Raw genomic sequence first — 57671 nt, 5'->3', positions numbered from 1 at the left:
TGCCTCCTCACCGGCCTGGAACGGTGAGGACATGGGTTACGCTTCCAACCGAAGCCTGCTCTACCAGCAGCTTCCCACCGCTGGTCAGCCGCCGGCGATTTACACGTGGCCCGAGTGGGAGTCCTACATGCACGACCAGTCCCGCTCCGGCGTCATCAATCACACCGGCTCGATGCACTTGGACATTCGCCCGGCATCAAAGTACGGCACCATTGAGATTCGTGTCGCTGACGCTACCTCTAACCTGCAGGAACTCGCCGCTATCGTGGCATTGACGCACTGTCTGACGGTTTACTACGACCGCATGTGGGAGGCTGGCGAGGAGCTACCGTCGCTGCAGTCCTGGCACATCGCCGAAAACAAGTGGCGCGCCGCCCGCTACGGCATGGACGCGCTGGTCATCGTCAATCGCGATACCGACGAGCGGTGGGTTCGCGACGAACTCCGTGAACTTGTGGTTCAACTCGCCCCGCTTGCCGACGAACTGGGTTGCCGAGCCGAACTGGAATTCGTCAACAACATCGTGGAAATGGGCGCGGCATACGAGCGGCAGCGCACTGTGGCGGATGCGGCCGGGGCGCTGCCTTCCATGGCTACCGAGGACGACGTACGGGCGAACGAAGAGCGCATTGGCCACACCCCGTGGCGTGCCGCCGTGGATCTTGCGGTGCAGGAACTGCGCGCCGGGCATCCGATAGCGCCTGCAGATTTCCACGAGCAAGTAGACGACTAGCCGTCGTTAAGCGGTGTGTGCCCAGACAAAAATTAGTGACTAGGCCTATAGCACTTTTGGGGTGCATAAACCTAGCCACTAACTGAAGAAAGGCGCCCCCCCCTGGGCGGCCCCGGTCGAACCCGGTTCCGCTCCAGGTCGGGGTCCAATCTTGACGGGGAGTGTCCTCTCGTTATTCCCGGCTGTCATCGCGGGCGAGGCTGTCCTCGTCGACGAGCCTCTCTTTGAACGCCTCGTGGCCAACGCGGTTACTAACAATTGGCGATGTACCCAGAGCAAACAGGATAATCAGGGTCAACAGAGCCAAGTCACTACTAGTAGTTGTGTGAGCTGACGCGTGCGTGGCGACGTGCAAAAGCGAACCCGACAGCGTCAGAATTAGCCCCAGCGTTTGTGGCTTGGAGGATGCATGCATGCGACTGATGGTGTCGCGGAAGCGTATTAATCCCACGGACGCTGCAACGCACAGTAGCATTCCGGTGATAATGAGTGCGATGGCGATAATGTCTGCCACGAGAATCATTTGGGCTCTCCCTTTATGGTTGTCGGAGCTGCTGTTGGCGTTGCCTTAGGCGCTGCTTTCTGTGCGGTTTTCTTTGTGGCGACCTTGCTTGCAGCTTTCCCCGTGCCCTTCCGAGCGCTCTTCGCGGGTTTCTTTCCTTCGTCTGGGACACGGAACTTGGCGACTGCCAGCGAAGACAGGAAACCGAGCAGCGCAATGATGAGCATTGGGTAGACCACCGAAGTGTCCAAACTCCATGCCATGAACGCAGCGAGCATGCCCTGCAACATTGCAGTCATGGACTCCAGCGCCACCAGGCGGTCCAGCGAGTTTGGTCCTGCGATCATGTGCCCGAGGGTAATCATCACCGCAATGAAATAGCCTGCGGCAGCCACTCCGAGCAGAATGTTAAAAACTTCCGGGTTCATCGGCTACTCCTTTCTCCCCTTTTTCGCTGCTCGTTTCGCCTTGCTCGCCGCTTTTCGCACTGCTCGGCTGCTCTTCGCCAGAGCCTGGCTTAGTCGGTTGCTCATGTACATCGCGGTTCTCAAACGCGCGAATCACCCGTCGCTCGATTCGGGTCAACTGGTTGATTTGTTCAGCTACCTTGCCTGTCGACGAAGCGTCGAGAAGATGCATGGTCAGCGTCTTTTTTCGCTTATCGATGTCCACGATGATGCCGCCCGGCTGCAGATTAATTAGTGCCATTGCAGTCGTGAGCGAAATATCGTCATTGGTCCGCATGGGGACCTTGATAATGGCAGTCGGTGGCGGATCATCTCGTCGGATGGCCAGCCAGGCGACACTGATAGAGGCCTTCACAAAGTCGATTGTCCAAGAACCGAACAGTCGCACCATGCCACCGAAGTTGATATCCAGCGCGCTGTTTGGCGGGATAGGCATGGCGAGGTTCAGCAACGTGGCTACCAGGATTCCCGAGAGCACATTGGCAAATGTCACCTCGCCCCACAGCATGACCCAAATAATCACTGTGAATAAAAAGAGCAGGATTGAAATACGTGGTGGTCGCTTTGCAGCCACCTTGGCGCGCGTTTTACTCATCAGCTTTCACCTGCTCCTTCCAGCGTGCTGGTGGCACGTTCGGTCGCCGAATCCGACTTCCATGGGCTCTTGGTGCGGCCTGGGTTTTCCAGCTGCTCCAGGCCCTTGTCATCGGCCGAGTCGATACCGAGGACCGCTGCGCGGTACTCATCAACATTCGCGACGTTGCTTGCCGCTTCGGTAGCCACATTGGACAGTGGCCCGGCCAGAACGGTAACCCCCACAGAAGCAATCACCAGCAGAGCCGTCGGCATCACCATGCCGAGTGGCATCTTGCCGACGTCGTCACGCTCTGCGATAGCAACCATCTGAGTCCTTTCCCGGAGCGCGGCTGGCTGCGCAAGCACAGTGTCGCCCTCGGGGGCGTCGGAACGGTCGCGCCAGAAGGCCTTCGACCAGACGAGAATCATGGTGTAGAGGGTCAGCAGGCTGGTGATGATAGATCCCGCAACCAGAATCCATGCGGTGGCGGATCCGTTCTGTGCGCCGGCCTCGATGAGCATGACCTTGCCCAGGAAGCCTGAGAACGGTGGGATACCACCGAGGTTGAGCGCGGGCACGAGGTATAGCAACGCCAGCAGCGGCGACGTCTTGGCCAGGCTACCGAGGCTGCGCAGGGAGGACGAGCCCGCCTGGCGCTCGATAAGCCCGACCACCAGGAACAATGCCGTCTGCACCAGAATGTGGTGGACGATGTAGAAAATCGCGCCGCCGAGTCCCAGCGTATTGCCGACGGCAATACCGAAGATCATGTATCCGATGTGGGATACCAGCGTAAAAGACAAGAGACGTTTAATGTCATTTTGGGCCATGGCACCGAGAATGCCCATGAGCATTGTCGCTAGGCCAGCCCACATCAGGACGTCGTCAAGCCTGCCGTCTGGGAAAACGACACTGCGCGTGCGGATGATCGCGTAGACACCCACCTTCGTCAGCAGCCCCGCGAAGACCGCGGTAACCATCGACGGTGCGGTGGGGTAGGAGTCTGGCAACCACGCCGACAGCGGGAACACCGCCGCCTTCACTGCGAAGGCGACGAGCAGCACTGCGAAGATCGCGGTGCGGGTGCCATCGGGGATGTCCTCCATGCGCAGGGAAATGTGTGCGAAGTTCACCGTGCCGACCGCTTGATAAACCAGGCCAATCGCCAGCAGGAACACCATCGAGGACAACATGTTGACCATCACATACGACACGCCTGCGCGAATGCGTGACGACGATGCCCCCAGCGTGAGCAACACGTAGGAGGCTACGAGCAGAACCTCGAAGCCGACGTACATGTTGAACAGATCGCCGGCCAGGAAGGCCATGGAGACGCCCATGTTGAGCAGCATGTACGTCGGAACGAAGACGGAGATCGGCTCATCTTCGTCACCATCGCTAATACCCTGGCCGATGCCGAACCACATCACGGCAAAGAGGACCAGCTGAGAGACGGTGATCATCAACACTGCGAGGTTGTCGGCTACGAGCGTGATGCCGATTGGTGCGTCCCAGCCGCCCACCTGGACCGTGTGGACGCCGTGCGCGTAGATGAGATACACCAAGGCGCTGGCGACTCCCAGCAGGCTGCCGAGCGAGATTAGCGCGATCGCCTGCTGTGCTTTGGGAAAACGTGCCAGCAGCAGAGCAATTGCGGCGGTGGCGGCGGGGACGATGATAGGCAGCGGAATTAGTGCCAGAATTATTTGCTCAGTCGTCATCGTCGTCACCTCCTGGGGAGTTTGATGGCGGGGTCACGGGCTTTTCGAAACTGGCCGGACCGAAGCTATCGCCGGCCTCTGTGGGACGACCGGTGGTGGGATCGTCGGACTTGTCGTGGTCCGGAGCAGCTGATGGGTCGCTGGCCCGACGCATTGCCAGGCTGCGGTCCTCGTGGTCATCTTGCACGTGATCGCCGATGCGGTAGCGGTGCTGGCGATAGAGCAGAGCCAACAGGAATGCGGTCATGCCCATGGAAATAACAATTGCGGTGAGGATAAAGGCCTGGGGCAGTGAGTCTGCCTGAGCATCGCTGACCAGCGATTCCCTATCCCAAATTGGTGGCCGTCCCGGCGAACCAGAGCCAAGCAGGATGAGCAGGTTGATACCGTTGCCCATCAGCAACAGTCCCATGAGCATCCTGGTCAACGAACGATCGAGGAACAGGTACACCCCTGTAGCAATCAGCGTGCCGACAGTTGCTAGCAGAACAAAATTGAGAATCACGGGTGTGTGTCCTTTCCTTCGGTCCTAGCTGGGGCTGTCGGTTCTGAAGCCTCTGAGGTGGCTGTGTTGGCAGAGTCTGCGGGTTTAGTGCCGGCAGGTTTAACGCTTGCGGGATTAGCGCCTGCGGACTTAACACCTGCGGGCTTAGCCGCCGCCAACTTGCTGCGCAGCTGGCGGGACTGGCCGAGTGCGGCTCGATTCACACGACGTGAACGATCACGCTCAGCGCGAAGGTTTATCTGAGCGTCGATGCCACCGCCCAAACTGCGCAGGATGTAGACAATCGTGCTAACCACGATCATGTATACGCCCAGGTCAAAGAGCATCGGGGAGACAACAGTGACATCTCCGAGCAGCGGAATTTCCCGCGAGCCATACGTAGAAGTTAGCGGTGCCCACCCCACAAACAGTGGCCACAACGCGCTGAGTGCCGACACCAGCAAACCGCCGCCGAGAAGCATCTCGTTAGGAATCGGCAGAGTTGCCGCCAACTCACGACGACCACCGATGAGATAACGCATGGTCAGTGCCAGCGCAGCCACGAGACCACCGGCGAAGCCACCGCCGACATCGTTATGGCCGGCAAAAAAGAGATAGAAGGAAACCACCATCATGGCGGGGAAGAGCACGCGCGATGCCACCAGCACCATGATCGGGTAGCGCAACCGCTCGGCTTCACCGGACTCATCGAGAGTGTTCAACCAACGGTTGGTGCGGCGAGCTCGATTCCGCTGCGGCTTAATCTTTGAACGCATATGCATGGTATGCGTGCGGAAGACCAGTGAGGTAATCCCCAGAGCCACCATCACCAGCACGGTGATTTCACCGAAGGTGTCCCAGGCGCGGATGTCGACAAGCAGTACGTTGACTGCATTCTGGCCGTGTCCAATATCGTGCGCCAGCGGCGGAATGTCGCCCGAGATTGGCTCAGTACGACGGGAGCCCATGGCGTAGGCGGCCAACACGGGAACCGTGACACCGACTGCAATGGCCAACCAAGCACGGTGTCGTGTCCACCTCGGGTTCGATGCCGGTGCCCGCGGGGAGAGCGTACGCAACACCAACACGAAAATAATCATTGAGACCGTCTCGACCAGCAGCTGCGTCAGGGCCAAGTCAGGAGCGCCGTACATGGCGAAAATAATGGCCAAGCCGTAGCCTGTCACGCCTACCAGGATGACCCCGGAAAGCCTGTTCTTCTGCCGGGTAGCGGCCAGCGCCGCGATAATCATGATGAGCGCAACTGCACCCTGCGGAGCAGAGTCCCACAGTTCCATTCGCAGCTCATCGCGCTCGCCGAGCAACAACGCACCGATGGACAGCACGATGAGGGTCAGCAAAATGACCGCTTCATTCAACGGGAGGGAACCACGCTGGGTCGCAGCAGTGACACGGAGAGAAAGACGGCGGGCCAAGTCCAGGATTCCGTCGTAAAGCGCATCGGCACTACCGAGAGCCGGCTGATCAAACTGCAGCTGACGCACCAGATTACGCTGCCAATGCATGATGGCACCCACGAGTAGAATTGTGGCCGTCAGTGCCAGCGGAAGGGTGAATCCGTGCCAGAGCGCCAGGTGCGTTTCTGCTTCCGTATTCGGGAATGCGCTGGTGAGGTAGGGCGAGATAATCGAGTCGAGGACGCGGGGAACCAGGCCGAAAACCAAACCTGCCAGCGCCAACAGCCAAGCCGGGCCAATCTGATCCCACGTCGGGGAATCCATCTCTGCCACGGCAGGGGAAGTGCCACCGCCGCTGGCGTGGGTGCTGGACTTGGTCGCAAACGCGGCGCGCAGCAGGTACAGCGAGTACGCTACGGTCAGAATCGAACCCACGACGAGGCCAATGGTGGTAAACACCGACGGCATCCCATGCAGCGGATCAGCATTGAGCGTGGCCTCCAGCGCAGCTTCCTTGGCGACGAAGCCGAAGAACGGCGGCACACCCATCATCGATGCAGCGGCGAGAATCGAAATCACCAGCAACTGCGGCGACTTTCTACCGAGCCCAGAGAGCTCACGGATATCGCGCGTACCAGTCAGCCTGTCAATTGTGCCCGCGACCATAAACAGCGCGGCCTTGAACATGGCATGGCCGAGCGTCAGTGCCAGGGCTGCCAGCATCGTCGCACGCGTGCCTATCGACGCGACTGTGATGATGAATCCCAACTGGCTGACAGTGCCATACGCCATAATCAGCTTGAGATCCTTCTGGCGCAGGGCCATCCAGCCGGCCATGATCATGGTCAAGAGGCCGAGCGGGATGATGATTGGCTGCCACGCGTTGGTGTCATTGAAGGTCGGCGCGAGCCGGGCAACCAGGAACACACCGGCTTTGACCATCGCTGCCGAATGCAGGAAGGAAGAAACCGGGGTAGGGGCGGCCATTGCACCGGGTAGCCAGAAGTGGAAGGGCGCGATAGCGGACTTCGACAGCGCACCAACGACCAGCAGGATTGCGGCCGTGGATACTGCCGTGGAGTCCAGCTGTGCCGCTGTCAGAGCGCCAGGCGCGGTGAGTTCGGAGAAGTTCCAGAAACCGGTGGTCACTCCCATCAGAACGATACCGACCAGCATGATGAGGCCACCCAGCGTCGTGACCAGGAGCGCCTGGCCTGCTGCGCGACGGGAGGAGGCGCGCTCGGCGTAGTAGCCCACCAGGAGGAAGGACAGAACCGAGGTAATTTCCCAGAAGACGAACATCAGCATGATGCTGTCGCTGATGACCAGGCCGTACATCGCCGCAGCGAAGGCGATCATTTGGGCTGCGAAGGAACCTACGCGGCGACGTTTGCCGAGTGGCGGGTTGATGAAGTAACCGGAGCAGTACACCAGTACGAGAAAGCCGATGGTCAAAACCAGCGTGCCGAAGAGCGATTCAATAGGACCTAATCGCAGGTTTACATCCAAGTGGATAATGGGCATCCACGAAAAATGCGTGACGGCGGGTTGCGTGAGTGCGGAAGTTTCCCCGTTGCCATTGTCTAGAGCTAAGCGAACGAGATGGGTGCCGGTGTAGATGGCACCGCCTGCCAGCGGGAGGCTGAGTACGAGGAACCCGCGGGTTCCGAGCCACTTAATCGTCCATGGTGCAAGCGCTGCCGTAACGAACAGGATGCACAGGAGAGAAGTCACTATTCCATAATGATTGGAACACGCCAGTTCATGCAACCCCGTTTTAGGGACTTAAGCATTTGAAGCGGTGTTAACCGAGTGTGTGAAAACGGTCAATTGTTTCTGGGAAAGTGAAAATTTGGGGGTGAGTTGTGGGGGGGGGCGGAAGTTGGGCATTTTTTGGGGCTTGAGCGGCTGACTGCTCAAGCCCCAAATCAGTGCCATTACTGCCCCCCCCAACACCACCCCACCCCAAAGGTCAATACATTGAACTTGGTGATTCATTGAACTGACCACTATTCTTGGCTGCCATGAGTATTAGCGTCCAGAACTTGAGCGTGAGCTACGGCGCGAACACCGCGATTCGGAACATCAGCTTCACCCTCGACTCCCCCGGCATGCACGGCATCATCGGCCCCAACGGCTCAGGCAAATCCACCCTCATGAAGGCGATGCTCCAGATCCTGGACAAACACAACGTCCACGGCACAGGCCCCACCGGCGCCCCTGCCGGCTACCCCGTCACCCTCGACGGCAAGGCCCCCGCCGAGCAGCGCCGCGCAATCGCTTATATCGAGCAGCGCTCTGACCTCGACCGCAACTTCCCCACCAGCGTCTTCGACACCGTCCTGATGGGCACTTACCCGCGCCTGGGTCTTTTCCACCGCCCCGGCAAGGCCGAACGCGAAGCAGCCACCCAGGCTCTCAAGGACGTCGACATGTGGGACTTTCGCCACCGCCACATCAGCGAACTCTCGGGCGGACAGTTCCAGCGCGTCCTCTTTGCCCGCGCCATCGTCCAGGACGCGGAGTACATCTTCCTGGACGAGCCCTTCGTCGGCATCGACGTCCCCAGCGAGAAGACGATCGTGACCCTGCTGCGGCAGATGGCGGACGCGGGCAAGCACGTCGTCGTCGTGCACCACGACATGAACACGGTGCGCGGCTACTACAACGACCTCATCGTCCTCAACGGCGAGCTCGTCGCGGCGGGTCCCACCGAGGAGGTCTTCGTCCCCGACGTGCTGCAGAAGGCCTTCGGCGCGCTCGTCATCCGCGAGCCGTCAGCACCAGCCCACCCCACGCCACGGCAGGCAGCCCTCCAGGAGGAGACAGCATGATCGCGGAGTTCCTCGACTCACTACTCAGCCACGGCTACCTGCAAAAAGCGCTGATCACCTCGGTGATCGTGGGCGTGGCCTGCGGCATCGTCGGCAGCTTCATCGTGCTGCGCGGCATGGCCCTGATCGGCGACGCCATCTCGCACGCCGTACTACCGGGGGTCGCGGCCTCCTACCTGCTCGGCACGAACCTCTTCCTCGGGGCGGTGGTCGCGGGTCTACTCGCCACACTGGCGATCGGGCTGATCAGCGAACGCTCCACTGTGAAGAACGATTCGGCGATCGGCATCGTCTTTTCCACCTTCTTCGCGATCGGCGTGCTGCTCATGGCGAAAGCGCAGACGGCGACGGATCTGACGGAGATCCTCTTCGGCAACGTCCTGACCGTTCAGGACGCCGACCGCAACCTCTCGATCGGTATTGCCGCTGCCGTGCTGATTCTCACGCTGGTCTTTTACAAGGAGCTCAAGCTCAGCACCTTCGACCCCGTCATGGCGCAGTCGGCTGGCGTGCCCGTGCGGGCAATCCACTACGGGCTGATGGTGGTGCTCACGCTGGTGACGGTCATTTCCCTGCAGACGGTGGGCGTGATCCTGGTGGTCTCCCTGCTGATCACTCCGGCGTCGGCGGCGTACCTGCTGACGAACCGGCTGGGAGTGATGATCGGGCTTTCAGTGGCGATCTCGGCGCTCAGCTCCGTAGTGGGGCTGTTCCTGAGCTATAGCTACAACGTGTCCTCCGGCGTGACGATCGTGCTGACCGCCAGCGCGCTGTTCCTGCTGGCTTTCCTCTTCGCGCCAGGCAAGGGACTGATTGCTCGCTCGCTGGGCAATAAGCCACTGGCCGCGCTGTTGGCCCTCCTGGTGGGCGGTGCCCTCGTGTTCGGGGCCGTGACCTTCTCGACGGAGGAGAAGGCAGACGGTGAGCAGCTGAACGTCGTCACCACCTTCACGCTGCTGGCGGACCTGGTGGAGGAGATCGGCGGCGAGGCGGTGGACGTCCATAACCTCGTGCCGACCGGCACGGACCCGCACGACTACGACCCCCTGCCCGCGGACCTGGATGCGACGAGCGACGCCGACCTGCTGTTCTACAACGGGCTGAACCTCGAGGGCGGTGAGCACGGCTGGCTCGCGAAACTGAAAAACACCGCGGGCCTGGACGATTCCCAGATGGTCGAGGCCACCAAGGGCGTGGAACCGAAGTACCTCAAGGACGAAAAGGGCAATCAGGAGATCAACCCGCACGCCTTCCTGGACCCGACCGTCGGCATCGCGATGGCCGAGAACGTGACCGCGGCGCTGGCCGAGGCCCTGCCCGAGCGTGCCGAGCACATCGAGGAGAAGGGGGCGGAGTACAAGGCCATGCTGGAGAGCATCGACGCCGACTACCGCGAGCAGATCGGTGCGCTGCCGAAGGAGGATCGTGTGCTCGTGGCCAGTGAACATGCCTTCCAATACATGGTCGACACCTACGGCATGGAGCAGCTGTATATCTGGCAGATCGACACGGATGAAAACGGCTCCCCCGCGCAGATCGGACACCTCGTGCGCCAGCTGAAGGACAAGCGCCCGAAGCACCTGTTCGTGGAGTCGAACGTGGATACGCGCCCCATGAAGACCGTCTCGAAGGAGGCCGGGATTCCGATCTTCGACGAGCCACTGCACTCCGATGAGCTCGGCAAGCCGGGCACGGTCGCGGGAACCTACGAGGATTTCCTGCGCAGCAACTTGAAGACCATGATCGCGGGGCTGAAGCGCTAAAACGCGAATGCTCGAGGCCCACATGCGTTGGGCTTCCCCGGTCGCATTCCCGTTACCTTGTGAGTGTCCCCGATAATGGGGATAGTCGCTGGTCCCGGTATGGCTTACCTGCCCTGTAGTTTCCATAATCCGGGGGGGTGTTGCCGCCGGGTGCCAGGACTTTCGATGACAGCTGATAGGGACACGGCCAGTTTTAAACTAGGTCTCTTTGTAACGTGGGTGCTTGCAACGAAGGTCATGACACCAGCGACTGGAACAACGCCATACCCATCTCGTTTTCTAGGAGCTCATCATGTCTCCGGAGCATTCCATCGACATATTCCTTGGTCTAGACGTCGGCAAATCTGAACACCACGCCTGCGCCTTAGACCGTGATGGCAACAAGGTCTTCGACAAACCGTTGCCTCAACTCGAATCCGAACTAGCAGGCGTTTTTCACCAGCTTCAGAAGCTTGGCACCGTGCTCGTGATCGTCGACCAACCCAACACCATCGGCGCACTACCGATTGCTGTAGCCCGGGACTGCGGTTGCGAAGTCGGATACCTGCCAGGTCTTGCGATGCGCAAAGCTGCAGATCTCTATCCGGGACGTGCAAAAACAGACAAACGCGACGCATTCATCATCGCCGACACCGCCCGCACAATGCCCCACACGCTACGTGCCGTCGACCGCAATGATGAGGTACTCTCCGCCCTAAAGATGCTGTCCGGCTTCGATGATGACATCGCCCGCGATTGCACTCGCACTGTCAATCGGCTTCGCAGTGTCCTCACCCAGATCTACCCCAGCCTGGAACGAGTTTTTGCTGGTAGCACCCTGACTCGCACGCCGATCCTGGAATTATTGATCCATTACAAGGGACCGCAGGGGCTAAAAAGAGCCGGATACCAACGAGTGTTGAACTGGATGATCAAGCGCACACGTAAAGACCCCACCCCGCTGGTAGACGACATTTTTACAGCGCTGAAAGCTCAAACAGCCACCGTGCCTGGAAGCGATGCCGCCGAGTTAGTAATTCCTCAACTGGCTGCAAACATCCAGGCCCTCAAAGAGCAACGAAACACCATTGCTGAGCAGGTTGAAGAGATGCTCGCTGATTTCCCTCTTTGTGAGGTCTTGATGAGTATGCCCGGAGTCGGCATCAAGACCGCAGCGCAGATCCTTCTTGCGATCGGTGATGGCTCCGACTTCGCTAGTGCTGGCCACTTAGCTGCTTATGCTGGAATAGCACCCGTGACTAGACGATCCGGTTCGTCGATCAGAGGTGAATTCCCGGCACGGTCAGGCAATAAACGACTGAAAAACGCCTTGTTCTACTCCGCATTCGCAGTTATCCGCAGCCACGAACCGTCACGGCGGTATTACGAACGCAAACGCGCTGAAGGAAAACGCCACAACGCAGCAGTCATCTGCCTGGCACGACGCCGATGCAATGTCATCTACGCGATGCTGAAAAACAAGGAGTTCTTCCGCGAAATCCCGCCACGCCCCGTCGCCGCATAAAGCCCCAAAGACGAAGCCGACCAGCACACGCTGGCCGGCTCCTAGGCACGCCTAAGAAACTACTCCCAAGACTGTGCTCGTCAACATCGGTCTGGCACTTGACAAAAACATAGGGACACCCCCCGTTTACTAAACGAGCAGCATCCGCGTCCTACCCATGCAGGCGGTTAGCAGCGCAGACCAAAGCGGAAAGCACGGAAGCCTCCGGAGTCTGGCCGAAGCCCATGGTCCACACATGGTCATTGTTGTGACCTGCATAGACAAAGGTAGCGGTAGCTTCGAAGATTTCGAACTGGTGGAATTCCACGATTTCCACGCGGTAACCTGCATCAGCCAGCAGATTAGTGCAAGCCGACACCGGCCCCATAGCGGTAATCTCCTGGGTGAAGGTGTGGGTGTGGTCGTCCTTGTCGGTCAGTGTTAAGTCAGCGTTGAAATTCCAGCGCCCCAGGGTGCCGCGGGTTGCCTCGAAATTCTTGATCTGAACCGGGCCGCTCGTGGGGGAGTAGGTGTCCTTGAACTTCTGCCAGTTCATGCCACGAGCTTCTTGCCTTAAGCCTCGAGGCAGGCGATGTCCGAATCGAGCCCTAAATGGATCGTCGGAATAAGTTCGCACATTGCCGTCGTCCTGGTGCTCCAACGAAGGGCGCTTGCCCGTGAACGTCGTCGAAGTGGACATGTTCTTCTGGGTGCGAGTGGGAAACATTCTTTTCTGGTCCTTTGCTTAGTTGCTTTTGCTGTGAGTGGCGGACCAACCAAGTGCTTTGAGAAGTTGCGGCCAGAGACCCCGTGTGGAGGGGTCAGTCCTGTCGGCCTCCACCGGGGTTCGTAGCCTTCGCTACTCGAATAAGAATGTTCTGCTGCATGGGTGGAACCTTACTACAGGTAAAAGATGTGACACAAGTCATTCAATCAATATCTTTGGTGGATTCTTTGCTGTCCCCGTTAAATTCCGTTGACAGAGGCCAGGAAAACCGCCTCGCCAATAGCGATGTCGCGAATCTCGTTCGGGTCGACCGATTCATCAGCCGAGTGGATGCGAGCCTGTGGCTCCTCCACGCCGTAAAGCGCGATGTCAGCACCTGGTACGGCGTCCAGCAGGGTGGCGCACAGCGGAATTGAGGCGCCCTCGCCCATGCTTGCGGTCTCCTTGCCATAGGCGGCCGACAGGCTGTCAGCGACCAGTTGCACAACCTTGCCCTCAACGTTGGCCCGGAACGGGTTAGCCAGCTCGTCGCGTTCGACCGTCACCTTCACGCCCCACGGAGCATGTGCGCGCAGGTGATTTTCCAGCGCGTCCTGCGCCTCAGCCGGATCAACGCCGCCTGGGATGCGGAAGTTAATGTGCGCCATGGCGGTCGACGAAATCGCGTTGACAGCATTGGTTGCCGGTGGGCAGTCGATGCCGGTCACAATCACCGACGGGCGCGCCCAGGTCAGATCGGAGACGGAAGTGTCCTCGTTGCTAATCAGGCCCACTCCATTGAGCACGCCGGCGTCAGCGCGGAAAGTCTCTGGCGAGTAGTCCAGGCCCTCCCACCGCTGCGAGCAGTCCAGGCCCTCCCACCGCTGCGAGCAGTCCAGTCCATCAATAGAAGTAAAGCCATTTTCATCGCGCAGGCTGTCGAGCATGCGAATCAGTGCCGCCAGCGCATCCGGGGCTGCGCCGCCGAACATGCCCGAGTGAACCGGCTGCTCCAGCGCATCGACGCGTACTTCCACATCGGCGGTGCCGCGCAGAGTGGTCACGAGCGTCGGCTGGCCAACCTCGGCATTGCCGACATCCGCAATGAGGATGACGTCGGCGTCGAAAAGCTCTGGCTGTGTGGCGATGAGGTTGTTCAGGCCCGCCGACCCGCGCTCCTCGGAGCCCTCCACGATGAGTTTGATGTTTGGCATGTCGACGTGGCCCGCAAGAGCGTCGTCGCGCAGCGCGCGCAGCGCAGCCAGGTGCATGACCACGTTGCCCTTGCAGTCGGCAGTACCGCGTCCGTACCAGCGACCGTCGCGCTCATCGAGCGTCCACGGATCCGCGGTCCAAGCGGATTCGTCGCCCGCCGGCTGGACGTCGTAATGGGAGTAGAGCAGTACGGTCTTCGCGCTTTCCGACGACCCGGGGATGAAACCCGACAGTGCAATCGAACCGTCGATGGTGTGATGCGCCTCTAGCTCGATACCCAGCTCTGCGTACATGTCAGTAACCGCCTGGGCTGCGTCGATGCAGGCCTGCTTGGTTTCTTCGGTGCCGTGTACGGATGGGAAAGCGACCAGCTCGGTCAGCTGAGTGCGGATGGTCTCGCGTTGGCTGGAGATGTGGTCTCGCAGGGCGTCCGTGAGTTCCTTATTAATAATGCTCATGTGCGACAGTGTAGGCGCACAACCATGATGACGTTGGGAGTGACGTCGGGAGTGGTATTGGCGTTGGGAGTTGCGGCGCTTAACCTTGCACTCGATGGGGTTGAGTGCTAAAAAAGTGAATTAGCACTTGCTCTAATTGAGTGCTAATAAAAACAACTTCACACCTTGTGTATGTGTGCGTTGTATGCGAGTTGCAGCAAACTGCAGCACATACTGCAGCGCAGGCTGAAACAAGTGTTGCAAAGTCGTTAAAAAGTACAGTGTTGACTCCGGTGATGGAGAGGGCGGCGCTTCCCTCGAATCACATGCCGTCGCGGGCGCCTGGGTCAACTTCCAATGTAAGTGCCACATAAATAGACGGAGGATTCTTCAAACCTCATGGCTAAGATGATTGCATTTGACGAGGAGGCCCGCCGCGGTCTCGAAACGGGTCTGAACACCCTGGCAGACGCTGTCAAGGTTACGCTGGGCCCGAAGGGTCGCAACGTAGTCCTCGAGCGCAAGTGGGGCGCACCGCTGATCACCAACGACGGTGTCTCCATTGCACGTGAAATCGAACTTGAGGATCCTTACGAGAAGATCGGCGCTGAGCTGGTCAAGGAAGTTGCCAAGAAGACCGACGATGTCGCTGGTGACGGTACTACTACCGCTACCGTTCTGGCTCAGGCTCTGGTTTCCGAGGGTCTGCGCAACGTTGCTGCTGGCTCCAACCCGATGGGCATCAAGCGCGGCATCGAGAAGGCTGTCACGGCTGTTACCGAGAAGCTCCTGGAGTCCGCTAAGGACATTGAGACCAAGGAGCAGATTGCTGCTACCGCTGGTATCTCCGCTGCTGACCCGGCTATCGGTGAGCTGATTGCCACCGCTATGGACAAGGTCGGCAAGGAAGGCGTCATTACCGTGGAAGAGGCCAACACCTTTGGTCTCGACCTGGAGCTGACCGAGGGTATGCGCTTCGACAAGGGCTACATCTCCGGTTACTTCGCCACTGACATGGAGCGCCAGGAGGCCGTTCTGGAGGATCCGTACATCCTCCTGGTTTCCGGCAAGATTTCCAACATCAAGGACCTGCTGCCGCTGCTGGAGAAGGTCATGCAGTCCGGCAAGCCGCTGCTGATCATTGCTGAGGACGTCGAGGGCGAGGCTCTGTCCACCCTGGTCGTCAACAAGATCCGCGGTACCTTCAAGTCTGTCGCTGTCAAGGCTCCGGGCTTCGGCGACCGTCGTAAGGCAATGCTGCAGGACATGGCTATCCTGACCGATGGCCAGGTCATCTCCGAGGAGGTCGGCCTGTCGCTCGAGACCGCTGACCTGCCGCTGCTGGGTCGCGCTCGCAAGGTGGTCGTCACCAAGGACGAGACCACTATCGTCGAGGGCGCTGGCGAGCAGTCCGCTATCGAGGGCCGCGTCAACCAGATCCGCGCTGAGATCGAGAACTCCGACTCCGACTACGACAAGGAGAAGCTGCAGGAGCGCCTGGCTAAGCTCGCCGGCGGTGTTGCAGTTATCAAGGCTGGCGCCGCAACTGAGGTCGAGCTCAAGGAGCGCAAGCACCGCATTGAGGATGCCGTCCGTAACGCAAAGGCTGCTGTGGAAGAGGGCATCGTCGCAGGTGGCGGTTCCGCACTGCTGCAGGTCTCGCACGTGCTTGACGACGAGCTGGGTCTGACCGGCGACGAGGCAACCGGTGTCCGCATCGTGCGTGCGGCTCTCGCAGCTCCGCTGCGCCAGATTGCTCTGAACGCTGGTTTCGAGGCCGGCGTCGTTACCGAGAAGGTTGCTTCCCTGCCGCAGGGTGAAGGCCTGAACGCTGCTACCGGCGAGTACATCGACCTGATGGAAGCTGGCATCAACGATCCGGTGAAGGTTACCCGCTCCGCACTGCAGAATGCCGCTTCCATTGCGGCTCTGTTCCTGACCACCGAGGCTGTTGTCGCTGACAAGCCGGAACCGGCTATGCCGGCAATGCCGGGTGGCGACGAGATGGGCGGCATGGGCTTCTAAAAGAGGTCCCGACTGCTTGAGTTAGCCTAAAAAGCGCCGCTGAGGGAAATCCTCAGCGGCGCTTTTTGCTGTGTAACTTGAGAAAGTTTTAAGTCCCCGAACCCACCCTCGTTGCATCAGACGCCTCAGCGCTTGGTAGTGAAAAATAACCGATGATCTGTACCCATGTACGCAATGACGAGGACTGTCTGTTATTAATCCTGCTGCCTCAGTACAGGTGAGATCTTTAGGTGTCCCTTTAAGGCCAGAGACAGGCCGTCGCGCTCGCCGACAATCTGGATGCAACTACCGACTTATCAAAATGTGAAATTCTTCTGGTTTCGCTACCGAACCCTGCCACTTTGCTATTCGGCCGGCTTATCCGCGGCCTCGATAAGCTCGGTTGACCAGTTCGCCTGCTGAATACGGGTATCCAAGTCCCGGTATTCCTTCGCCGCCTTGTCGGCTTTCTGGCGCAGCGACCGGATATCCACAGTGGCGACATAGCGAATCTCCGAGGCTGAGTATCGATCCCGCCGACCCGAGCCCTGATCGGCTGCGGAGGTGTAGAACCGCCGCCGTGTTAGCAGGTGGTCGCGCTTCGCAAGTGCGTCGCTAAGCGTTCCGTCCTCGAAGGCAGTAGCGGAATTCGTTGCGTTAATCGAGCGCACCAGCCATTCGAAGCGCGCCATCAGACGCTCGGCTTCGGCAATAAGCGCTTGCGGATCTTCATCAGGCGTATCGCCTTCCTGCACCTGCGCTACTAGCGAAAGACGGCGATTAATCTCAGCCAGCCGGTCGGAAACTTCGGATCGTGCGGCAAGAGCTTCGGATAACAACATGGCATTTATTGTACGCGCAGTGCTTATCGACGGTCGCTGCGTGCAGTCCCACCCCTCAATTTCGGTAAACCGGAACGTTAACTGCTGGGAAATTGCAGGTAAGGGCACCCGCATGGGGGACGCGTGGCAGAGAAATTCAGTAGGATAAGGGGTATGGCTGACAAGAATGAAGAGGAATTCCACATCGTCGATTTGGCGAAGACCGAAGGCTACGTCGTCGATGATTCTGATGAGGATGATCCGGTACTGGTCACTCCAGACGGTGAGCGGGTTGATACCTGGCGCGATGGCTACCCGTACGAGGAGCGCATGACGCGCAAGGAATATGAGTCTATTAAGAGGAAGCTGCAGATTGAGCTTCTGAAGTGGCAGAACTGGACCAAGGAAACTGGTCAGAAGCACATCATCCTCTTCGAAGGCCGTGACGCCGCCGGTAAGGGCGGTACTATTAAGCGCTTTAATGAGCACCTGAATCCGCGTGGTGCTCGTACTGTGGCTCTGGAAAAGCCGTCGCCGCGTGAGTCCACCTCGTGGTACTTCCAGCGCTACATTGAGCACTTTCCGTGCGCTGGCGAGATCGTCTTCTTCGACCGTTCTTGGTACAACCGTTCGGGCGTTGAGCGCGTGATGGGTTTCTGTACTGAGTCGCAGCACGCAGAGTTCCTGCGTGAGGTCCCGATGCTGGAGAACATGATTCTGGGCTCCGGTATTTCGCTGACCAAGCTGTGGTTCTCGGTGACTCAGAAGGAGCAGCGCACTCGCTTCGCTATTCGCCAGGTTGACCCGGTGCGTCAGTGGAAGCTCTCTCCGATGGACCTCGCATCGCTGGACCGTTGGGGTGACTATACCCGCGCAAAGGAAGAGCAGTTCCGCTACACGGATACCGATGAGTCCCCGTGGATTACCATTAAGTCCAACGACAAGAAGCGTGCCCGCATCAACGCAATGCGTTATGTGCTTAGCAAGTTCGAGTACACGGAGAAGGACCACGAGCTGGTTGGTACTCCGGACCCGAAGATTGTTAAGCGTGGCCGTGACCAGATTGGTGACTAGTTCGGTGGTCCGTGACTGACAAAGTTCTTGTCTAGAAGAAACGCCCGCAGGAGTGCTCAGGCACTCGGCGGGCGTTTTCTTATGGCTGACGGTGGCGCTGGCAGGCGATGACGTGGTCACGGCTTGCGGCTACGAGCAGGCAGCCGGCGTCGGCGTAGGTGCCGTCGATGAAGATTTGGTCGTAGATTCGGTTGGGGGCTGGGGTACTGGGGACATCGATGAGCCACAACGAGGTGAACCGGCGGTCGAGCGTGCGCCGGGAGACGTGCAAGGTGTCGGCGACCTCGGTTAAAGAAGCAGTGCCGGTGACGTAGGCGTGAAACGCTTTGAAATCCCGGGTCTGGGTCTGATCGAGGCGGCGGTGTGTGGTGGAGGTTCCACAGTCAGGGTTTTACACCGCCACCTGGTTGTCCCTTTGGTTGTGGTGCCGTTTTTCTTCATTTGCCCAGTGCATACGGGGCATCGGGGTCTGTTATGAGTCACCCAGAAAGACAACCAAGACCCTGCTACCACATGTAGGAGCCATTCCGGTGGATTGAACAAGAAACGGGCTTGAATAAGGTCTGGAACCTTATTTAAGCCCGTTTTATGCAGCTTGATCAGCAGATATGCTGAAAATCAGACACACTTTTGGGGATGCGGACGTATTGTCACTTAACCCTGGGTTGGAGTGGGGCTTGGGTTGAAGCAGGGGCAGGTTGTTGGCTTGTCCGGCACTTATGGCCAGTTTTCGGGGACTTATCGATGTATTCCCCTGACTTATCGATGGTTTTTCGGCACTTATGCGCAAGCTGCGGGCCAGGCCCTCTCACTTGTCGATGCGCTATTCACTTGTGGCCACGCTGCAGCGCATCGATAGGTGAATAGCGTGGCCACAAGTCGTCGGATGCGTCGGCCAGCTAGCATTGCAGCCCGTCAGCTTTTTAGTCCGTCAGGCTTTGGCCCGCCAAGTCAGTTTTTCGCCGCCAGCTTGCAGCCTCTACCCCTCAATCAGCTCCTGACCCCAGTAGGAATCCGGGGTAGTGCCAGGGGCGATCCAATACACAGCGGAGCCGATGTGACGGTTCCACTCATTGAGCAAATCGCCGCGATCCAAACGGGCCTGGATTGCACTGAATTGGTTGTCCGGGTTCTTCTGGAATGCAACCCAGACCAGGCCAACGTTCGGTCCTTCGAACGGGAAGGCCGGCTCACCGGGCTGGTCTTCGTAGGCATAGGCGCGGCGACGCAGGGCGTCGTCAGGCTGACCATCCTGCTCACGGGAAAGCGCCAAGTGAGACTGGCGGTGGATGAGGTACTCGCCCTGGTCATCGACGGCGTCCATGTCCTCTTCATCGAACTCGTCATTGCCGCCGGAAAGAGGAGCGCCGGTGTGGAAGTCACGACCGATAACGATGGAACGTTCGTCGGTGCTGAGCTCCTCCCAATTGTTCAAGTCGAGCGCAATACGGCGAACAACCATCACGCAGGAGTTGTTAATCGCCTTGTCCTTGGAGTCAATCCACACCTGTTCGGACCATTCCTCCGGAGTGGACGGGTTGACGGTGCCGTCGAGCTGGCCCAGCGGGTTGCGTGGGGTAGCGCCGTGAGGCTGCGAACCCCAGGCGTAGGAAAAGCCCTTCTGGAACCACTTCACGCGAGCCCACGGAGCCGCCTTCTTTTCCAGTAGACGGGACGCGGCCGAAACGGTGACGAGGTCATCACCACACAACTGCAGAGCGAAGTCAGACTGGCCCCACTCAGGGCGGAGCATGTCATGCTGGAATGACGGGATATCGTGCAGACCAGCCGGCTTGCGCTCTGGCTTGCCGAGCACATCGAAGATGCGCTCACCGAAACCTGCGGTAATGGTCAGGTTTGCAGTGGCTGCAACCATTTCCGGTTCCAGATACCCCTCGATGTCCTGGCCTTGGGTGAGGCGGCGGGCAACGTCGGTAAGCGAGGAGAACAGTGCCTTCAGATCTGCTGCGTCGACGCCGTCCTTCAAATCGAATGCGACGAGGCGGAGATGTGCTTGGCCGGGCTGTTCAACGCCTGACTGGACCGGGCCATCGAACGGAATCTTGGCGCCCCTCAGGGAAGGTCCGGAAGCCTGTGTCACTCGAGGTCACTCCTTGAAAAGAGGTAGAATAAATAGCTTTTATGACTACGAGCTTAATCACTTTGGTCCCAGCAGGAGAGCATCAAAGCAAAGGCTCGGGGAGGGGGCTAAGTGAATGAGATATTTGTATATTGCGATATACTTCACATCCACAGCCGCCTCGAAGGTGTTCATTAAGGAAAGTGCTGCATATCGCACGTTTTCCGCGCAAGGTGTGTTTTGAGCCTAGCGCGCATAAGGCCTTCGAGTTATGCAGGGGAATCCCGGTGCAAGTCCGGAACTGTCCCGCAACGGTAAGCATCACTGCCAGAGCTTTGGTTTATCCGACGCGTTGATAACCAATCTTTTCAGTGATGACAAGTCCGAATGCCTGCCGGTTGTGCAATTTCATACCCGATGCTGATCACGACTGACGAGGAAATCACGAGATCATGGCAATTCACGCAACCCTCGCGGGCATTCCGCGGATAGGGCGTAATCGTGAGCTCAAAAGAGCTCTGGAAAACTACTGGCGCGACCCGGCGACCGGCGGCCTGCTGGCCGCGACGGCGCGCAACACTGTCAATAGCTACATTGGCGCAGCGCTGAAGGCAGGAATCGACTCGGTTCCGACAATTGGGCGCTCGTTCTACGACTCTATGCTGGATACATCGGCGCTGCTCGGAGTGCTTCCAGCCCGCTTCCAGAATGTCCCGAAAACGGACGGTTCCAACCTACCGGAATGGATCAACCACTACTTCGCCGCCGCTCGCGGTACGAAGACGCAACCGGCATCCGCAATGACCAAGTGGTTCGACACCAATTACCACTACATTGTTCCGGAGCTGTCAGCCGATACTGAATTTACCTCTGACCTCACTGACTGGTTGGATGATTCCTGCAGCTTAAACAATGGCGCCACCACCATGCTGCGCCCTCATTTGATTGGTCCTGTGACCTACTTGAGCCTGTCGCGTACCGACGATGATTCGAACCCACTTGGCCTTTTGGAAAAGTTGACCGATGCGTACGCGGAAATCATCGCTCAACTGGGGGATAAGGGCTTTGAGTGGATTCAGCTCGATGAGCCAGTATTGGTCACTGACCTCGATGAAGTGACTCTTGCTAGGACTCGCCAGGCCTACGAGAAGTTGGCCGGCGTGGCGGAGTCTGCGAATACCAAGTTGTGGGTGCAGACCTACTTTGGTGATGGTGATCAGGCGCTGGAAACCCTTTCTGGCACAGGCGTGCAGGCCATTGGTTGCGACCTGGTAGCAGGTAGCTCCGAGCTGCTGCATTGGACCGGCAAGGAACTGCTGGTTGCGGGCATTGTCGATGGTCGTAATGTGTGGCGCACCGATTTGGATGCAGCCCTGGCGACGCTGGAGAAGCTGGCAGCCCGAGGCCCCATCGCGGTGTCGACTAGCTGTTCGCTGCTACATGTCCCGTACTCCCTGGCCTCGGAAAACCCGAGCGAAGAAGATGCCGAGGTGCTGCAGTGGCTGGCCTTCGGCGATGAGAAAATTGCCGAGGTGACCCTTTTGGCGAGGGCGCTTGATGCCAAGTTGAATGACCGCCAACTCGATGCCGCGGATTTAAAGGTGTTGAGGGAGTCCCGGGCAGCACTGGCATCGAGGGCAGAGTCGAAGCGGATTGTTAAGCCTGAAGTTCGTGAAGCTTTGGCGGCAATCGAGGATAGCGACCGTAACCGTTCCCCGTTTGCGGCTCGCCAGGCGGCTCAGGCTGAGACCCTCAATCTGCCTCCGCTGCCGACCACCACAATCGGTTCCTTCCCGCAGACCAATAGCATTCGTCGTGCACGTGCGCAGTTGCGCGCGGGAGAGCTCACCCCAGTCGACTACGAATCAGCAATGCTCGCTGAAATTCGATGCTCCATTGAGCAGCAGGAAGAATTGGGACTCGATGTGCTGGTTCACGGCGAACCTGAGCGCAATGACATGGTGCAGTACTTCTCGGAGCAGCTGGACGGCTACCTCGCGACCGCCAATGGCTGGGTCCAAAGCTATGGTTCCCGCTGCGTGCGGCCGCCGATTCTCTACGGTGATATCACCAGGCCAGAGCCAATGACGGTGCAGTGGTACAAGGCAGCGGCAAACATGACTGACCTTCCCGTCAAGGGAATGCTCACCGGGCCGGTGACCATGTTGGCATGGTCGTTTGTCCGTGATGACCAGCCCATCGGTGACACTGCGGATAACGTTGCGCTGGTTTTGCGCGATGAGATTGCAGATCTCGTGGCCGCTGGAGCGCAAATCGTGCAGGTCGATGAGCCAGCCATTCGCGAGTTGCTGCCCCTGAATGAAGCGGACCAGCCCGCCTACCTGAAGTGGGCCGTAGGTTCCTTCCGTCTGGCTACCTCTGGTGTGGCTGACGACATTCAGATTCACACGCATATGTGCTACTCGGACTTCAATGAGCTTATCGACACCGTCGATGATCTCAACGCCGATGTCACGTCCATCGAAGCAGCTCGCAACGGTATGCAGGTGCTCGCAGCGCTGAAAGATGAGGGATACGTTCGCGGGATTGGTCCAGGTGTCTGGGACATCCACTCGCCTCGCGTGCCGACGGACGGAGAAGTCAACCAGCTCGTGGAAGATGCGCTTGAAAGCGTTGACCCCAACCTGCTGTGGATTAATCCGGACTGTGGTCTAAAGACCCGAGGTTGGGAAGAGGTTACGGCTTCACTGAAAGTATTGGTAGCCGCAGCTCAGCAGGCTCGGTTGCAGCTAGCAGAGTAAGTCGCGAACTGCATAGCCGCAAAATAAATAGTGGGTTAAGTAGCAAAAAGTGTGTCCGCTCGGCGTGTCGCCGGGTGGGCACCTTTTGCTACTTAGCCCTACTTAGCCCCAATGCGAGTTAGTGACCTCGGTTATGGCTGGCAGCGGGCCAATGGAGTTACTGACCGCGTTTATAGCAAAAATTGTCCGAAAAATGGCTTGAAAGTGTCATAAACTCTCACAGTTTCACATTTGCAGCCCGTCGTGCCTACCAGGCTCCTACCTAAGCCCCCCACTCAATCCGGGCTACTTCTTGGCCACCACTGGCTCAATTGGGTTACCTCGCCAGGAGGTGTGCGCAGGAACATGGTCACCGCGCATGACGAGAGAACCGGGTTCGACGCGGCAGCCGTCGTCAAGCACAGATGCCGGCAGTGCGACTGAGTGCGGTCCTAGGACGGAGCCGTGTCCGATGTGGACGGTGTCGAGCGTCATCACGCGGTCGGTGAACAGGTGCGTCTGAACGACACAACCACGGCCGACAGAAGCGCCCCGCTCGATTTTGACAAGGTCGGTCTCGGGCAGCCAGTACGTCTCCAGCCACACCCCGTGGCCAACGTTCGCGCCGAGCAGACGCATCGCGCGTGCGATACCGCCGGTGGCCATCGCCGGGTTCAGGTACCACGGTGCGGCAACCATTTCGACGAATGCATCCTGCAGCTCATTGAGCCAGACGAACTTGCTCCACAGTGGGTGATCACCGGGCTTGTGCTTGCCGACGCACACCCACTTGGCCACGACCGTGATGAGCAGCCCCAGCACACCAACAATCAGTAGCACGGCAGGGGAGAGCAGCCACGCGACCAGCAGGCCGAGCAGGGCAGCGCCAACGCCACCTGCAGTGACCAACTCCGCGGTGAACATGCCAAGGGCCTGCAAGATAAACAGCGTGACCGTAGCCAACATGAGAGAGACCATCGGTGCCAGGACGCGCAGTGTCTCGACGATGCCGCGGGCGACCTTCAATCCCGTAGTCGGACGGTAGGTCTGCGCCGACTCATCGCTGGAGACGGTGCCCACGCGGCGCATGCGCTCTGGCGGCGAACCCCACCAGTTGGAGCCGGACTTGGTCTTCTTCGGGGTAGAGGACAGCACGGCCACCAGCGAGTTCTTCGCCAGCTTGCGTTCTGGAAGCGTGATGCCGGAGTTGCCCAGGAAGGCGCGCTTGCCGATGCGGGAGTCACCCACCAGCAGCCAACCGCCGCCGAGCTCGTAGCTGCCGACCATGGTGTCGTCAGCCAAGAAGGACTCGTCCTTGACGTGCAAGAACTTCGGAATACCGATCGCGGTGGAGACTTCGCTGTCGTGACCAATTTGGGCGCCCAGTGCACGCAGCCACAGCGGCGTCAACATGGAGGCGTAGATGAAAAATAGGTCGTGACGGGCAGCGTCCATCAGGCGAATTGTCGCCCACGACTGCCAACCCACGCGCGAACGCACCGGGAACACTCCCGGCTTCAGGCCGATGCTGAACAGGCGCACGAGAATCAGCGTCAGCAGGGCATACACCGCAACACCGACGAAGGTGGCGGGAATAGCCCACAGCACGGCGCTACCCAGCGTTGGCCAGAGATTCGAGGTGGTTAGCTCGGTGGTGCCGTCGATAAGCCCCGTGCCCCAACCGATGACAGCAGCCATCGCGACCGCAGCGGACAGCGGTACGAGTGTCAGCAAAACAGCGGTGAGACCGTAGATAGCCACCCAGTGGCGGCGAGCCGGCGGAACTTCCTCCGGGAAGCGGTGCTTGGACCGGCCGACCTTGCGAGCCGGGGAACCCGACCAGCGCGCGCCAGCCTTGACCTTCTTCTCACCGGTGACGGTGGAACCCGCCTCGATGTGAGCGTCATTGCCAATACGCGCGCCGGGCAGCAGCGTTGAACGGGCACCGATGCGGGCGTGCTTGCCAATAGTGACCTCGCCGACGTGGACGACATCGCCATCGACCCAGTATCCGGACAGGTCTACCTCCGGCTCGATCGAGCAGTAATCATCCAGTTTGACCAGACCCGTCACCGGCGGCAGCGCGTGCAGATTCACACCCTTACCAATGCGGGCACCCAGCATACGGGCGTACCACAGCACGAACGGAGCACCCGCTACTGAGTGGGCACCGGAGCTCTCTGCCAGACGTTCGGCCGCCCATAGTCGCAGATGTACCGAACCGCCTCGCGGGTAATCACCCGGGGTGATGTTGCGCGTGAGCAGGCGTGTCGTCGCCGCGTTGATGGGCATGACCCCCAGCGGGGTCAGGAACAGCACGGCCAGTACGGCCACCAACCAGCCTGGTAGCGCCAGCGGTCCGTCGATAACCCAGTTGATAATCGCAAGCCACGTTACCCAGCGCATGCCACGTGCCCACTGCAGCGGCACCATGAGGCAGACCTGCGCCCAACGGGTCTTACGGGAGACAGGCGTCGGCTCGGGCACCTTTTCCAGGTGAGCGGTGGGGTCGCTGGTGTCGTCGGCAAGCATGTCGTCGCTGATGAAACCGCGCGCTACCAGCTCTTCAGCGAGATTGCCCAGGCGCGGGTGGTCGTAGAGATCGCGCACGGCGACCTGTGGGGCGCGCTGGCGAATGCGCGCAATGACGCTCGCCGCCGCCAAGGACGTGCCGCCCAGGGCGAAGAAGTCCGAGGCCGCGCCGGGCGCAGGTACGGACAGCACGTCCGCCCAGATATCGGACAGCCACTTCTCTACAGGGCTCAGCTTGTCGACGTCGCCCTTACCCGCACGCGCAGGCAGTGGCCACGGCAACGCCGCCTTGTCGACCTTGCCGGAGGTACGAACCGGCAGCTCATCCATGATGTGCAGGCGTGGCACCATCGCGGCTGGCATGGCATCGCGGAGAGTATCCATGCACTTGTCGTAGTCCATGGCTGCGGCGTCGCCACCGGCGCCGACGTAGCCGACCAGGATGGAATCGCCAGCACCGGTCTTCTGCACCACGACAGTCGCTTGAGTAGCGCCGGGGAGGGCAGCCAGGTGCGCCTCGACCTCGCCGAGCTCAATTCGCCGACCGCCGATTTTCACCTGATCGTCGACGCGGCCGGTGAAGTACAGTCCGTCCTCGTCCATGATGACGTGGTCGCCGGTGCGGTACGCGCGCTCCCAACCGAGAGCTGGCAGCGGTGCGTACTTCTCGGCGTCCTTCTCCGGGTCCAGGTAGCGTGCGAGTCCCACGCCGCCGATGACCAGCTCGCCCTTGGTGCCCGGTGGGACGGGGTTGCCCTCTTCGTCGATGACGGTGAGGTCCCAGCCGTCCAGAGGAAAACCGATGGTCACGGGCTTGCCGGGCCTCAGCTCGATGCCGGAGGCCACGACGGTGGCCTCGGTGGGGCCGTAGGTGTTCCACATTTCGCGCTCTGGGGTGGACAGGCGCTCGACCAGCTCTTGCGGGCAGGCCTCGCCGCCAACGATGAGCAGGCGCACGCTGTCGAGCGCCTCGGCGGGCCACAGGCCGGCCAGCGTCGGAACTGTGGAAACAGCGGTGATGTGGCGGGAAATCAGCCATGGGCCCAGGTCCACGCCGGAGCGCACCAGCGAACGCGGAGCCGGCACCAGGCAGGCACCATTTCGCCAGGCCAGCCACATTTCCTCACAGGAGGCGTCGAAGGCGACGGATAAGCCGGCGAGAACGCGGTCATCCGGGCCGAGCGGTCCTTCCGGGTGGTTGGCCAAGAACCAGCGGGCCTCCGCATCGACAAAAGCGGCGGCGCTGCGGTGGGTGACCGCCACGCCCTTGGGCTTGCCGGTGGAGCCAGAGGTGAAAATAATCCAGCAGTCATCGTCAGGAGTGGGCTCCTGCGAGATGATCTCGCGTGCGCTCGGCGGCGTCGGTTCCGTCTCTTCCTCGTCGGAGTCGGCGTCGGAGTCCAGCGGGCGGGGGCGATTACGTGCCGTGGAGCCAGCCAAATGCAGGCCTTCAGCATCGAAGTAACCGGCGATACCGGCCTCGCCGAAGACCATTTCTGCACGCTCGTCGGGGTCATCCGCGTCCACCGGAACGTAGGCGGCACCGGCGGCCATGATGGACAAAATTGCCAGGTAGAGCTCGCGGCTTCCCGACGGCATCCGCACACCAATGCGGTCGCCGCGACGGATGCCCTGTTCGTACAGCCACGTAGCTGTGGAATCAATCTCGTTGATCAACTCCGCATACGTGACGACAACCTCGCCGTCATCGATGGCCTCAGCCTCGGGGAACCTTCGCGCGGTCGCCCGGACAATGTCAATGAGTGTGCGCTCAAGCGGCTGTTCCGTAGCGCGTAGGAACTTCGCTTCAGTGGTTGTCACTTGAGAGCCCCCTTCTTATTCTTCTTCTTGCGCTTTTTCTTCTTCGACTTCTTACGTTTAGGACGCGGGGCATCGCTTGACGACGTCGCCTGCGTCTTATTCTCCGCCATGTCCTTGGTGTCTGTCTCAGTGGCCGTGACCTCTGGGATAGCGGCCTCGGGGTTCTTCGCGCCGGCATCGGTTTCGGGGCTTGCAGCGGAGTCGTCGGCAAGCGATGCAAGCAGCGCGCGTACCTCGGGTGCGCATTCGGCGACGGCGGCGCGTTCGGCTCTGCGGAGTGAGCGTCGCAGAGATGCGCGGGTGGTGTTGCCCGTTTCTGTCAGCGCGATGAGCTGGCGGCGTCGATCCTTGGAGTCTCGGGTGCGTTCGACTAGATTTGCCGACTCCAGAGAGTCAATCAGGCGAACCATGTCAGAGCGGTCCATGCCGAGCAGCGCGCTCAGCTCGGTTTGAGCCATGTCGCCGCCATCGGCGATGGCCTCCAGAACCCAATAACCGCGGATGGAAATCGACTCAATCTGAGTGCGGCCAAGAGCCGCGTTGACACTGGCGCGGACAGCCGCATCGAGCTGCGCCAGGCACCAGGACGCGGATTTGCGCAGGGCGGCCGGTGCGACGGCGAGTTCGCTTGCGGAGCCGGGCTTGCACTTGGACTTAGCGCTGGCCTTGTTTTTGGCTTTCGCTCCCTTGCGAGCCTTCTTCGCCTTGGTGCCGCTCTGTGCGTCGACAGCAGGCACCTTCGCGTCTACGTCGGCTGCCACACCACCGCTGGTGTCGGCTGAGTCCGCCGAGGAAAGTACGGATGAATCAGACATACTTCCCATACTAGACAATCTGGGGAACCATCAATAATGGGACATGGCCAACTAATAATGCCCATGTTTGCCTGCGGATTGTTAGAAGGTCGGTGCTTTGGGGTGGGTAAATAAATGAAAAACTGCCCTGCAGGTAGGCAGGGCAGTTGTAGTTGATTTAGTTGGCTTTCTCCATTGGGCGGCCGAAGTGCTCCCAGTCGATCATGCCGCCGGTGATGACGATGGTGTCGATACCGTTCTTCTCCAACCAGGAAGAAACCTGAGCGGCGCGTCCACCGGAGCGGCACATCAGGTAAATGTCGGAATCCAAATCTAGCTCGCCGTAGCGGGACGGAATCTCTTCCATGGGGATGTGAACGGCGCCGGTGGCGTGGCCGTCATCCCACTCCATCTGTGAGCGGACATCAATGATCTGTGCGTCTTCGGGTACTTCAGATACGTTTACGGTTTCCATAGTGCGCACTATACGCAATCTGACCTTATCGCCGGAAGCACAAAGGCCGCCGGAGGAAAACTCCGACGGCCGTAGCGCTGAATCACAGGAACTGCGTCAAAGGTGCGAGCCCCAGGAAGGGAGATTGGCTAGCGCAATTCTTACTTGTGGCTCTTACTTGTGGCGCTCGATAGCCTCAGCCAGGATGCGCTCAGCCTCAGCCTTGTTGCCCCAGCCCGAACCGGAAACTTCCTTGCCCGGCTCCAGGTCCTTGTAGTGGACGAAGAAGTGCTCAATCTCGTCCTTGGTGAACTGGGAAACATCGTCGATGTCCTGGTAGTGGTCGAAGCGGACATCATCCAGGACGCACAGCAGCTTGTCATCGCCGCCGGCCTCGTCGGTCATCTTGAAAACGCCGAGCGGACGAGCCTTGACAATAACGCCCGGGAAAACCGGCTCCGGCAGGATCACGAGAGCGTCCAACGGGTCGCCATCCTCGCCGAGGGTTTCATCGATGAAGCCGTAGTCGGCCGGGTAGGCCATTGGGGTGAACAGGTAGCGGTCGAGGTAGACCTTGCCGGTCTCGTGGTCGACTTCGTACTTGTTGCGCTGACCCTTCGGGATCTCAATAGTGACCTCAACGCTCACGGCGATGACTCCTTATAATCGGTGTACACTTCTCTGACGGCTATCTTATGCGAAACCCGCTCAAAACCGTTTATTTGTGCACCTTAAGTGAGGTTTTGTTTTCAGGAAGAAGGTGTTTGTGACCGTGGGTAGTACCGACTCTGACAGCTCCAAAACCGCCGCTAAGGGCACGCAAAAATCGCCCAGTTCCGTAAAATCCGGCAAATCCAAGAAGTCGCGCGGACTGAAAATCGGCGGTGCCATCGCCGGTGTTCTCGTTATCGCAGCGGGCAGCGGCGTAGCGGTTGTCGTCAATAACAATCGTCAGATTGTTGTCGATGCACCGCCCGCGGTCAGTCATGTCTCTGCTCCTGTGACGGCGGCGCAGTCTTCGCTTGACGACGGCGCTCTGGCCCAAAAAGTCAGCGCCATCATGGACGCTGCTGCGGCCGATCCAGCCTTCGGTGAGCTGCATGGAATTGTTAGCGATGCTACTACCGGCCAGAAACTGTGGGGGATCAATGACACCGCGGTGGCCTTGCCGGCGTCCAGCATGAAGATTCTCACCGCGTCTGCCGCACTGTTGGACTTAGGTGAAGATCATCGGGTTTCCACCCGCGTCTCCCGGGTTACGGGGACTAATGACATCGTTTTGCACGGCGGGGGCGACCCTACCTTAAGCAAGGACGGGGAAGGGTTCTTCCAGGACTCGGCTTCAATCGCTGAGTTGGCGAAAAAGATTTCCGTGGTCATTCCGGAGGGGGTCGGCAAGGTTTATCTCGACAACTCTCTATTCACCGAGAGTTTCCACGAGACCTGGGAGCGCGAGGGGTTGGAGGACGGCTACATCGCACCGGTGGAGTCGGTGATGATGGATGCCGGTCGTATCGATCCGACGAATGAAGAATCGCAGCGCAGCGCCACGCCCGCTGCGGATGCAGCTGATGCGCTGGCCAAGGCGCTTGGTGCGGAAAACGGAGGCAGCCTGAGGGATGCAGCCAAGGATGGTCAGTCACTACCTCTGGACCCAGACATTGTTGCGCTCGTGCAGTCGGCTCCGCTAGTTACCCGTGTGCACGAGATGATGATTTACAGCGACAACGTGCTCGCAGAGTCCATTGCCCGTGAGGTGGCTATCTCTCGCGGTCTGCCGCCGACCTTTGAGGGGGCCGCACGTGCCGTGCGTGACACTCTCGCGGAGCACGGTTTTCCTCTCGATGGTGCGGTGCTGTCGGACTCCAGCGGCCTGAGCACGGATAACCGTATTTCTCCGCAGCATCTCTCCGAGGTGCTCAATTCCGCCGCGGGGCCGGTGGAATCGGCTGAGCAGGGAGGACTGGCGGAGTCGCAGGAGTCGTCGGAAAGCACTGCGTTGCGGTTGCGCCCACTGTTGGACAGCCTGCCGGTGGCGGCAGTGTCCGGCACTCTGGCGACGCGCTTTGCTGGTCAGTCCGGGGCGGGCATCGTCCGTGCGAAGACAGGCACGCTGAATAAAGCCTCGGCGTTGGCGGGATATGTGGTGACGAAGTCGGGGCAGGTGCTGACGTTCGCACTGATTTCCAACGAGGCGAGCCTGTTGCCGGCAAGAGCTGCGTCCGATAAGGCAGCGAGCGCCCTTGCGGATATCTAAACTGAGATTCATTTGCCACTGAAAATAATTTGAGGAGATGAATCCGCAATGGCCTCTCACACTTCCGCGATTAGGAATTTGCCAACCGTTCGCGAGATTGCCGCACTGGTCCGCGAGGGAAAGCTAAGCCCCGTGGACAGCGTGCAGCGCAGTCTCGACGCTATCGCCAGACTGGATGGAGGGATTCATGCCTTCCGCGAAGTGTGGGCGGATAGGGCTCTGCAGGCTGCGCGGGAACTCGAGCAAAGCGAGAAACTCTCGGAGTTGCCGCTTGCAGGTGTGCCATTTGCGCTGAAGGAAAACACCGCTCTAGAGAACCCGTTTGTCCAGCAGTTGACTAGCGCCGGTGCAATCGCGGTGGGAACTACGGTGAATCCGCAGTTCTGTACGTGGGGGACGACGACGCTGCCGGGGCTGGCAGTCGATAATCCGATTCTGCCGGGGCACACTCCGGGTGGGTCCTCCGGTGGATCCGCAGCGGCTGTCGCCGCTGGGATGGTTCCGTTTGCGCAGGGCAACGACGGCATGGGGTCACTTCGTATCCCTGCAGCGTGCTGCGGGCTTTCGACTCTGAAGGCGACCCCGGGAACAATGCCGGGGCGCGTGGGCGGCAATGACTGGTACGGAATGTCTGTCCAAGGGGTGCTCACAGTCAATAACGATGACTTGCGCCTGATCACCAAGATCCTCACAAATGGCATGGTGGATGCGGAGGACCCGGCGAAGACCCTGCCTGAAAACTTCGCAGTCAGCGTGGACACCACTGCGCCCGTATTCGGTTTGAAGGCTGCACCGGAGTACGTCGATGCGGCACAACAGGCGGCGAGAGTATTCGCGGACAAAGGCTTTGCCGTCTCGGAAAAGAACATGCCGTACCCGCTGAACCCACTGCCGATGCTCGCGCGCTGGACTGCGGGGGTGGCGGATCAGCTTCGCGACGAGCCGCGCCCCGATCACCTGGAGTGGCGCAATCGAGTCCACGCCGGCATTGGACGCTTGCTGCGTTTCACAATCAATGGCCGCCAAGTGGCACGCGATGGCGCTCGCATCGAGCGTGAGCTGCCGGGTGACACCATCTTGATTACTCCGGCTCTGGCCAAGAATCCACCGCGGATCCGCGCATGGCATCGCATGCCCTGGATTGTAAACCTGTTGTCCAATCTGCGCTTCACCCCTTACGTTTCGACGTGGAATTACCTGGGATTCCCGGCCGGCATCGTTGTGGAGCCGACTTCTGGATTGCCGGTGCAGCTGATTGCGCGCCCGACTCAGGAGCGAATTCTGCTCACGGCGATGGAGACCATCGCAAGTGGTGGGCGCGTTGGCTAGACCTTCCACGTTGGCTAGGCCTTTTTGGCCGGACCGCAGCCCTCATTTCCTCATCATTCGGCAAGCTGTCCGCGCGATAGTGCCGCAGGTGGGGCAGGAGTTGGGCGGCGGTATCGTCATTGGGCTTTCCGGCGGTGCGGATTCGCTCGCCCTGACCGCCGGGGCCTGTGCGGAAGCTTTCGGGTCCAAGGGGGCACTGGCCGGCCGCAACGTTCACGCCGTCGTCGTTGATCATCAGCTTCAGCAGGGCTCTGCAGAAGTCGCTGAGCGCGCCGCCCACATAGCTCGGGGGATGGGGGCTACGGCCGAGGTTATCGCGGTCGATATCAATAACGATTCCGACCGCGGTCCCGAATACGAGGCGCGTTTGGCTCGACACCGAGTCCTACGGCAGATCGCCCAATCTCGAGGTGCGGCACTGATGCTCGCCCACACGTTGGACGACCAGGCGGAAACAGTTTTGCTGCGACTGGCCAGAGGGGGCGGCCCGCAGGCGCTGTCCGCTATCCGAGACAATCTCACGTGGTCGGACGGGACTCGGATTCTGCGTCCGCTGCTCGGTGTGCGACGCACCGACACTCAGCGCTGCTGTGAAGAGCTGGGCCTAAAAGTCTGGCATGACCCACACAACCAGGACGACCATTACGCCCGCGTCCGGGTTCGAAAGACGATTTTGCCGCTGCTGGAGCAGGAGCTGGGTCCGGGAGTTGCGGAAAACCTTGCTAAGACCGCGGGGATTGCAGCAGTCGACAATGACTTTTTGGACGCTCACGCTGAGTCGGCTCTGGATGCGCTGCTGGGGGAGGAAGTGGCGTCGGCAAGCGGGAGCCTGTCTGTGCGAGGGGTCGCTGAGCTTGACGACGCCATCGCGGTGCGTGTCCTCGCACGTTGGTTGCGGCAGGCGGGTGCGGAGCCCAGCAGTAAACAGATCGACATGGTGATGGCGCTCGTGCACCGCTATCACGGCCAGGGCGAAGTGCCGGTGACCCGCGGTCGCGATGGTGCTGACAGAAATGCCAGGTTGGTCGTTGAGCGAAAAGATGGCACTCTACAATTGGTAATGAATCGTCCCGCGGTGCCTTAAGAAGGGTGCCGCAATCCAACTTCCGGCGGCTGAGAACTATCGGTTGCCATAACCCTGAACTTGCACTGGGGCAGTTACGCTCCATCGACACGCCGCCATAGAAGTGCGGAAAGGAAATGCGATGCATGATGTGAAGGATTTCAACGTCCCCGCAAACCCCTACGGCGATGAGGTAGAGGCAGTTCTCATTGGCGAAGAGGAGCTGCATGCTCGCATTGCCGAGATGGCGCATCGTGTGAATGAGAAGTACAAGGATGCCGACAGCGATCTGATTCTGGTCGCAGTGCTCAAGGGTGCGGTGTTCTTCCTGACTGACTTTGCTCGTCAGCTCAGCATTCCCAGCCAGATGGAGTTCATGGCGGTTTCCAGTTACGGAAACTCCACCTCGTCGTCAGGCGTGGTGCGTATTTTGAAGGACCTGGATCGCGATATTGAGGGACGCGATGTCGTGATTGTCGAGGACATCATTGACTCCGGCCTGACCCTGTCCTGGTTGATGAAGAACCTGCGCAACCGTAATCCGCGCTCCCTGGAGGTCATTACGCTGTTGCGTAAGCCAGAGGCTGTGCGCACCAGCCTGGATGTTGCGGATGTTGGCTTCGACATTCCGAACGAGTTCGTCATCGGTTACGGCCTGGATTACGCCGAGCGCTACCGCGATTTGCCGTACGTCGGCACGCTTCACCCGCGCGTTTACCAGGGCTAGGTCTGTCTTCGGCGCTTATTGCACAGTGCCGATGCTTGACGACGGGCATTGCGCGCTTACCCTCCCGCAGTTCTAGCTGTCTTCTAGCTGTGAAAAGTAGGAGTTGGAAACTTTTTTCGGTTGCGATGCGTTATGCCTACTGTGGGGTCAGGTGCCATGAGCCCTGGCCCCACGTTGTGTCATTGATGTGTCTTCGAGAAGAACTCGTTGATGCGTACAATTAATAAAAGCAACTAATAGATGTAGAGAGCGAAAAGCGAACCCACTGTATGGACAAGAAAAAGGTGTTCCGGTTTGCCACCGTTGCCGGCATCATCCTGATTATCCTCTTTGCTATTACTCAGCTGGCGGATGATTCCCGGGAATACCGCGAGGTGGATACGTCCGTTGCCCTGACCCAGTTGGATAAGGGCAATGTCACGGAAGCTCAGATTGACGATCGTGAACAGCGAATTCGCCTCACCCTGAAGAAAGGCGTGGAGGTCGAAGGTACTGAGGACGTCACGAAGGTGATGACCAAGTACCCAGCGCGTGCGACCGACCAAGTCTTTGACAAGGTCACCGCCGCCAAGGGTATGGAGAAGTTCGATACCAAGGTCACGCAGGATTCCTTCCTGATGTCCACCTTGGGCTTCCTGCTGCCGATGGTGATCTTCTTCTTCGTCATCATGTACTTCTTCAGCCGCATGCAAGGCGGCAAGAACGGCATGTTCGGCTTTGGTGGCAACCGCGCCAAGCTGCTGAACAAGGAGACCCCGACCAATACGTTCGAGGATGTTGCTGGTGCCGATGAGGCCGTCCAGGAGCTCGACGAGATTAGGGATTTCCTGCAGCACCCAGCTCGCTACGAAGAGCTCGGCGCGAAGATTCCGCGTGGTGTTCTGCTCTACGGTCCTCCCGGTACCGGTAAGACCTTGCTGGCCCGCGCCGTCGCTGGTGAGGCAGGAGTGCCTTTCTACACCATCTCGGGTTCGGACTTCGTTGAAATGTTCGTCGGTGTCGGTGCCTCTCGTGTCCGTGACCTGTTTAATCAGGCCAAGGAAAACAGCCCGTGCATTATCTTCATCGACGAGATTGACGCCGTCGGTCGCCAGCGTGGTGCCGGTATGGGCGGCGGCCATGATGAGCGTGAGCAAACCCTGAACCAGCTGCTGGTGGAGATGGATGGTTTTGGTGATCGTCAGGGTGTGATCATCATGGCTGCGACCAACCGTCCGGATATTCTCGACCCGGCGCTGCTGCGTCCGGGCCGTTTTGACCGACAGATTCCGGTGGGCGCACCAGACCTGAAGGGCCGCGAGGCAATTCTGAAGGTCCACGCCCGGAACAAGCCGCTTGGACCGGATGCGGATCTGACGTCGCTGGCGAAGCGCACCGCCGGTATGAGCGGTGCTGATCTGCAGAACGTGCTGAATGAAGCTGCGCTGCTGACCGCTCGCGTCAACGGCAACATCATTACTGCGGATGCGCTGGAAGAGGCAGTCGACCGAGTTATCGGCGGTCCGCGCCGTACCTCCAAGGTGATTTCCGAGCAGGAGAAGAAGGTCACCGCCTACCACGAGGGTGGCCACACCCTGGCTGCGTGGGCGCTGAAGGACATTGAGCGTGTTTACAAGGTCACCATCTTGGCTCGCGGTCGCACTGGTGGACATGCGCTGACCGTCCCCGAGGACGACAAGGGCATGTATAACCTGCCAGAGCTCTTTGCCCGTCTGGTCTTCGCCATGGGTGGTCGCGCTGCCGAGGAGCTGGTGTTCGGATTGCCGACTACCGGTGCTTCTGCCGATATCGAGCAGGCCACCAAGATTGCTCGCGCCATGGTGACCGAGTACGGCATGTCGCCGGAGCTCGGCCTGGTGAAGTACGGGGAGGAGCAGGGCGACCCGTTCGTCGGCCGCGGTGGCAGCGGCTCTTTGGACTACTCTCCGGAGGTGGCAGCAACCATTGATCAGCAGGTTCGTTTGCTGATCAATAAGGCTCATGACGAGGCCTACGCCATCTTGAAGGAAAACCGCGACACTCTCGATGTTCTGGCTGAGAAACTGCTGGAGAAGGAGACTCTGCGTCGTCCGGATCTGGAAGTTATCTTCACCGATGTCGTTCCCCGTGAGCGCCTGAACTTCTTCGATAGCGACACTAAGCACCCGGCCGATGGCCGCGAGCCGGTGAAGACACCGGTGGAGTTGGCAATCGAGCGCGGCGAGGAACCGCCGAAGCGTGTCAACATCTTCGCGCCGGTGCGCCGCCGCGAACCGGAGAACCAGGACGCGGGCAACAACGGCAATGGTCAGGGGCCGGCAGGCTCCGCTGGTGCCGGTAATGCTAGTGTCCCGGGTTTGCCGGGCGCCCAGCAGGACCGACCGAATGTTCCGGTTTACGGTGGCACCCCACCGCCGGCTGGTTGGACCGCTCCAGGTTGGCCGCCGAAGGATACCGGCAGCACGCACAGTTCGGCTCCCGCACCGGCACCGGCGCCTGCGCCGACTCCTCGCCCTGATGGGCAGAACCAGCCGGGTTCGCAGGAAGGCCAGGGCAACGCGCGTGGCCAGCACCCGGGCACTGCTAACTACCCGGCAGGTGCGCCGGACTTCGGCTCGAAGGCAACCGGTACGGGTAGTAACGGTGGCAACGGCCCCGCGAATATCCCTGCCCCTCCGAAGATGCCGTGGGACAGGCAGGGCGGACGTCACCGCCAGGACAACTCTGGCAGCGATGCCACCCCGACTACGGTGATGCCGTCGGCAGGACAACAGCAGGAGCTGCGCGGATTCCGCCTGCCGGATAACGAGCAGCCGGAACACACAGAACGTCCGGAAAACCCGAAGAACGCCGACAATTCCGATGACAAGGGGGCACAGATGCACGATTCGGATAAGGACGGCGTCGTCAAGCGAAACGAAGACAACAGCGCCTGGCAGGACAAGCCGGACACCAACGAGGAGCGATAAGTACACATCATGGAGCGCGAATTCGATCAGGGGCGGGCCGAGGCTGCGGTTCGTGAACTGTTGATTGCCGTCGGTGAGGATCCCGACAGGGAAGGCCTGAAGGAGACACCGGCGCGAGTGGCGCGAGCCTACCGTGAGGTTTTCGCGGGCCTGTTTGAAGATCCGTCTGAGGTGTTGGCGAAGACCTTCAACGAAGATCACCAGGAACTCGTTTTGGTCAAGGACATCCCGATTTACTCCACTTGTGAGCATCACTTGGTGCCGTTCTTTGGCGTTGCCCACATTGGTTACATTCCGGGCAAGGACGGTCGTGTGACGGGCCTGTCCAAGCTCGCTCGTCTGGTCGATGGTTATGCGAAGCGCCCGCAGGTGCAGGAGCGGCTGACCAGTCAGGTTGCGGATGCCTTGGTGGAGCGGCTGGATCCGACCTCGGCGATTGTCGTTATTGAAGCGGAGCATCTCTGCATGGCCATGCGCGGTATCCGCAAGCCGGGTGCGCGAACGGTGACATCAGCCGTTCGCGGTGGCTTCAAGGCGGATGCCCGTTCGCGCGCAGAGGCAATGGCACTGATCCGCAAGAGCTAACGCAACAGTTAAATGGTCGATTGGAAAGGCTGGACAACAAGGTGACTGAATCCCCCTTGCAAGCGCAGGCAGGACAGCAGGCGGAGATGGGTGTCGGGAATCAGCTCTGCAAGGTGATGGGCATTGTCAACGTCACCGAGGACAGCTTTTCCGATGGCGGCCTGTACAAGACCTTCGACGCGGCGATTGCCCATGCGCACGAGCTGCTCGCTGAAGGCGCGCACATTCTCGACATCGGTGGCGAGTCCACTCGCCCTGGCGCACACCGCGTTTCCGAGGATGAGGAAATTGCTCGGGTCGTGCCGGTGGTCCGCGAGCTCGCGGCAGACGGGTACCTGATCAGCGTCGATACAATGCGCGCAAGTGTCGCAGAGGCAGCAATCGCCGAGGGTGCGGTATTTATCAACGATGTCTCCGGCGGTCTCGCAGATCCCAACATGTACGCAGTCTGCGCCGATGCCGATGTGCCCATCTGTCTGATGCACTGGAAGACCGATCGCTTCGGCTCCGCTTCTGGACGCGCTGAAACTCACCCGGACGGCATTGTCGCCGATGTCCGTGAGCACCTGCTTCAGCTTGTCGACGGTGCCATGGGCGCCGGAATCGTCGAGGAAAATATTGTCCTCGACCCAGGCCTGGGCTTTGCCAAAAACGCCGATGACAATTGGGCGCTCCTCCACAACCTGCCGGAGCTTATTGACCTCGGTTTCCCCGTGTTGGTCGGTGCTTCCCGCAAGCGTTTCGTCGCCGCCGTTGGCAGTGAGGCACGCGCACCAAAGCAGGCTGATGCCGCGACTACCGCAATTTCCGCGCTGTCCGCAGCGGCGGGCGCATGGGCGGTTCGAGTTCACAATGTGGCCGACAACCTCGACGCAGTGCGTGTGGCGCAGGCATGGAACCTCGGACGTTCACTGACCGGTTACACAGCGGTCGGCGACTATCCGGAAGGTGGGGCTAACCGCGCGGCGCAGCACGACGAGTCGGCTGCGGAATCGCCAGCCGAGTCGACTCTGGAAGGAGACGCGTAAACACAGTGGCTGATCGCATTGAACTCAAAGGTCTGAAAGCCCACGGCTACCACGGTTGTCTCGACTTCGAGCGCCGCGATGGTCAGGACTTCATCTGTGATGTCACCCTGTGGCTAGATTTCTCCGGTGCCGCTGCCAGCGACGAGCTGGACAACACGGTCAACTACGCCGACATCGCAGCCACAGCGCACGGGATTTTGACCGGCACCCCGCGCAACCTCATCGAAACCGTCGCGACCGAGATCGCCGAAGCAGTGCTTGCCGACGACGATGCCCGCGCCGAACGCGGATTGTCCCCGCTGTTACATGCGGTGGAAGTGACCATTCACAAACCACATGCGCCCATTCCGCTCGACTTCGATGACGCTGCGGTGACAGCCCGCCGTTCGCGGAAGAAGCGGTTGGCATGATTCGCGCAGTTCTTTCTATCGGCGCGAACATGGACCGCGCGCGAGAAAACCTAACAGGTGTGCAGGCCTTCTTCGCCGACGAATTGGTCGCGGGCTCAAAAATTTATGCCACCCCGCCTTGGGGTGGGGTAGAGCAGGGTGACTTCCTCAATGCCGTGCTCATTGTCGATACGTCCCGGACACCAATGGAGCTGCTGGAAGCTGGTTGGAAACTGGAAAATGACGCTGGTCGAGTGCGCGAAATTCACTGGGGGCCACGGGCGCTCGACGTGGACATTGTGCAGGTCATCGACAAGGACACCGGCGAGGAGATCATCTCTGACGATTCGACTCTGACCCTGCCGCATCCGTGGGCAACCGAGCGTGCCTTTGTACTGGTGCCGTGGCTCGATGTCGACCCGGATGCCGAATTGGAGGGAGTTCGGGTCGCGGAACTCGTCGATAAGCTGGCACCTGAAGACGTAAACGCAGTGCGTCTAGCAGACAGCGCGGATGGAGAAGAGGCCTAGAGATGAAACCGACCTCACCGATTACGTTGGCTGCATCTGCGCTGGTTCTCGCGCTGGCGTCATGGATGATCCTGGCACAGTTTTTCGGTGCGCTCGGGCCGCGAAGTTGGTGGGACCTGGGGTTTCCCTGGTTGCTCACAGCCGTCTGTGTGGCAGCAGCGCGGTGGATTAAGTCGGTATTGAAAGAAGGGAAGGTCGGGCAGGATCGCAGCCAGGTGCAGCCGTTAACGTTGTCGCGATGGCTGGTGGTCGGTACGGCATCCGCGTGGTTGGGTGCGATTCTCGGAGGACTGTACGCCGGTGGCGTGCTGTGGGCCTTGCCGAAGTGGACGGAACTTGCGGCTGCACAGGCCGACGGACCGATTATGATTGTCGGCACAGTATCCGGAATTTTGCTCGCTGCGGCGGGGCTGTGGCTGGAAAAAGTTTGCCAATTGCCAACTGATGGCGAAAATTCTTCGCCTCCTAGCGGGGAAATGGGAACTAACTCGGTAGGGTGGGAGTTATGACTGACCTCTCCAACGCCGGTAATGACCCGAAGCGCTCGGGTGATGCCGCATATTTTCAGGGCGACGCGGCAGCTACTTCGTCGGATATGGCCGAGTCTCCGTCTCCGTCGCCTTCTTCAGCTTTCGAAAGCTACTCCGCTGGGGCTAACTCCGGGGCTGATGCGGCATATGCAGATGAGCAGAGCAATGATGTGACGAAATTTAGTTCTACCGATGGTATGACGGAGAAAACCGCCGTCATTCTCATGGTTGTGCTGCTGGTGCTCGCGGTGATTGCCAGTATCGTCATGCTCTTTGCCTCCTCTGCCGGGTGGATGAAGGTCGCCGTGCTGCTGGCGTTGTGGTCGGCAGTTATCGGGGCTGTGCTGGTGACTCGATACCGCAAGACCATTGCGCTGGAGCGCAGGCGGTTGGAGACAATCGAGGAACTGCACAAGGTGGAGCTTGACCGCGAGCTGGCTACTCACCGTGAGCAGGAGCTGATTCTCGAGCAGAACTACCTGGACTCGCTTGAGGGCAACAACGATGACAACATTGCGGCGCTGCGCGCTGAGGTCTTTGCACTGCGTGCCCAGCTTGCTGAGTTCATGGGGGAGGATTTCGACGACGAGCAGGTTGCTCTTCGCGCCCAGGCCGAGCGTCTGCGTGAGCTCGACTCGCCACAGCAGGCCTCGCCGATGAAGGATCCGACCGGTCACGACCGGCCGACACCACGCGCGACTTCCCACCGCGCTGAGATGACCGCTAACGGCACTGTTGGCGCTCATACCCAGCACGGCGGCACGGGCTCCGCTTCCTCCGCTTCGCCGGTTGAAGACGCCGAGGCTACCGACATGCGCCGTACATTCTCGCCGTCTGGCCAGCCGGTTGACGTCCACGAAGTCGCCGATTCCAAGGGTGACGAAACCGTTTCCAAGGAGAAGTTCTCCACTAACTCTTTCCGCGCCATCAACTGGCAGGAAACCCCGGCCGAGGACGCTGCAGAGGATGATTCTCAGGGCGGTGCTCACGAGGCACACGGTGCACGGCACCCATTCGCTGCGCCGGAATCGGACGATGCCTCGGACTCTCCGACTCGCCAGCTGCAGGCCATTCGCGATGAGGACCTCGCAGAAGAGCCAGCTCAGAAACCGGCTCAGGCTCCTGAGCAGGAGCCTGCAAGCCACGGTCGGCGCCGTGCTGAGGACAACAAGGGCAGCCTGACGGTTGCCGAGCTGATGGCGCAGATGCGCAAGAAGAGGGAGCAGCGCGAGGACGAAGAGGCCTAGTCGCTTACCGAGTATGCGCGGCCTACTCACTGCACATAGCTGGTTTGGTCTAACCTAGTCAGTCATGACGCAAAGCCAGCATGATTCCCATCCCCATCGGACAACCGCTCCGCGGTTGGCGGTGGGGATTATTTCTGCCGGAAAAGTCGGGGTCGCGCTCGGCCAGGCGTTAGAGCGCTGTGGGCATCGTGTCACTCACGTGGTCGCGCGCTCACCAGAATCTGTCACACGAGCGCATCTACGTCTCCCGAACGCACAGGTTAGTAGCATTGCCGACACAGCTTCCACCTGCGAGCTCATCGTCATCGCCGTGCCGGATCGCGCCATCGCAGAGGTCGCCGAGGACGTCGCCCGCCATGTCGGCCCCGGACGCATCGTCATGCATACTTCTGGTTCCCTCGGGCGTGCCGTGCTCGATCCGGTCGCACTCACCGGCGCGCTGACCATCGCCGCCCATCCCGCAATGACATTCGCAGGGCTTGACGACGACTCCGAGCTCCTGACCGGCTGCCCATGGGGTATCACGGTTGGGGATGAGCTCGCGAAAACAGTCAGTGAACTGCTCATTGGTGAACTCGGCGGTCGTCCGGTGTTCATCAACGAACGTCACCGCGGCCTTTATCACGCGGCTATGGCTCACGGCTCAAACGGTCTGGGCGCAGTTGTGGTCGATGCAGTAGAAATGCTGGCAACCACTATCGGCGGAGATACAGCAGCCGAAGACACCGACCTAGCTGAGCTACGTCGAGGCCAGGCCGCCGAGCTGCTCCGTCCACTGCTGGAAGCTTCATTGGACAATGCCTTGAGGTGGGGTTCCCGGGGGCTGACTGGCCCGGTGACGCGGGACGACCTTGGGACCGTCGTCAAGCACGAACGTGAAATTGAAGCGGTGGCACCGGAAATGGGAACCGCCTACCTGGCTCTTGCCGAGCGCATCGCCGAGCTGCGCGGCGCCAACGAGGTTTTGCGGTACCTACGCCGATGAGCTGAGCGGACTGGCTGTTCTGGTCATCCGGGATGTGGCGTAAGGTATTGCCGTCGGGCGAAAAGTTTGGTCCGGTAGATCTGAACGCGGAGGAAACATGACGGGTTATACCGCCGGAGAGACAACTGTTCACAAGACTATTGCGGGAATCGCGCAGGTCACCCGTGCGTTGCGGAAGACCGGGCGGCCGGTGGTGCTCGTACCTACGATGGGTGCGCTACACCAGGGGCACCTTGAACTAGTACAGGCCGCGAAGACGCTGCCGCGCGCTGTTGTGGTGGTGTCGATTTTCGTCAATCCGCTGCAGTTCGGTGAGGGGGAGGACTTTGACGCCTACCCGCGGACTCTGGAGGAAGACGTTGAGAAGCTCCGCGCTGTCGGTGCTGAGCTGGTCTTTGCGCCGAACGCGAAGGAGATGTACCCCAACGGTTTCCGCACGACGGTGCAGCCGGGGCCGCTGGCTTCGGAGCTCGAAGGTGCTACTCGCCCGGGGCACTTTGCCGGTGCGTTGACGGTGGTCAACAAGCTTTTCAACATCACCAACTGCACTGATGCCGTTTTTGGTGAGAAGGACTACCAGCAGCTGTGCCTGATGCAGCAGATGGTCACTGACCTGAATATGCCGGTGCAGTTGCACGGTGTACCGGTGATTCGCGAGGCCGACGGGTTGGCTATGAGCTCCCGCAACCGCTATCTGTCCGAGGAGCAGCGCAATCTCGCAGTAACCCTGTCCGCTGCGCTGACTGCCGGTGCTTTTGTCGCGGACCGTGGTGCGGATGCTGTGCTGGAAACCGCGCGTGGTGTGCTCGCCAGCCAGCCTGAAGTCGAGTTGGATTACTTGGAGCTGCGTGACGCTGCGCTCGCCCCGCTTTCCGACGAGGCGTTGCGCGGCGACGGCCAGGAGACTGAAGCTCGCCTGCTGGTTGCTGCGAAGGTCGGCACTACTCGTCTCATTGATAATGTTGGCTTGATTCTGGGTGCGCCGCGCCCGGATTCGGCAAACGGTTTCGGGCAGCTCGGGCAGAAGGACGCCGAAATTGCGTCGGCGGCTCTGTCGGCGGCGGGGCTGGACGGCGAATTGACTGAGGAAGAGGCCGCTGAGTTGGCTGAGCTGCAGGAAAAGGTTCGTGCTGCTCGAGATGCTCGTCTGAAAGATGAGTCCAGCAGAGAAACTCTGAAGAACGCTGGCTTTGGCGTTGAGCAGGACAGCGAGTAGGACGGCTTTTAGAAGTAGTTTCTCGTGGCTGGGAAGTTGTCGTATTATAGTGTGCCGACTAATAACCTGCCACGCTAAGGGGTGCCGCGGTAGGCAAGCATCCAGGGGACAAATCCAGGAAGGGACCTACCTTTTTCATGTTTCGCACTATGTTGAAGTCCAAGATTCACCGCGCCACGGTGACTCAGGCTGATCTTCACTACGTTGGATCGTGCACGATTGACGCTGATTTGATGGAAGCGGCCGACCTGCTTGAAGGTGAAGCCGTCGACATCGTCGATATCAATAATGGCAACCGGCTTACTACTTACTGCATTACCGGAGAGCGCGGCTCGGGCATCATTTCCATCAATGGTGCCGCCGCTCGTCTGATATCGCCGGGTGATCTGGTTATTATCATCGGCTACGGAATGATGGATGACGCTGAGGCGCGTACGTACAAGCCGAATGTCATCTTCGTCGATGAGGACAACAAGATTCTGGAAAGTGGCAACGACCCGGCGGATGTGCCGGAGGGTTCTGATTTGAAGAATCCGCGTAGCCCGGAGAACCAGGGCTAGTCCACGTAGCCCGCAGAGCTGGGGCTCGACTGCGTAGTTGGAGAGAAGAGTCGAGCCGGAGAATCACAACACCAGGGTGTTCACTTTGCGTTAAAGCGCAAGTCATTAGACCGTCAGCTAAAGCTCATTGGCGAGTTGATTTTTAGAAACCGAAAGGTAACGCAACGTCCTTAGCTTCTTAGAGGATCTAAAAGTTTTAGTTTTCCATTTCCTCGACCTAGTCGAAGCTATACAAAGGCGGTCTCCCCGTGGTTCGTATTGGCAAGAATCTGCTGACAAATCCTTTTGCTACCTCTCGCAGCTCTCTGACCTGCACTTACAAGTGTGGTAATGCTTGTGCTGACGATGCTCCGAACGAGTTCTCGGACAACCAGTACTTCGGTGATGTTGCGAAGGAGGCGTTCTCCCAGCGCGCATTCTCCCGTCGCGCGGCACTGAAGGTCACTGGTGCTAGTGCTCTTGCGGTCGGCGGTGGCGCCGTGCTGGCCGCTTGCTCCTCTGATGATTCGGGCAGCGCCGCAGGTGGCTCCGACGCCTCCGGTACCGCTGCTGCCGGTGACGGTAGCAAGGGCGAATCGCCGGAGGGTATGCGTTTCGACGCCGTCAAGCCGAACACGGAAGACGCAGTCGTTATCCCGGACGGCTACGAGCAGAATGTTCTGATTCGCTGGGGCGACCCAATCCACGAGGGTGGCCCGGAGTTCGACTTTGACAAGCAGACTCCGGAAAACCAGCTGAAGCAGTTCGGCTTCAACAATGACTTCGCTGGCCTGATTAAGGCTGAAGACGGCACACTGCTGTACGTCTGCTCGCACGAGTACACCACCGAGCCGATGATGTTCCGTGCTTACAAGAAAGAAGATGCTACTAAGGAGCAGGTCGACATCGGACTGGCTGCCCACGGCCAGACCATCCTTGCTGTGGAAGAGGATGACAAGGGATTCCTGAAGCCAATTCTCAGCGACAAGCGTAACCGTCGCATCACTGGCTTCACCGAATTCACAGTTGACGGCCCGGCTGCTGGTCACGATCTGCTGAAGACCAAGGCTGACCCGACCGGTATGAAGGTCGAGGGAACTTTGAACAACTGCTCCGGTGGTGTTACTCCGTGGGGTACCTACCTGTCCGGTGAGGAGAACGTTGACCAGTACTTCGGCAACGTTGGCAAGCTCAAGGACGAGGACGCAGTTAAGAAGCTCAAGCGCTACTCGGTCAAGAATGAAGAGCTGTCCGACCGCGCGTGGGAGAAGTACTACGACCGCTTCGATGTCTCCAAGGAGCCGAACGAGCCGAACCGCTTCTTCTGGCTGGTAGAGATTGACCCATCTGACCCGAACTCCACCCCGGTCAAGCACACCGCAGTGGGCCGTTTCAAGCATGAAGCCGGTCAGATTTACGTCACCGACGACGGCACGGTCGTGTGCTACTCCGGCGACGACGAGCGTTTCGAATACATCTACAAGTTCGTCTCCTCCCGCAAGATTAAGGAGGGGGACCTCAAGCACAACATGGGCATTCTGTCCGAGGGCACTCTCTACGTCGGTAAGTTCAACGGTAATTCCGAGTCCGAGATTGACGGCTCCGGTGAGCTGCCGAAGGACGGCCGTTTCGACGGTGACATTGAGTGGCTTCCGCTGATGACCGCCAAGGCAGACGGCAAGCACGAGTCCCACGTTGATGGCATGACCGCCGAAGAGGTCTGCATCTACACCCGCATCGCCGGTGACAAGGTCGGTGCGACCCGTATGGACCGCCCGGAGGATATCGAGCCGTCTCCGAAGACCGGTAAGGTCTACGCGGCGCTGACCAACAACAAGTACCGCGGTAAGGCGGGCGCGAAGGACGACAAGGGCAAGGAACGCAAGGATGGTGCAGGGCGCCCGCTTGCCGACGCCGTCGAGGTCGCACCAATCACCGAGAACAAGAATGGCCTTGTTCTGGAGATGGAAGATGACCACGCCGGTACCAAGGGCAAGTGGAACCTCCTGCTGGTCTGTGGTGACCCGAACGAGGCTTACACCTACTTCGGTGGCTTCGACAAGGAATCGGTCTCGCCAATTTCCTGCCCGGACAACGTCGCCTTTGACGAGTACGGCAACCTGTGGGTTTCCACCGACGGCAACGCGCTGGACTCCAACGACGGCCTTTTCGCCGTTGCCGTCGAAGGCGAGCGTCGTGGTGAGACCAAGTGCTTCCTGACTGTTCCGGTTGCTGCAGAGACCTGTGGTCCGCAGATCTTCTCCAACCGCGTGATGGTCAACGTCCAGCACCCGGGCGAAATCGAGACGGATCAGGGTCATCCAGTCGGCGACAACCCGGACCCGACCACCAACCCGACCTCGCACTGGCCGGACGGCGGCAAGGAGCAGCCACGCCCGGCCGTCGTTCAGGTTGTACGCACTGATGGCAAGAAGATTGGCGTCTAAAGGGCACTCAACTAGCAGGTCGGCGGTGTAGTCGGCTAACCTTTATAGCCGTGACTGACGCGAAGAAGACCCCTGAAAACACCGCCACCGTTCCTGAGCAGCTGCGCATTCGCCGCGAGAAGCGTGACCGCCTGCTCGAGGCTGGAATTCAGCCGTACCCGGTTGAGGTTCCCCGTACTCACTCTCTCAAGGATGTCCGTGAAGAGTGGGGCCACCTCGAGGCTGGCGAGGAGACTCCGGATGTCGTGACCGTCATTGGTCGTGTCATGTTTATTCGTAACACCGGCAAGCTCTGCTTTGCCGCTCTGCAGGAGGGTGACGGCACGACCCTGCAGGCCATGCTTTCCAAGGCTGAGGTCGGCGAGGACGCCCTGGCTGCTTGGAAGTCGGACGTAGATATGGGCGACTTCGTCCTCATTACTGGCCGCGTAATTTCTTCGCGCCGCGGCGAGTTGTCTGTGATGGCTACCGAGTGGCAGATGGCCTCGAAGGCTCTGCGTCCGCTGCCGGTGTCGTTCGCTGATCTGTCCGAGGACAGCCGCGTGCGTCACCGCTACACGGACCTGATTATGCGTGAGCAGGCTCGTACTAACGCACTGACTCGCATCAAGGTCATCCGCGAGCTGCGCCACGCACTTGAGCGTCGCGGTTTCCTCGAGGTCGAAACCCCGATGCTGCAGACTCTGCACGGCGGTGCAGCTGCACGTCCGTTCGTGACTCATTCCAACGCTTTGGACATCGATCTCTACCTGCGTATCGCGCCGGAGCTTTTCCTCAAGCGCTGCGTCGTCGGCGGTATGGAGCGCGTTTTCGAGATCAATCGCAACTTCCGCAACGAGGGCATCGACTCCTCGCACAGCCCGGAGTTCGCGATGCTGGAGTACTACGAGGCATTCGGCACCTACGATGACTCCGCCCGCACCGTCCGCGAGGTCATTCAGGAAATCTGCGTCGCGGTCTTCGGTTCGACGACCGTCACGCTTGCCGACGGTACGGAGTTCGACTTCGGCGGCGAGTGGAAGCAGATTGAGATGTACCCGTCGCTGAACGAGGCACTTGCTCGCAAGTTCCCTGGTCAGCCGGAAGTCACTATTGACTCGACCGTCGAGGAGCTAAAGGCAATCGCCGATGTGATTGGCCTTGAGGTTCCGGAGAAGGGCGGCTGGGGCCACGGCAAGCTGGTTGAGGAAATCTGGGAGCTGCTCTGTGAAGACCAGCTCGACGGTCCTATCTTTGTCCGCGACTTCCCGGTCGAGACCTCTCCGCTGACTCGTCAGCACCGCTCCAAGCCTGGCGTGACCGAGAAGTGGGATCTTTACGTCCGTGGCTTCGAGCTGGCTACCGGCTACTCCGAGCTGGTTGACCCGGTTGTCCAGCGTGAGCGCTTTGAGGATCAGGCGCGACTGGCCGCTGGCGGCGACGACGAGGCCATGGTTCTGGATGAGGACTTCCTGCACGCAATGGAGCAGGGCATGCCGCCGACGACCGGTGTGGGCATGGGCATTGACCGCCTGCTGATGGCCCTGACCGGCCTTGGCATTCGCGAAACCGTGCTGTTCCCGATCGTGAAGCCGGAAGCGTAAGCGACTGAATTCATGTGTAGTTATCCCGGTGTTATCACCGGGATTATTTTTATCCCGTAATTTCTTCACCCGTGAATTCGGTAAATGGGAATAAGAAAATTGATCGGCGATCCGTATTGCGCTTGGGAGCAGCAGCGGGAGCAGTAGCGGGTGCGGGGGCTGTAGCGGTGGCCGTGAATAGCGTCGGGACGCGAGCAGTTGCATCGGCGGCCCCGAACCAGGCACCGTTTCCATTCACCGGGTTGACCAGCGGCCTTGTTGTGACGGACCTGGAAGTCGTGACCGTGACCGATACGTCGGTGACATTTTCGTGGGCGACGTATGCAGGCCCACACCCAGCGTGGGGAAAGCTGGCTCCACTGGCGCCGGCCGACACTGAAGTTGCGCTAGTGCCAGTCGATGCCGATGAGGGCGGCGAGCTACCCGTGGTACATAAGGACGAGACGCAGGTTGGCTACCACTTTGTGACCGTCGATAAGCTGCGGCCTGGGACCACGTACCGTTTCGAATGTCGATCGAATGGGCTGGTCGCAGAGCCGGGATTAATTACCCGAAATCTCCCCAATACACCCGAGCAAACTGGACAGTTCACGACGTTGGTCGCTCCGGAAGGGGAGTACCTGACCACGATTGCCATCCTCAATGACACGCATATTGGCGAAAATGGGCATGGCATTATCACCGGCAATTTCCCCGCGCCTATCTTTTCTGAACCGGGTGCCGGACCGTACCCCGAGGTCATGCTGACAGCTGCTCTCGCCGAGCTGCGCGGGATGGGGATTGAAAAGGTTTTCGTCAACGGTGATGCCACGTCGGAAGCACGTCCGGCGGAGGTGCGTCGATTTGCCGAGATTATGAATACTTTTGGTGCTCAGGAGCGGCAGTGGTTTGTCACCCGCGGCAATCATGATCGTCCGCATAAGCCGGATGCCGATCCATCTGCTGGCTACGACGAATTCCCGGTTTTGGAGGGTACCGAGAATCATCGCGATCCCTTCGGTGTTCTCCTGGGGCGTCCGCGGCAGGAACTGTGGGTCACTCAGCAGGGGCCGGTCCGTGTCATAGGGCTGGATTCATCGAAGTTGGATGAGTCCGGCGGCGAAATTAGCCCGGAACAGTTCGATGCACTGGAGCGGGAATTGCAGCGTGACCCCAGTAAGCCGACAGTTGTGCTGGCTCATCATCCAATTACCTCCGAGGCTGGTTGGACACATGCTGCCGGGCCCACCTTCATTCTCAACAGCGCTGATGCACGACGCTTGCAGCAGATGCTTAACGACGCTCCGGGTGTATTCTTCGCGGGGGCAGGTCACACCCACCGTGCAAAGCGTACTCGCGGTGATGTTGGGGCCGGCGTTGATTATTTGGAGACCGGCGCGTGCAAAGCATACCCCGGTGGCTACACACTGCTGCATGTCTACTCCGGTGGCTACCAGGTTAACTTTCACCGTTTGAGCAGCGAAGATGCGCTTGCGTGGACTGCGCGTGCCCGTTGGGCGATGTACGGTTTCGAGCCCGAGGCTCTGCTTGGTGAGCTCTCTGATCGCAACTACGTTGTTAACCGCGTTATCGCCTGACAAGTTAGAAGCCTGAAAGTTTTCTGTTACTTGGCAATGTTTTTTCAATTCTTGTGACAACGGTCACGTGATTGTTTTATTGTTATGCCAGTAATAGTTCTGACTCGAAAGGCCATGATCACATGAGCGAGAAGAAGAACCGCGAAGATTCGACTGTCGGCCGCAATAACCCTGGTCGCGACGCTATCGGAGCGGCAATGCGGTTCATCACGTCGATTACTGGTTCGGACTTCGCCCAGAAGTACGACCTTCAGCCAAAGATCGACCGCGTGGTGTACCAGTCCACCAAGTCCGGTTTTAAGACCCTTGGTGCCGCGAACCGTCAGTTTAAGAAGATTTCCGGTTCCGGTAAGCCGGAGCGTCCGGCTGAGGAAGCCCAGGCTGCACAGGAGGCCGCAGCCGAGGAGAAGGCAAAGAAGCTCTTCGACCTCACCCCGACCGAGGATCAGCAGATGATCGTCGAGACGGTTAAGGAATTCGCTGAGTCTCGTCTGCGCGAGGTTGCTTATAAGTCCGACCACGAGGCAACTCCGCCGGAGAACCTCGTCTCTGAGGCTTCTGAGCTGGGCGTCACTATGATCAACGTCCCGGAGGCTTTCGAGGGCATCGCTACCGGCGAGGACGTCACCACCAACGCGCTGGTCGCGGAGGCTCTGTCCTACGGTGACATGGGTCTGGCTCTGGCAGTGCTGGCTCCGGCCGGTGTCGCTGCCACCCTGACCGCTCACGGCTCCGACTCGCAGCAGAAGACCTACCTGCCGGCATTCGCTGGCGAGAACGTCCCGGCTGCCGCTGTTGTGCTCGCAGAGCCGCGCCCGCTTTTCGACGCACGCAAGCCTGAAACCACCGCAAAGCGCGAGGGCGATTCGCTGGTCCTCAACGGTGTTAAGTCCTTCGTTCCGAACGCCGGCGCAGCTGAGCTGTTCATCATCGGTGTTGAGCTCGAGGGTAAGCCGGCTCTGGTTATCGTTGAGTCCGACACTGAGGGGCTCCACGTTGAGGCTGACCCGTCCATGGGTCTGCGCGGTGCCGCAATGGGGCGCGTCATCCTGAAGGATGTCAAGGTTCCGGCCGAGAACATTCTCGGCGGCGCTAGCACCTCGGCTGCAGACCGTGAAGAGGCATACCTCGACATTCTGCGTCGTTCCCGCCTCGGCTGGGCAGCTCTTGCAATGGGTACTTCTCAGGCAGTTCTCGACTACGTCATTCCTTACGTCAATGAGCGTCAGGCATTCGGCGAGCCGATTTCCCACCGCCAGGCAGTGGCCTTCATGGTCGCCGACATCAAGATTGAGCTCGATGGTCTCCGCATGATTACTCTCCGCGGTGCTTCCCGCGCTGACCAGGGTCGCGGCTTCGCTCGCGAGGCAGCTCTGGCTAAGACCTTCGCCACTGAAAAGGGTATGAAGATTGGTTCCGACGGTGTGCAGCTGCTCGGTGGCCACGGCTTCACCAAGGAGCACCCGGTTGAGCGTTGGTACCGTGACCTCCGCGCAATTGGTGTCGCCGAAGGCATCGTCGTTCTGTAAACCGCTAGATACTTCAGCCGAAAAGAATTAAGAGGAAAGAAAATGATTAACCTCGAACTGCCGAAGTTCCTCAAGGCGGGCGCGTCCCAGTCGCATCAGGCCGCCGCTGAGATCTTCCGACCGATTTCCCGTAAGTACGATCTCGCTGAGCACGAGTACCCGAAGGAACTCGACACCCTTGCCTCCATGATGGACGGCATGGCAGATGGTGGCCGTGGCTTCTCCGGTGCTTCCGGTGGACGTGGTGACGATAAGAAGCCGAAGCGCACCGGTGTAAAAAACGGTGGCAACATGGCTTCGCTGCTCAACGTTATTGAGACCTGCTGGGGTGACGTGGGTCTGACCCTGTCCCTGCCGTACCAGGGTCTAGGTAACGCAGCTATCGCAGCTGTTGCTACCGATGAGCAGCTGGAGGCTTTCGGTAAGACCTGGGCTTCCATGGCAATTACCGAGCCGTCCTTCGGTTCTGACTCCTCCGCAGTTTCCACCACCGCCAAGCTCGATGGTGATGAGTACGTCATCAACGGTGAGAAGATCTTCGTCACTGCTGGTGAGCGTTCCGACTCCGTCGTTGTGTGGGCGACCCTGGACAAGTCCAAGGGCCGTGCTGCCATCAAGTCCTTCCTGGTGAAGAAGGGCACTCCGGGCTTCACCGTTGAGCGCCTGGAGGAGAAGCTGGGTATTCGTTCCTCGGATACCGCAGTGCTCCGCCTGGACAATGTCCGCGTTCCGAAGGAGAACCTGCTGGGTTCCCCGGACATTGATGTTAAGAAGTCCTTCGCCGGCGCAATGGCGACCTTCGACAACACTCGTCCGCTGGTTGCGGGTATGGCCATCGGCGTCTCCCGTGCTTCGCTGGAAGAGCTGCGTCGCATCCTGGAAGAGGCTGGCATCGAGATTGACTACGATGCACCGGCACACACCCAGAGCGCTGCTGCAGCTGAGTACCTGAAGCTGGAGTCCGATTGGGAGGCTGCATACCTCCTGGCTCTGCGCGCTGCGTGGATGGCTGACAACAAGCAGCCGAACACTCTGGAAGCTTCCGAGTGTAAGGCCAAGGCCGGCCGTGCAGGCACCGAGATTTGCCTCCGTGCCGTTCAGCTGGCAGGTACCTTCGGTTACTCTGAGCGTAACCTGCTGGAGAAGTGGTCCCGCGACGTCAAGATCCTGGACATCTTCGAAGGTACCCAGCAGATTCAGCAGCTGGTCGTTGCTCGCCGCACCCTGGGCCTGTCCTCCAAGGAACTGAAGTAGTTACAGTTTCAGAGCAATCTACATACTGGTGAGCCGGTAAAAGCTCACAAAGATGCTCAAGCCACATTTTCCTAAAACACCGTCCTGCCATGACTTGGTAGGCGGTGTTTTATTTTGCGCTGTTTTGGCCGTGTGTCTCTTGTCGTTGCGTTCCTATTTTTCTGAGATTAGAGGGAGAGTTCATCTAATTTTCATCTTTAGGTTCTAGGCTTATTTGCCATGAGCATTTCCCGCCGGGCCTACCTCTCTGTTGCAACTCTTGCTGCAAGTTCAATGGCCGTCGCGAAAACCTCGGGAGCGTACGGCCTTGAGTACGTCACGTCGGGTCTGGGGCTTACCCAGTCGGATTCCAAGTCGTGGCAGGTACTGGCTAGCGACTTGGAGGTCATCACTGTCACAGACACGTCAGTGGCATTTACATGGGCAACATATGCTCCGGGAGTGCAGACAGCGTATGGCTTCATTAAGCCGACCGTTCCTTCGGATGAGCGGGTGCTGCTTGGTCCTGCGGATTCAACGCAGTTAGAGCTCGTGCACGAGGGGTACTCAGAGTCGGGCTACCACCATGTGGTCATTGACGGGTTGGAGCCGGGACGGGAGTACCGCTTTGAGTGCTGGTCACACAACTGTCGCGCGGTTCCGTCGCTGAATATCACCATGAGCAAAACGGCACCGGAGAAGACAGGCGTCGTAAGCACTCTGCCAGCGCTGGAGGGTGCACATTTGGCGACGTTCGCGCTGACGAATGACACACACATTGGTAAGCCCAATCATGACGGCATTCGCATTGGCAACCTCGGTCTTTCCTCCGGTCCGGGAGAGCAGCCTTTTGCCTCTATGCAATTGCAGGGTCTGGTGGACACGGTAAAGGCTGCCGGGTTAGACACTCTCGTCATCAATGGCGATTGCACGGATAGCAACCGCCCTGAGGAGTATGACGAACTCATCAGGGTTTTGGATACTTTCGGTGAGTTTGGGAAAAACTGGTTTGTCACCCGTGGTAATCACGATGTGCACCCGCCCGGGCTACCCAATATCAATGGTTTCCGGGGACGCGGAATCCGCAAAGGCAAGACCGCGGTTCCGGATTACTTCAGCCAGCGTCTTGTGCCGACGCAGCAGCACTGGTCGACTCGCGTCGGCGAAGTGCGCCTCATCGGTGTTGATACCGCCGAGTTTGGTTATGCAGGTGGACGTATTAATGAGCGGCAGATGCGTGCATTGCGTGCCGAACTCGCAGACGATCCAGAGCGTCCGACAATTTTGTTTGCGCATCACCCGTTTACTCAGGATGCGGTGCGTTCGCATTTCGGTGGTGAGGCATTCATGGTCGAGGCGCAGCAGGCCAAGATTTTTCAGGAGATTCTGGCCGCCACGCCGGGTGCCAAAGGCGTGTTCGCTGGTCATACGCACCGCAGCCGCCGTGGTATCGCTGACTACGGGGATACGGACTTCTGTGAGCGGGGTGCGGCACTCGGCTATCCGGGTGGATACACACAGATTCGAGTTCACACTGACGGTTACCAAATTAGCTACCACCGCACTACGACACCTCAGTCTCTGTCCTGGTCAACGAAGACTCGTTGGTCGATGTTCGGGTTGGAGCCAGAGTTTATGCTGGGAAAGATCTCCGATCGGAACTACGTCAATTTCTTCAAGAACAAAGTGCCGCTCTGAGCTAGTCCTAGCTTCAAGCAGGGTACGCTGGGCAATGCATAGTGTTAATGGAAAATACGTAGTGGCAAGTTCCGCTGTGGGGCGTAGCCGCAAGCCGCCACGTTATTGCCGAGCACAAGTGTGGCTCTGAAGTAATAAGGAATTTAGCGATGACCGACCAGTACAACCCGCGTTCGTCCTCCCCGCAGGATTGGGAGCAGGACGGTTATGCAACATCTGCCTGGGAGCAGCCACAGGGTGGGGCTCAAGGCCAGTACCAGCCTCAGTACCAGTACCAAACGCAGGGGCCGAACCAGGGCGGTTACCCCCAGCAGTATCCGGCTTATCAGCAGGCTCCGGCACCTGAGCAGAAGAGCAACAACGGTCTGTACGTGGTCTTGGGCATCGTCGGTGTCGCACTTGCAGCGGTCGCCGGTATCGGTGGCGCGTACTACCTGAATAATTCCTCCGATAATTCCCCGCAGTCTCCCGATACGGTTGCGGCAGGGGACTCGTCGTCAAGCACTGCGTCCCCGGCGCCGGTGGAGACGCACACGGAAACCTATACCCAGACCGTCGAGCCAGAAACGACGAAGCAGCCGGAGAGCAGCGCTCCTACCACTACGCAGAGGGGAAATTTTGGTCTTCGCGCGTTCGGTATGAATCGCGATGATATCGATGCCAAAGGTTGGGTTGGCAGTACCGCTCGCTGCTCGGGTGGGTATTACGCGCGTGTGTTGGCGGAGACGTCGTCGGGTAAGGCCGTGATTTGCGAGAATTCCAATAACCGCCAGCAGCGCCATTACATCGGTGACTTCGGTGAGATTTCGGATAGTCCGGATGCGTACACAGTAGATAGTTTCTCCGGGAACCGTGCTGTCGCGAAAAATGGTGGCTACACGTATACCGTCACTCCGAATGCGGTAACCGTGACCCAGGACGGCGAAGAGATTTTCCGTGAGCCCGTCACGGACTACGGTGTTTTGAACGCTGGCTAATCAGCTCTAGTTCTTCCTAGGACACGCAAAAAGGACGCGGTAACTTCCATAACGGAAGTTTTTACCGCGTCCTTTTCGTGTCTGCCGTTCGCTTTACGACGGTCCCTGCGCCCTAAGCCACCTTCTCCTCGGTGACATTCTCCCACGGCTTCGGCAGGTGGCGAGGAACCACCTTGCCGACTGCGTTGCGTGGCAGTTCATCGAGGAACACGGTCTCGCGCGGAACGGCGAATCGGCTGAGGCGCTGCTTGACGTATGTGCGAATCTGCTCATTGGTCAGGGCGCGGCCCTCAGGGGAGTCGTCGCGGACAACCCAGGCGACCAGGGCCTGACCGAAGCGCTCATCCGGGACACCTGCGACTGCGCACTCGCGGATACCCTCGAGCTGGCTGAGTGCATCTTCGGTCTGGCGTGGGAAGACGTTCTCGCCACCGGAGACAATCATGTCGTCCTCGCGACCGGAGATGTAGAGCAAGCCGTTTTCCATGCGACCCAGGTCACCGGTACAGACCATGCCGTCAATGACCTGCTTGTCCGCGCCCGGGCGGGTGTAGCCCTCGTACAACATGTTGTTGCCGACGAAGATTCGACCGGTCTCGCCGTCGGCGACGCGGTTGCCGTCTTCGTCGAGAATCTGGACACGAGTGCCCAGCGGTGCGCGACCAGCTGTGGTTGGGTTTGCCTTGAGCTCATCCGGGTTAGCAATGGTTGCCCAGCTGACCTCCGTGGAACCGTACTGGTTGTAGAGAACCGGCCCGAAGCGCTCGAGGGTCTTGGTGACAATTCCCTCTGGAATAGCCGAACCGCAGGATGCGATGACCTTTAGCGATGTCGCGCCGATGTCGTAGTTGTCCGGGAGAATCTCAATCATGCGCTGCAGCATGGTCGGCACCAGGAAGATGGTGTGCGGAGAGTGCTGCTCGATAATGCGCAGGCTGTCGGCTGGATCGAACTTGCGGCGCATAATCATGGTGGAACGCAGTGCGATGCACAGCTGCGCAGTCGCGAATCCCCAGGTGTGGAACAGCGGAGCCGCAAGGTAAGCCGGGCGACGCTGACGCAGAGGAATTCGGCTCATGATGGAAGATGCTGGCATCCAGCTGCGCGGCTCCGGACGCTTGGCACCCTTTGGAGTGCCGGTGGTTCCGGAAGTCAGAATAATAACGCGGCCACGGCGCGGGCGGGTTGGCAGCTCGGCGGTCGGCCACTTTGCCGGCGGTGCAGTCTTCAGCATCTCCTGCATGGAGGTCCAGCCCTCGCGAACACAGGAGGTATCACCGTAGTTTTCAAACCACGACACTGCTACCGGGCACTCATCGAAGTCCTCCGGCAGCATGTGAGTGAATTCCTCATCAATGAACAGGAAGTCAATCTTCTGCTCGCGAATTACAGCTAGAGTCTGCTCGGCAGCGGCGCCAGTATTGAGCAGCACCAGGTCGGTGCCGAGGCGACCGTGGGCGCACAGAGCCATAATGAAACCGCGGTGGTTGCGAGCCAGCACGCCGATGCGGTTACGCTGCTGAATATCACCGTGGCGGAGTGCTCGCGCCAGGGCAGTGGAGCGCTCGTGCAGTTCCTCGTAGGTCAGCGAGCCGCCGTCATCAATAATCGCGGTGTGGTGCGGATCGCGGCCGGCTGCAATGCCGAGGAGACCAGCTGGCAGGAAGTCCCAGCGGTAGATGGAATTTAATGCCTTACCAGCCGCGCCGGGTCCCATCGAGCCGAGGACACCAGCTTGCGTCACCGGTGCGAGACCGAGAACGAGGTCCGAGGTAGCTCGCGAAGCTTTGCGCACCTTATTGAGAATCGAGGTCTGTGGATCAGATGTCATAGTCACTCATCTTCCGTGGTTCATGTCCTGTGGTCTTCGGAGAGGCCTAATCAGGCGAAACCGCATCGGTAGGACCGCCGATTTAGTTTCTTTTACAGTAAGAATAAGTGTCCTAGGTCACTTTTGTGTAGCTTTTTGCAAAATTTTTTTATCAGAAACGAATGATTGTGAAGATATGCGAGGTGAACAGGGAATACGTTCAAAGGAGCGGGGCTTTTTTATCTCGAGAGATGTTGTCGCCGCACATAGAGGCTCCGTTTTGAGGTAATTTCTCTAGAAAAAGTTCTTGAGAGATGTTCCAATTCAACTTCGCCCTCGTCGCCGTAGCGGAGGGTGAAGCCATTCGATATGTCCTAGGGGAACCCATGAAGTCCACTCTCAAGAGTCAAACTTTCCTACGCATTTCGGCAGCCCGAGTTGCCGTGGTCGGAGCAGCCGCAACCGGTGCGGCTTTCGGTCTTGCAGCATGTGGCGATAGCGATGACGTCGATCCGGCACCTGACGAGACCACTACGGTGACTTCGACCGAGAGTGTGGACGACAATCGCAATGATCGCGATGACGACGATCATGATGATGACCACGACGATGATGACGACGACCGGGATGACGGCCACGACGACCGCGTGAACAACTAGGTGTCCGTTCCAGGATGAAACTGCCGTTGTACCTCTCTTGACCAGACTGTTCGCTATTGGCGTACGGCTATAGGGATTAATCTGCGACGCGTCGCGTTTAAGCTAGGTGAAACAACCTTTATTG

43 protein-coding genes, 2 pseudogenes and 1 riboswitch (1 of these 46 only partly in view) are annotated in these 57671 nt (G+C 59.5%); of the genes and pseudogenes, 29 read left to right on the top strand and 16 right to left on the bottom strand.

From position 1 onward, the window contains the following. Nucleotides 1–733: the 3' portion of a glutamate--cysteine ligase gene (locus HMPREF2920_RS06860; protein WP_049193794.1), read on the top strand. The gene continues 491 nt to the left of window position 1, outside the view; 733 of the gene's 1224 nt are visible here — the last part of the coding sequence; its start codon lies off the left edge, out of view; the stop codon is at nt 731–733. A gap of 172 nt (nt 734–905) precedes the next feature. Here HMPREF2920_RS06860 and HMPREF2920_RS06855 read toward each other — a convergent pair whose 3' ends face one another. From HMPREF2920_RS06855 to HMPREF2920_RS06830, 6 genes are read right to left on the bottom strand one after another with little or no spacing between them, the layout of a single operon-like run. After that, nucleotides 906–1256, bottom strand: a complete 351-nt coding sequence (locus tag HMPREF2920_RS06855) for a monovalent cation/H(+) antiporter subunit G (RefSeq protein WP_038626688.1) — start codon at nt 1254–1256, stop codon at nt 906–908. After that, nucleotides 1253–1663 (bottom strand): monovalent cation/H+ antiporter complex subunit F, encoded by a 411-nt coding sequence (locus tag HMPREF2920_RS06850; RefSeq protein WP_070601047.1) that lies wholly within the window; start codon nt 1661–1663, stop codon nt 1253–1255. Before HMPREF2920_RS06850 ends, HMPREF2920_RS06855 begins: the two co-directional genes overlap by 4 nt. Further along, nucleotides 1644–2297, bottom strand: coding sequence for a Na+/H+ antiporter subunit E (locus tag HMPREF2920_RS06845; protein WP_070601049.1), 654 nt, complete (start codon nt 2295–2297; stop codon nt 1644–1646). Before HMPREF2920_RS06845 ends, HMPREF2920_RS06850 begins: the two co-directional genes overlap by 20 nt. After that, nucleotides 2297–4000, bottom strand: a complete 1704-nt coding sequence (locus HMPREF2920_RS06840) for a Na+/H+ antiporter subunit D (protein WP_049193797.1) — start codon at nt 3998–4000, stop codon at nt 2297–2299. Before HMPREF2920_RS06840 ends, HMPREF2920_RS06845 begins: the two co-directional genes overlap by 1 nt. Next, a complete protein-coding gene (locus HMPREF2920_RS06835; RefSeq protein WP_048760372.1) occupies nt 3990–4505 on the bottom strand; it encodes a Na(+)/H(+) antiporter subunit C in 516 nt (171 codons plus the stop codon). Before HMPREF2920_RS06835 ends, HMPREF2920_RS06840 begins: the two co-directional genes overlap by 11 nt. Next, nucleotides 4502–7639, bottom strand: a complete 3138-nt coding sequence (locus HMPREF2920_RS06830; protein WP_049193803.1) for a Na+/H+ antiporter subunit A — start codon at nt 7637–7639, stop codon at nt 4502–4504. The genes HMPREF2920_RS06835 and HMPREF2920_RS06830 overlap by 4 nt, the downstream gene beginning before the upstream one ends. A 287-nt stretch (nt 7640–7926) precedes the next feature. Here HMPREF2920_RS06830 and HMPREF2920_RS06825 point away from each other — a divergent pair, with 287 nt between their 5' ends. The 3 genes from HMPREF2920_RS06825 (at nt 7927) to HMPREF2920_RS06815 (ending at nt 12003) form a co-directional block, all read left to right on the top strand. Further along, nucleotides 7927–8736: a metal ABC transporter ATP-binding protein gene (locus HMPREF2920_RS06825; RefSeq protein WP_035006260.1), complete on the top strand. Its 810-nt coding sequence runs from the start codon at nt 7927–7929 to the stop codon at nt 8734–8736. Next, nucleotides 8733–10499 carry a metal ABC transporter solute-binding protein, Zn/Mn family gene (locus HMPREF2920_RS06820; RefSeq protein ID WP_222865187.1) on the top strand — a complete coding sequence of 589 codons (1767 nt, stop codon included), beginning with the start codon at nt 8733–8735 and terminating at the stop codon, nt 10497–10499. Before HMPREF2920_RS06825 ends, HMPREF2920_RS06820 begins: the two co-directional genes overlap by 4 nt. A 292-nt stretch (nt 10500–10791) precedes the next feature. Next, a complete protein-coding gene (locus HMPREF2920_RS06815; protein WP_070601050.1) occupies nt 10792–12003 on the top strand; it encodes an IS110 family RNA-guided transposase in 1212 nt (403 codons plus the stop codon). 151 nt (nt 12004–12154) lie between these two features. Here HMPREF2920_RS06815 and HMPREF2920_RS06810 read toward each other — a convergent pair whose 3' ends face one another. After that, nucleotides 12155–12709 (bottom strand): 2-isopropylmalate synthase, encoded by a 555-nt coding sequence (locus tag HMPREF2920_RS06810; RefSeq protein ID WP_048731724.1) that lies wholly within the window; start codon nt 12707–12709, stop codon nt 12155–12157. Nucleotides 12710–12948: 239 nt separating this feature from the next. Further along, nucleotides 12949–14361, bottom strand: a complete 1413-nt coding sequence (locus tag HMPREF2920_RS06805) for a dipeptidase (RefSeq protein ID WP_070854113.1) — start codon at nt 14359–14361, stop codon at nt 12949–12951. A gap of 378 nt (nt 14362–14739) precedes the next feature. On the opposite strand from HMPREF2920_RS06805, the gene groL reads away from it, so the two are divergent. Further along, nucleotides 14740–16365, top strand: a complete 1626-nt coding sequence (groL, locus tag HMPREF2920_RS06800) for a chaperonin GroEL (RefSeq protein WP_038626677.1) — start codon at nt 14740–14742, stop codon at nt 16363–16365. Between the two features lie 344 nt (nt 16366–16709). Here groL and HMPREF2920_RS06795 read toward each other — a convergent pair whose 3' ends face one another. Next, the gene (locus tag HMPREF2920_RS06795) at nt 16710–17186 is read right to left on the bottom strand and encodes a DIP1984 family protein (RefSeq protein WP_070437789.1); all 477 of its coding nucleotides are present in this window, start codon (nt 17184–17186) and stop codon (nt 16710–16712) included. A gap of 153 nt (nt 17187–17339) precedes the next feature. On the opposite strand from HMPREF2920_RS06795, the gene ppk2 reads away from it, so the two are divergent. Continuing rightward, on the top strand, nt 17340–18239 hold the full coding sequence (gene ppk2, locus HMPREF2920_RS06790) for a polyphosphate kinase 2 (protein ID WP_005510168.1): 900 nt from the start codon (nt 17340–17342) through the stop codon (nt 18237–18239). Between the two features lie 103 nt (nt 18240–18342). Here the strand turns inward: ppk2 and HMPREF2920_RS10630 are convergent. Together HMPREF2920_RS10630 and HMPREF2920_RS06780 are read right to left on the bottom strand one after the other, a co-directional pair. Beyond that, nucleotides 18343–18680, bottom strand: a pseudogene (locus tag HMPREF2920_RS10630) (IS256 family transposase); the annotation flags it as partial. A gap of 538 nt (nt 18681–19218) precedes the next feature. After that, nucleotides 19219–20340: a Dyp-type peroxidase gene (locus HMPREF2920_RS06780; RefSeq protein ID WP_049171921.1), complete on the bottom strand. Its 1122-nt coding sequence runs from the start codon at nt 20338–20340 to the stop codon at nt 19219–19221. A gap of 209 nt (nt 20341–20549) precedes the next feature. Next, nucleotides 20550–20733: riboswitch (cobalamin riboswitch) on the top strand. A 38-nt stretch (nt 20734–20771) separates the two neighbouring features. On the opposite strand from HMPREF2920_RS06780, the gene metE reads away from it, so the two are divergent. After that, the gene (metE, locus tag HMPREF2920_RS06775; protein WP_070854112.1) at nt 20772–23081 is read left to right on the top strand and encodes a 5-methyltetrahydropteroyltriglutamate--homocysteine S-methyltransferase; all 2310 of its coding nucleotides are present in this window, start codon (nt 20772–20774) and stop codon (nt 23079–23081) included. Nucleotides 23082–23366: 285 nt separating this feature from the next. Here metE and HMPREF2920_RS06770 read toward each other — a convergent pair whose 3' ends face one another. The 4 genes from HMPREF2920_RS06770 to HMPREF2920_RS06755 all read right to left on the bottom strand — a co-directional run bounded on the left by HMPREF2920_RS06770 (nt 23367) and on the right by HMPREF2920_RS06755 (nt 29309). Next, entirely contained in the window at nt 23367–27413 is a 4047-nt protein-coding gene (locus tag HMPREF2920_RS06770; RefSeq protein WP_070854111.1) for a Pls/PosA family non-ribosomal peptide synthetase, read from the bottom strand. After that, on the bottom strand, nt 27410–28228 hold the full coding sequence (locus tag HMPREF2920_RS06765; RefSeq protein WP_070854110.1) for a MarR family winged helix-turn-helix transcriptional regulator: 819 nt from the start codon (nt 28226–28228) through the stop codon (nt 27410–27412). Before HMPREF2920_RS06765 ends, HMPREF2920_RS06770 begins: the two co-directional genes overlap by 4 nt. A gap of 157 nt (nt 28229–28385) precedes the next feature. After that, nucleotides 28386–28682, bottom strand: coding sequence for a rhodanese-like domain-containing protein (locus tag HMPREF2920_RS06760; RefSeq protein ID WP_016421494.1), 297 nt, complete (start codon nt 28680–28682; stop codon nt 28386–28388). A 153-nt stretch (nt 28683–28835) separates the two neighbouring features. Continuing rightward, nucleotides 28836–29309: an inorganic diphosphatase gene (locus HMPREF2920_RS06755; protein WP_172954623.1), complete on the bottom strand. Its 474-nt coding sequence runs from the start codon at nt 29307–29309 to the stop codon at nt 28836–28838. A 124-nt stretch (nt 29310–29433) separates the two neighbouring features. Here HMPREF2920_RS06755 and dacB point away from each other — a divergent pair, with 124 nt between their 5' ends. The 21 genes and pseudogenes from dacB to HMPREF2920_RS10840 all read left to right on the top strand — a co-directional run bounded on the left by dacB (nt 29434) and on the right by HMPREF2920_RS10840 (nt 55078). Next, a complete protein-coding gene (dacB, locus tag HMPREF2920_RS06750; RefSeq protein ID WP_246821105.1) occupies nt 29434–30918 on the top strand; it encodes a D-alanyl-D-alanine carboxypeptidase/D-alanyl-D-alanine endopeptidase in 1485 nt (494 codons plus the stop codon). A gap of 48 nt (nt 30919–30966) precedes the next feature. Next, a complete protein-coding gene (locus HMPREF2920_RS06745) occupies nt 30967–32247 on the top strand; it encodes an amidase family protein (RefSeq protein WP_070854108.1) in 1281 nt (426 codons plus the stop codon). A 10-nt stretch (nt 32248–32257) separates the two neighbouring features. Beyond that, entirely contained in the window at nt 32258–33331 is a 1074-nt protein-coding gene (tilS, locus tag HMPREF2920_RS06740; RefSeq protein WP_246817676.1) for a tRNA lysidine(34) synthetase TilS, read from the top strand. A 121-nt stretch (nt 33332–33452) separates the two neighbouring features. Continuing rightward, nucleotides 33453–34037, top strand: coding sequence for a hypoxanthine phosphoribosyltransferase (gene hpt / locus HMPREF2920_RS06735; protein WP_005510094.1), 585 nt, complete (start codon nt 33453–33455; stop codon nt 34035–34037). Between the two features lie 269 nt (nt 34038–34306). Then, complete coding sequence (ftsH, locus tag HMPREF2920_RS06730; protein WP_070854107.1) at nt 34307–36985, top strand: ATP-dependent zinc metalloprotease FtsH; 2679 nt, start codon at nt 34307–34309, stop codon at nt 36983–36985. A 9-nt stretch (nt 36986–36994) separates the two neighbouring features. Further along, on the top strand, nt 36995–37570 hold the full coding sequence (gene folE, locus HMPREF2920_RS06725) for a GTP cyclohydrolase I FolE (protein WP_070854106.1): 576 nt from the start codon (nt 36995–36997) through the stop codon (nt 37568–37570). Between the two features lie 86 nt (nt 37571–37656). Beyond that, the gene (gene folP, locus HMPREF2920_RS06720) at nt 37657–38598 is read left to right on the top strand and encodes a dihydropteroate synthase (protein WP_070854131.1); all 942 of its coding nucleotides are present in this window, start codon (nt 37657–37659) and stop codon (nt 38596–38598) included. Between the two features lie 5 nt (nt 38599–38603). Then, entirely contained in the window at nt 38604–39008 is a 405-nt protein-coding gene (gene folB, locus HMPREF2920_RS06715; protein ID WP_070833390.1) for a dihydroneopterin aldolase, read from the top strand. Continuing rightward, the gene (gene folK / locus HMPREF2920_RS06710; protein ID WP_070854105.1) at nt 39005–39517 is read left to right on the top strand and encodes a 2-amino-4-hydroxy-6-hydroxymethyldihydropteridine diphosphokinase; all 513 of its coding nucleotides are present in this window, start codon (nt 39005–39007) and stop codon (nt 39515–39517) included. The genes folB and folK overlap by 4 nt, the downstream gene beginning before the upstream one ends. Nucleotides 39518–39519: 2 nt before the next feature. After that, nucleotides 39520–40026, top strand: a complete 507-nt coding sequence (locus HMPREF2920_RS06705) for a DUF3180 domain-containing protein (protein ID WP_049171898.1) — start codon at nt 39520–39522, stop codon at nt 40024–40026. Further along, the gene (locus HMPREF2920_RS06700; protein WP_070854104.1) at nt 40023–41294 is read left to right on the top strand and encodes a DUF6779 domain-containing protein; all 1272 of its coding nucleotides are present in this window, start codon (nt 40023–40025) and stop codon (nt 41292–41294) included. Before HMPREF2920_RS06705 ends, HMPREF2920_RS06700 begins: the two co-directional genes overlap by 4 nt. Before the next feature lie 64 nt (nt 41295–41358). After that, nucleotides 41359–42279, top strand: coding sequence for a Rossmann-like and DUF2520 domain-containing protein (locus tag HMPREF2920_RS06695; protein ID WP_049194053.1), 921 nt, complete (start codon nt 41359–41361; stop codon nt 42277–42279). 97 nt (nt 42280–42376) lie between these two features. Further along, nucleotides 42377–43318, top strand: a pseudogene (gene panC / locus HMPREF2920_RS06690) (pantoate--beta-alanine ligase); the annotation flags it as partial. 314 nt (nt 43319–43632) lie between these two features. Further along, nucleotides 43633–44055 (top strand): aspartate 1-decarboxylase, encoded by a 423-nt coding sequence (panD, locus tag HMPREF2920_RS06685; RefSeq protein ID WP_016421480.1) that lies wholly within the window; start codon nt 43633–43635, stop codon nt 44053–44055. 248 nt (nt 44056–44303) lie between these two features. Beyond that, nucleotides 44304–46481: a PhoX family protein gene (locus HMPREF2920_RS06680; RefSeq protein WP_070546615.1), complete on the top strand. Its 2178-nt coding sequence runs from the start codon at nt 44304–44306 to the stop codon at nt 46479–46481. Between the two features lie 50 nt (nt 46482–46531). Continuing rightward, nucleotides 46532–48064, top strand: coding sequence for a lysine--tRNA ligase (gene lysS / locus HMPREF2920_RS06675; protein WP_070854103.1), 1533 nt, complete (start codon nt 46532–46534; stop codon nt 48062–48064). A gap of 173 nt (nt 48065–48237) precedes the next feature. Continuing rightward, nucleotides 48238–49641 carry a metallophosphoesterase family protein gene (locus HMPREF2920_RS06670; protein ID WP_246821104.1) on the top strand — a complete coding sequence of 468 codons (1404 nt, stop codon included), beginning with the start codon at nt 48238–48240 and terminating at the stop codon, nt 49639–49641. A gap of 122 nt (nt 49642–49763) precedes the next feature. Continuing rightward, a complete protein-coding gene (locus HMPREF2920_RS06665) occupies nt 49764–51170 on the top strand; it encodes an acyl-CoA dehydrogenase family protein (RefSeq protein ID WP_016421476.1) in 1407 nt (468 codons plus the stop codon). Between the two features lie 42 nt (nt 51171–51212). Then, nucleotides 51213–52424: an acyl-CoA dehydrogenase family protein gene (locus HMPREF2920_RS06660; protein ID WP_016421475.1), complete on the top strand. Its 1212-nt coding sequence runs from the start codon at nt 51213–51215 to the stop codon at nt 52422–52424. 219 nt (nt 52425–52643) lie between these two features. Next, nucleotides 52644–54101 (top strand): purple acid phosphatase family protein, encoded by a 1458-nt coding sequence (locus HMPREF2920_RS06655; protein WP_048731772.1) that lies wholly within the window; start codon nt 52644–52646, stop codon nt 54099–54101. A 149-nt stretch (nt 54102–54250) separates the two neighbouring features. Next, nucleotides 54251–55078, top strand: coding sequence for a hypothetical protein (locus HMPREF2920_RS10840; protein WP_070854101.1), 828 nt, complete (start codon nt 54251–54253; stop codon nt 55076–55078). 112 nt (nt 55079–55190) lie between these two features. Here HMPREF2920_RS10840 and HMPREF2920_RS06645 read toward each other — a convergent pair whose 3' ends face one another. Next, nucleotides 55191–56909: an AMP-binding protein gene (locus HMPREF2920_RS06645; RefSeq protein ID WP_070854100.1), complete on the bottom strand. Its 1719-nt coding sequence runs from the start codon at nt 56907–56909 to the stop codon at nt 55191–55193. Nucleotides 56910–57274: 365 nt separating this feature from the next. Between HMPREF2920_RS06645 and HMPREF2920_RS06640 the strand changes: the two genes are divergently transcribed. After that, a complete protein-coding gene (locus tag HMPREF2920_RS06640; RefSeq protein WP_187401496.1) occupies nt 57275–57547 on the top strand; it encodes a hypothetical protein in 273 nt (90 codons plus the stop codon). Nucleotides 57548–57671 lie beyond the last annotated feature (124 nt).

Origin of the sequence: Corynebacterium sp. HMSC075F02, assembly GCF_001838335.1 — a bacterium.
In the GTDB taxonomy this organism is placed as follows: Bacteria; Actinomycetota; Actinomycetes; order Mycobacteriales; family Mycobacteriaceae; genus Corynebacterium; species Corynebacterium jeikeium_D.
Note: the sequence above shows the minus strand (reverse complement) of the source record. Positions and strands in the feature narration are given on the sequence as shown.

Excerpts from the sequence above, each read along its gene's own strand:
- HMPREF2920_RS06855 (WP_038626688.1), bottom strand. The coding sequence starts at position 1,256 with ATGATTCTCGTGGCAGACATTATCGCCATCGCACTCATTATCACCGGA.
- HMPREF2920_RS06850 (WP_070601047.1), bottom strand. The coding sequence starts at position 1,663 with ATGAACCCGGAAGTTTTTAACATTCTGCTCGGAGTGGCTGCCGCAGGC.
- HMPREF2920_RS06845 (WP_070601049.1), bottom strand. The coding sequence starts at position 2,297 with ATGAGTAAAACGCGCGCCAAGGTGGCTGCAAAGCGACCACCACGTATT.
- HMPREF2920_RS06840 (WP_049193797.1), bottom strand. The coding sequence starts at position 4,000 with ATGACGACTGAGCAAATAATTCTGGCACTAATTCCGCTGCCTATCATC.
- HMPREF2920_RS06825 (WP_035006260.1), top strand. The coding sequence starts at position 7,927 with ATGAGTATTAGCGTCCAGAACTTGAGCGTGAGCTACGGCGCGAACACC.
- HMPREF2920_RS06820 (WP_222865187.1), top strand. The coding sequence starts at position 8,733 with ATGATCGCGGAGTTCCTCGACTCACTACTCAGCCACGGCTACCTGCAA.
- HMPREF2920_RS06815 (WP_070601050.1), top strand. The coding sequence starts at position 10,792 with ATGTCTCCGGAGCATTCCATCGACATATTCCTTGGTCTAGACGTCGGC.
- HMPREF2920_RS06810 (WP_048731724.1), bottom strand. The coding sequence starts at position 12,709 with ATGTTTCCCACTCGCACCCAGAAGAACATGTCCACTTCGACGACGTTC.
- HMPREF2920_RS06805 (WP_070854113.1), bottom strand. The coding sequence starts at position 14,361 with ATGAGCATTATTAATAAGGAACTCACGGACGCCCTGCGAGACCACATC.
- groL (WP_038626677.1), top strand. The coding sequence starts at position 14,740 with ATGGCTAAGATGATTGCATTTGACGAGGAGGCCCGCCGCGGTCTCGAA.
- HMPREF2920_RS06795 (WP_070437789.1), bottom strand. The coding sequence starts at position 17,186 with ATGTTGTTATCCGAAGCTCTTGCCGCACGATCCGAAGTTTCCGACCGG.
- ppk2 (WP_005510168.1), top strand. The coding sequence starts at position 17,340 with ATGGCTGACAAGAATGAAGAGGAATTCCACATCGTCGATTTGGCGAAG.
- metE (WP_070854112.1), top strand. The coding sequence starts at position 20,772 with ATGGCAATTCACGCAACCCTCGCGGGCATTCCGCGGATAGGGCGTAAT.
- HMPREF2920_RS06765 (WP_070854110.1), bottom strand. The coding sequence starts at position 28,228 with ATGTCTGATTCATCCGTACTTTCCTCGGCGGACTCAGCCGACACCAGC.
- HMPREF2920_RS06760 (WP_016421494.1), bottom strand. The coding sequence starts at position 28,682 with ATGGAAACCGTAAACGTATCTGAAGTACCCGAAGACGCACAGATCATT.
- HMPREF2920_RS06745 (WP_070854108.1), top strand. The coding sequence starts at position 30,967 with ATGGCCTCTCACACTTCCGCGATTAGGAATTTGCCAACCGTTCGCGAG.
- hpt (WP_005510094.1), top strand. The coding sequence starts at position 33,453 with ATGCATGATGTGAAGGATTTCAACGTCCCCGCAAACCCCTACGGCGAT.
- ftsH (WP_070854107.1), top strand. The coding sequence starts at position 34,307 with ATGGACAAGAAAAAGGTGTTCCGGTTTGCCACCGTTGCCGGCATCATC.
- folE (WP_070854106.1), top strand. The coding sequence starts at position 36,995 with ATGGAGCGCGAATTCGATCAGGGGCGGGCCGAGGCTGCGGTTCGTGAA.
- folP (WP_070854131.1), top strand. The coding sequence starts at position 37,657 with ATGGGTGTCGGGAATCAGCTCTGCAAGGTGATGGGCATTGTCAACGTC.
- folK (WP_070854105.1), top strand. The coding sequence starts at position 39,005 with ATGATTCGCGCAGTTCTTTCTATCGGCGCGAACATGGACCGCGCGCGA.
- HMPREF2920_RS06705 (WP_049171898.1), top strand. The coding sequence starts at position 39,520 with ATGAAACCGACCTCACCGATTACGTTGGCTGCATCTGCGCTGGTTCTC.
- HMPREF2920_RS06700 (WP_070854104.1), top strand. The coding sequence starts at position 40,023 with ATGACTGACCTCTCCAACGCCGGTAATGACCCGAAGCGCTCGGGTGAT.
- HMPREF2920_RS06695 (WP_049194053.1), top strand. The coding sequence starts at position 41,359 with ATGACGCAAAGCCAGCATGATTCCCATCCCCATCGGACAACCGCTCCG.
- panD (WP_016421480.1), top strand. The coding sequence starts at position 43,633 with ATGTTTCGCACTATGTTGAAGTCCAAGATTCACCGCGCCACGGTGACT.
- HMPREF2920_RS06665 (WP_016421476.1), top strand. The coding sequence starts at position 49,764 with ATGAGCGAGAAGAAGAACCGCGAAGATTCGACTGTCGGCCGCAATAAC.
- HMPREF2920_RS06660 (WP_016421475.1), top strand. The coding sequence starts at position 51,213 with ATGATTAACCTCGAACTGCCGAAGTTCCTCAAGGCGGGCGCGTCCCAG.
- HMPREF2920_RS06655 (WP_048731772.1), top strand. The coding sequence starts at position 52,644 with ATGAGCATTTCCCGCCGGGCCTACCTCTCTGTTGCAACTCTTGCTGCA.
- HMPREF2920_RS10840 (WP_070854101.1), top strand. The coding sequence starts at position 54,251 with ATGACCGACCAGTACAACCCGCGTTCGTCCTCCCCGCAGGATTGGGAG.
- HMPREF2920_RS06645 (WP_070854100.1), bottom strand. The coding sequence starts at position 56,909 with ATGACATCTGATCCACAGACCTCGATTCTCAATAAGGTGCGCAAAGCT.
- HMPREF2920_RS06640 (WP_187401496.1), top strand. The coding sequence starts at position 57,275 with ATGAAGTCCACTCTCAAGAGTCAAACTTTCCTACGCATTTCGGCAGCC.